This window comes from Pseudomonas guariconensis (assembly GCF_024127895.1).
GTDB lineage: Bacteria > Pseudomonadota > Gammaproteobacteria > Pseudomonadales > Pseudomonadaceae > Aquipseudomonas > Aquipseudomonas guariconensis_B.
In genome coordinates this window covers 111,954-168,575 of record NZ_JAMYBK010000009.1, presented here as the reverse complement: position 1 = coordinate 168,575, position 56,622 = coordinate 111,954, and the positions used below count along the sequence as shown (strand labels likewise).

49 protein-coding genes and 1 tRNA gene (2 of these 50 running past the window's edge) are annotated in these 56,622 nt (G+C 65.9%); 28 read left to right on the top strand and 22 right to left on the bottom strand.

The features are described 5' to 3' along the window. Positions 1 to 1,354, top strand: partial view of a tripartite tricarboxylate transporter permease gene (locus NJF35_RS12700; protein ID WP_225788071.1) — the 3' portion only. Its footprint begins 161 nt before the window's first position; the window shows 1,354 of its 1,515 coding nt (coding positions 162–1,515); its start codon lies off the left edge, out of view; it ends in the stop codon at positions 1,352 to 1,354. Then, the gene (locus NJF35_RS12695; RefSeq protein ID WP_225788070.1) at positions 1,347 to 2,372 is read left to right on the top strand and encodes an AbrB family transcriptional regulator; all 1,026 of its coding nucleotides are present in this window, start codon (positions 1,347 to 1,349) and stop codon (positions 2,370 to 2,372) included. The genes NJF35_RS12700 and NJF35_RS12695 overlap by 8 nt, the downstream gene beginning before the upstream one ends. Before the next feature lie 78 nt (positions 2,373 to 2,450). Here NJF35_RS12695 and ung read toward each other — a convergent pair whose 3' ends face one another. Next, on the bottom strand, positions 2,451 to 3,143 hold the full coding sequence (gene ung / locus NJF35_RS12690) for a uracil-DNA glycosylase (protein ID WP_253091137.1): 693 nt from the start codon (positions 3,141 to 3,143) through the stop codon (positions 2,451 to 2,453). A 126-nt stretch (positions 3,144 to 3,269) separates the two neighbouring features. On the opposite strand from ung, the gene NJF35_RS12685 reads away from it, so the two are divergent. Beyond that, positions 3,270 to 4,376 carry an enoyl-CoA hydratase/isomerase family protein gene (locus tag NJF35_RS12685; RefSeq protein ID WP_225788068.1) on the top strand — a complete coding sequence of 369 codons (1,107 nt, stop codon included), beginning with the start codon at positions 3,270 to 3,272 and terminating at the stop codon, positions 4,374 to 4,376. 100 nt (positions 4,377 to 4,476) lie between these two features. On the opposite strand, the gene NJF35_RS12680 is transcribed toward NJF35_RS12685, so the two are convergent. After that, positions 4,477 to 4,914 (bottom strand): hypothetical protein, encoded by a 438-nt coding sequence (locus tag NJF35_RS12680; protein ID WP_253091136.1) that lies wholly within the window; start codon positions 4,912 to 4,914, stop codon positions 4,477 to 4,479. A gap of 217 nt (positions 4,915 to 5,131) precedes the next feature. Here NJF35_RS12680 and NJF35_RS12675 point away from each other — a divergent pair, with 217 nt between their 5' ends. The 5 genes from NJF35_RS12675 (at position 5,132) to NJF35_RS12655 (ending at position 9,428) form a co-directional block, all read left to right on the top strand. Next, the gene (locus tag NJF35_RS12675) at positions 5,132 to 5,341 is read left to right on the top strand and encodes a cysteine-rich CWC family protein (protein WP_225788066.1); all 210 of its coding nucleotides are present in this window, start codon (positions 5,132 to 5,134) and stop codon (positions 5,339 to 5,341) included. 29 nt (positions 5,342 to 5,370) lie between these two features. Beyond that, positions 5,371 to 6,063: a pseudouridine synthase gene (locus NJF35_RS12670; RefSeq protein ID WP_225788065.1), complete on the top strand. Its 693-nt coding sequence runs from the start codon at positions 5,371 to 5,373 to the stop codon at positions 6,061 to 6,063. Between the two features lie 386 nt (positions 6,064 to 6,449). Then, positions 6,450 to 7,334 carry an alpha/beta fold hydrolase gene (locus NJF35_RS12665; protein WP_225788064.1) on the top strand — a complete coding sequence of 295 codons (885 nt, stop codon included), beginning with the start codon at positions 6,450 to 6,452 and terminating at the stop codon, positions 7,332 to 7,334. 114 nt (positions 7,335 to 7,448) lie between these two features. Beyond that, positions 7,449 to 7,522 (top strand) — tRNA-Gly (locus NJF35_RS12660). A gap of 205 nt (positions 7,523 to 7,727) precedes the next feature. After that, positions 7,728 to 9,428, top strand: a complete 1,701-nt coding sequence (locus NJF35_RS12655) for a SulP family inorganic anion transporter (protein ID WP_253091135.1) — start codon at positions 7,728 to 7,730, stop codon at positions 9,426 to 9,428. 26 nt (positions 9,429 to 9,454) lie between these two features. On the opposite strand, the gene NJF35_RS12650 is transcribed toward NJF35_RS12655, so the two are convergent. The 4 genes from NJF35_RS12650 to NJF35_RS12635 form a co-directional block, all read right to left on the bottom strand. After that, entirely contained in the window at positions 9,455 to 11,032 is a 1,578-nt protein-coding gene (locus tag NJF35_RS12650; RefSeq protein WP_253091134.1) for an alpha/beta hydrolase-fold protein, read from the bottom strand. Between the two features lie 43 nt (positions 11,033 to 11,075). After that, the gene (locus tag NJF35_RS12645; RefSeq protein ID WP_253091133.1) at positions 11,076 to 13,457 is read right to left on the bottom strand and encodes a TonB-dependent receptor; all 2,382 of its coding nucleotides are present in this window, start codon (positions 13,455 to 13,457) and stop codon (positions 11,076 to 11,078) included. Between the two features lie 81 nt (positions 13,458 to 13,538). Continuing rightward, on the bottom strand, positions 13,539 to 14,501 hold the full coding sequence (locus NJF35_RS12640; protein WP_253091132.1) for a FecR family protein: 963 nt from the start codon (positions 14,499 to 14,501) through the stop codon (positions 13,539 to 13,541). After that, complete coding sequence (locus NJF35_RS12635) at positions 14,494 to 15,033, bottom strand: RNA polymerase sigma factor (protein ID WP_225788059.1); 540 nt, start codon at positions 15,031 to 15,033, stop codon at positions 14,494 to 14,496. Before NJF35_RS12635 ends, NJF35_RS12640 begins: the two co-directional genes overlap by 8 nt. A gap of 168 nt (positions 15,034 to 15,201) precedes the next feature. On the opposite strand from NJF35_RS12635, the gene NJF35_RS12630 reads away from it, so the two are divergent. Further along, a complete protein-coding gene (locus tag NJF35_RS12630; protein WP_225788058.1) occupies positions 15,202 to 16,218 on the top strand; it encodes a DUF4917 family protein in 1,017 nt (338 codons plus the stop codon). A 188-nt stretch (positions 16,219 to 16,406) separates the two neighbouring features. Here NJF35_RS12630 and NJF35_RS12625 read toward each other — a convergent pair whose 3' ends face one another. Together NJF35_RS12625 and NJF35_RS12620 are read right to left on the bottom strand one after the other, a co-directional pair. After that, positions 16,407 to 17,627: a class I SAM-dependent methyltransferase gene (locus NJF35_RS12625; protein WP_225788057.1), complete on the bottom strand. Its 1,221-nt coding sequence runs from the start codon at positions 17,625 to 17,627 to the stop codon at positions 16,407 to 16,409. A 124-nt stretch (positions 17,628 to 17,751) separates the two neighbouring features. Beyond that, positions 17,752 to 18,369 (bottom strand): TPM domain-containing protein, encoded by a 618-nt coding sequence (locus NJF35_RS12620; protein WP_225788056.1) that lies wholly within the window; start codon positions 18,367 to 18,369, stop codon positions 17,752 to 17,754. Between the two features lie 222 nt (positions 18,370 to 18,591). Here NJF35_RS12620 and bglX point away from each other — a divergent pair, with 222 nt between their 5' ends. From bglX to NJF35_RS12585, 7 genes are all read left to right on the top strand, one after another. Next, positions 18,592 to 20,883: a beta-glucosidase BglX gene (bglX, locus tag NJF35_RS12615; protein ID WP_225788055.1), complete on the top strand. Its 2,292-nt coding sequence runs from the start codon at positions 18,592 to 18,594 to the stop codon at positions 20,881 to 20,883. Between the two features lie 92 nt (positions 20,884 to 20,975). Further along, a complete protein-coding gene (locus tag NJF35_RS12610) occupies positions 20,976 to 22,733 on the top strand; it encodes an ATP-binding protein (protein WP_225788054.1) in 1,758 nt (585 codons plus the stop codon). Then, positions 22,727 to 24,061, top strand: a complete 1,335-nt coding sequence (locus tag NJF35_RS12605) for a sigma-54-dependent transcriptional regulator (RefSeq protein ID WP_253091131.1) — start codon at positions 22,727 to 22,729, stop codon at positions 24,059 to 24,061. The genes NJF35_RS12610 and NJF35_RS12605 overlap by 7 nt, the downstream gene beginning before the upstream one ends. 289 nt (positions 24,062 to 24,350) lie before the next feature. Then, the gene (locus NJF35_RS12600; protein WP_225788052.1) at positions 24,351 to 25,670 is read left to right on the top strand and encodes an MFS transporter; all 1,320 of its coding nucleotides are present in this window, start codon (positions 24,351 to 24,353) and stop codon (positions 25,668 to 25,670) included. A 148-nt stretch (positions 25,671 to 25,818) separates the two neighbouring features. After that, positions 25,819 to 26,964, top strand: a complete 1,146-nt coding sequence (locus NJF35_RS12595; RefSeq protein WP_225788051.1) for a Fic family protein — start codon at positions 25,819 to 25,821, stop codon at positions 26,962 to 26,964. 251 nt (positions 26,965 to 27,215) lie between these two features. Next, positions 27,216 to 27,542: a hypothetical protein gene (locus tag NJF35_RS12590; protein WP_225788050.1), complete on the top strand. Its 327-nt coding sequence runs from the start codon at positions 27,216 to 27,218 to the stop codon at positions 27,540 to 27,542. 119 nt (positions 27,543 to 27,661) lie between these two features. Beyond that, on the top strand, positions 27,662 to 28,267 hold the full coding sequence (locus NJF35_RS12585; RefSeq protein WP_225788049.1) for a flavin reductase family protein: 606 nt from the start codon (positions 27,662 to 27,664) through the stop codon (positions 28,265 to 28,267). On the opposite strand, the gene NJF35_RS12580 is transcribed toward NJF35_RS12585, so the two are convergent. Both NJF35_RS12580 and NJF35_RS12575 read right to left on the bottom strand, forming a co-directional pair. Next, positions 28,268 to 28,501, bottom strand: coding sequence for a hypothetical protein (locus tag NJF35_RS12580; RefSeq protein ID WP_225788048.1), 234 nt, complete (start codon positions 28,499 to 28,501; stop codon positions 28,268 to 28,270). Positions 28,502 to 28,590: 89 nt separating this feature from the next. After that, a complete protein-coding gene (locus NJF35_RS12575) occupies positions 28,591 to 28,884 on the bottom strand; it encodes a putative quinol monooxygenase (protein ID WP_225788047.1) in 294 nt (97 codons plus the stop codon). Positions 28,885 to 29,085: 201 nt separating this feature from the next. Here NJF35_RS12575 and NJF35_RS12570 point away from each other — a divergent pair, with 201 nt between their 5' ends. Then, positions 29,086 to 30,006 carry an AraC family transcriptional regulator gene (locus NJF35_RS12570; RefSeq protein ID WP_253080372.1) on the top strand — a complete coding sequence of 307 codons (921 nt, stop codon included), beginning with the start codon at positions 29,086 to 29,088 and terminating at the stop codon, positions 30,004 to 30,006. 65 nt (positions 30,007 to 30,071) lie between these two features. On the opposite strand, the gene NJF35_RS12565 is transcribed toward NJF35_RS12570, so the two are convergent. Then, complete coding sequence (locus NJF35_RS12565; protein WP_225788045.1) at positions 30,072 to 31,709, bottom strand: 5-guanidino-2-oxopentanoate decarboxylase; 1,638 nt, start codon at positions 31,707 to 31,709, stop codon at positions 30,072 to 30,074. Positions 31,710 to 31,822: 113 nt separating this feature from the next. On the opposite strand from NJF35_RS12565, the gene NJF35_RS12560 reads away from it, so the two are divergent. Then, the gene (locus NJF35_RS12560; RefSeq protein ID WP_225788044.1) at positions 31,823 to 32,698 is read left to right on the top strand and encodes a LysR substrate-binding domain-containing protein; all 876 of its coding nucleotides are present in this window, start codon (positions 31,823 to 31,825) and stop codon (positions 32,696 to 32,698) included. A gap of 58 nt (positions 32,699 to 32,756) precedes the next feature. Further along, the gene (locus NJF35_RS12555) at positions 32,757 to 32,930 is read left to right on the top strand and encodes a hypothetical protein (protein ID WP_225788043.1); all 174 of its coding nucleotides are present in this window, start codon (positions 32,757 to 32,759) and stop codon (positions 32,928 to 32,930) included. Positions 32,931 to 32,949: 19 nt separating this feature from the next. Here NJF35_RS12555 and NJF35_RS12550 read toward each other — a convergent pair whose 3' ends face one another. Continuing rightward, positions 32,950 to 33,819, bottom strand: coding sequence for an oxaloacetate decarboxylase (locus NJF35_RS12550; RefSeq protein WP_253080371.1), 870 nt, complete (start codon positions 33,817 to 33,819; stop codon positions 32,950 to 32,952). Between the two features lie 397 nt (positions 33,820 to 34,216). On the opposite strand from NJF35_RS12550, the gene NJF35_RS12545 reads away from it, so the two are divergent. Continuing rightward, positions 34,217 to 35,668 (top strand): MDR family MFS transporter, encoded by a 1,452-nt coding sequence (locus tag NJF35_RS12545; protein ID WP_225788041.1) that lies wholly within the window; start codon positions 34,217 to 34,219, stop codon positions 35,666 to 35,668. Between the two features lie 82 nt (positions 35,669 to 35,750). Here NJF35_RS12545 and NJF35_RS12540 read toward each other — a convergent pair whose 3' ends face one another. Next, on the bottom strand, positions 35,751 to 36,383 hold the full coding sequence (locus NJF35_RS12540; RefSeq protein ID WP_225788040.1) for a TetR family transcriptional regulator: 633 nt from the start codon (positions 36,381 to 36,383) through the stop codon (positions 35,751 to 35,753). A 256-nt stretch (positions 36,384 to 36,639) separates the two neighbouring features. Between NJF35_RS12540 and NJF35_RS12535 the strand changes: the two genes are divergently transcribed. The 6 genes from NJF35_RS12535 to NJF35_RS12510 all read left to right on the top strand — a co-directional run bounded on the left by NJF35_RS12535 (position 36,640) and on the right by NJF35_RS12510 (position 45,751). Next, positions 36,640 to 37,794: an efflux RND transporter periplasmic adaptor subunit gene (locus NJF35_RS12535; RefSeq protein WP_225788039.1), complete on the top strand. Its 1,155-nt coding sequence runs from the start codon at positions 36,640 to 36,642 to the stop codon at positions 37,792 to 37,794. A 3-nt stretch (positions 37,795 to 37,797) separates the two neighbouring features. Next, positions 37,798 to 40,950 (top strand): multidrug efflux RND transporter permease subunit TtgB, encoded by a 3,153-nt coding sequence (gene ttgB / locus NJF35_RS12530; protein WP_225788038.1) that lies wholly within the window; start codon positions 37,798 to 37,800, stop codon positions 40,948 to 40,950. Continuing rightward, positions 40,947 to 42,401 (top strand): AdeC/AdeK/OprM family multidrug efflux complex outer membrane factor, encoded by a 1,455-nt coding sequence (locus tag NJF35_RS12525; protein ID WP_253091130.1) that lies wholly within the window; start codon positions 40,947 to 40,949, stop codon positions 42,399 to 42,401. Before ttgB ends, NJF35_RS12525 begins: the two co-directional genes overlap by 4 nt. Before the next feature lie 291 nt (positions 42,402 to 42,692). Next, on the top strand, positions 42,693 to 43,946 hold the full coding sequence (locus tag NJF35_RS12520; RefSeq protein ID WP_225788036.1) for an OprD family porin: 1,254 nt from the start codon (positions 42,693 to 42,695) through the stop codon (positions 43,944 to 43,946). 207 nt (positions 43,947 to 44,153) lie between these two features. After that, complete coding sequence (locus NJF35_RS12515) at positions 44,154 to 45,122, top strand: LysR family transcriptional regulator (protein WP_225788035.1); 969 nt, start codon at positions 44,154 to 44,156, stop codon at positions 45,120 to 45,122. A 104-nt stretch (positions 45,123 to 45,226) separates the two neighbouring features. Beyond that, positions 45,227 to 45,751, top strand: coding sequence for a DUF962 domain-containing protein (locus NJF35_RS12510; protein ID WP_225788034.1), 525 nt, complete (start codon positions 45,227 to 45,229; stop codon positions 45,749 to 45,751). Positions 45,752 to 45,784: 33 nt separating this feature from the next. On the opposite strand, the gene pcaC is transcribed toward NJF35_RS12510, so the two are convergent. From pcaC to pcaR, 9 genes are all read right to left on the bottom strand, one after another. After that, positions 45,785 to 46,177 (bottom strand): 4-carboxymuconolactone decarboxylase, encoded by a 393-nt coding sequence (gene pcaC / locus NJF35_RS12505; RefSeq protein ID WP_225788033.1) that lies wholly within the window; start codon positions 46,175 to 46,177, stop codon positions 45,785 to 45,787. Positions 46,178 to 46,187: 10 nt separating this feature from the next. Beyond that, entirely contained in the window at positions 46,188 to 46,979 is a 792-nt protein-coding gene (pcaD, locus tag NJF35_RS12500) for a 3-oxoadipate enol-lactonase (protein WP_225788032.1), read from the bottom strand. Positions 46,980 to 46,990: 11 nt separating this feature from the next. After that, positions 46,991 to 48,343, bottom strand: a complete 1,353-nt coding sequence (locus NJF35_RS12495; RefSeq protein ID WP_225788031.1) for a 3-carboxy-cis,cis-muconate cycloisomerase — start codon at positions 48,341 to 48,343, stop codon at positions 46,991 to 46,993. A 9-nt stretch (positions 48,344 to 48,352) separates the two neighbouring features. Continuing rightward, positions 48,353 to 49,642, bottom strand: coding sequence for an MFS family transporter (locus tag NJF35_RS12490; RefSeq protein WP_225788030.1), 1,290 nt, complete (start codon positions 49,640 to 49,642; stop codon positions 48,353 to 48,355). Between the two features lie 163 nt (positions 49,643 to 49,805). Beyond that, positions 49,806 to 51,011: a 3-oxoadipyl-CoA thiolase gene (pcaF, locus tag NJF35_RS12485; protein WP_225788186.1), complete on the bottom strand. Its 1,206-nt coding sequence runs from the start codon at positions 51,009 to 51,011 to the stop codon at positions 49,806 to 49,808. Continuing rightward, complete coding sequence (locus NJF35_RS12480) at positions 51,008 to 51,787, bottom strand: CoA-transferase subunit beta (protein ID WP_253091129.1); 780 nt, start codon at positions 51,785 to 51,787, stop codon at positions 51,008 to 51,010. The genes pcaF and NJF35_RS12480 overlap by 4 nt, the downstream gene beginning before the upstream one ends. Continuing rightward, a complete protein-coding gene (locus NJF35_RS12475; RefSeq protein ID WP_225788028.1) occupies positions 51,784 to 52,644 on the bottom strand; it encodes a CoA transferase subunit A in 861 nt (286 codons plus the stop codon). The genes NJF35_RS12480 and NJF35_RS12475 overlap by 4 nt, the downstream gene beginning before the upstream one ends. Positions 52,645 to 52,825: 181 nt before the next feature. Continuing rightward, positions 52,826 to 54,172 carry an MFS transporter gene (locus tag NJF35_RS12470; RefSeq protein ID WP_225788027.1) on the bottom strand — a complete coding sequence of 449 codons (1,347 nt, stop codon included), beginning with the start codon at positions 54,170 to 54,172 and terminating at the stop codon, positions 52,826 to 52,828. Positions 54,173 to 54,515: 343 nt separating this feature from the next. After that, positions 54,516 to 55,391, bottom strand: a complete 876-nt coding sequence (gene pcaR / locus NJF35_RS12465) for a pca regulon transcriptional regulator PcaR (protein WP_253091128.1) — start codon at positions 55,389 to 55,391, stop codon at positions 54,516 to 54,518. A 563-nt stretch (positions 55,392 to 55,954) separates the two neighbouring features. On the opposite strand from pcaR, the gene NJF35_RS12460 reads away from it, so the two are divergent. Both NJF35_RS12460 and NJF35_RS12455 read left to right on the top strand, forming a co-directional pair. Then, the gene (locus NJF35_RS12460; protein WP_225788025.1) at positions 55,955 to 56,155 is read left to right on the top strand and encodes a hypothetical protein; all 201 of its coding nucleotides are present in this window, start codon (positions 55,955 to 55,957) and stop codon (positions 56,153 to 56,155) included. 344 nt (positions 56,156 to 56,499) lie between these two features. After that, on the top strand, positions 56,500 to 56,622 hold the 5' end (the start) of the coding sequence (locus NJF35_RS12455) for an inorganic phosphate transporter (RefSeq protein WP_253080365.1). It continues 1,350 nt past the right edge of the window; only the first 123 of its 1,473 coding nucleotides appear in the window; it begins with the start codon at positions 56,500 to 56,502; its stop codon lies off the right edge, out of view.

Sequence of the window (56,622 nt, the reverse complement as noted above, 5' to 3'; positions counted from 1 at the left end):
CCTGGGCCTGCCCCCAGAGTCGGCACTGATCCTGCTGGCCGCGGTGTACCTGGGCTGCGAGTATGGCGGGCGGATCAGCTCGATCCTGCTGAACATCCCCGGTGAAGCCTCCACCGTGATGACCACCCTCGACGGCTACCCCATGGCCCGCCAGGGCCTGGCTGGCGTGGCCCTGTCGCTGTCGGCCTGGAGTTCGTTCATCGGCGCCTTCATCGCCACCTGCGGCATGGTGCTGTTCGCCCCGCTGCTGGCCAAATGGGCGATCGCCTTCGGCCCGGCGGAATACTTCGTGCTGATGGTGTTCGCCATCGTCTGTCTTGGCGGCATGGCCGGCGACAAGCCACTCAAGACCTTCATCGCCGCGCTGATCGGCCTGTTCCTCTCCAGCGTCGGCATCGATGCCAACAGCGGCGTGTACCGCTTCACCGGCGACAGCGTGCACCTGGCCGACGGTATCCAGTTCGTCGTGCTGGTACTGGGCCTGTTCTCGATCAGCGAGATCCTCCTGCTGCTGGAAAAGACCCACCATGGCCACGCGGCGGTCAAGGCCACCGGGCGCATGCTGTTCAACCTCAAGGAAGCGGCCTCGGTGTTCGTCGTCAACATCCGCTGCGGCCTGCTGGGCTTCATCATGGGCGTGCTGCCTGGCGCCGGTGCGACCCTGGCCAGTGCCGTGGCCTACATGACCGAGAAGCGCATCGCCGGTGCCAAGGGCAAGTTCGGCAAGGGCGATGCGCGCGGCCTGGCCGCCCCGGAAACCGCCATCGGAGCCTCCTGCTGCGGCGCCCTGGTGCCGATGCTGACCCTCGGCGTACCGGGCTCGGGCACCACCGCGGTGATGATCGGCGCGCTGACCCTGTACAACATCACCCCGGGCCCGCTGCTGTTCGAACAGCAGCCGGACATCGTCTGGGGCCTGATCGCCTCGCTGTTCATCGCCAACATCATGCTGGTGATCCTGAACATCCCGATGATCCGCATCTTCACCCGCATCCTCGCGGTACCGAACTGGGCGCTGGTGCCAGTGATCGCGATCATCACCGCGATCGGCGTATATGCCGTGCATGCCACCACCTTCGACCTGTTCCTGATGGTCGGCATCGGCATCATGGGCTACATCTTGCGCAAGCTGGACTTCCCGCTGTCGCCGATCCTGCTCGGCTTCATCCTCGGCGGCCTGATGGAGCAGAACCTGCGCCGTGCCCTGTCGATCTCCAACGGCGAGCTGGGCATCCTCTGGTCGAGCCCGATCAGCCTGGTGGTATGGGTACTGACCGTCTTCATGCTGACCCTGCCGCTGCTGCGCATCTGGCGCAAGCGCAGCCTGCAACGCCGGGCCATGGCCGATGCCTGACCGGTCGTTGCCGCTGTTCTGGGCCACCGGGCTGGTCGGCCTTGCTGGCGGGTTTCTCGCCAGCAAGGTCGGCTGGCCCTTGCCGTGGATGGTCGGCTCGCTGCTGGCGATCATCCTGGTGCGCTGCCTGACGCCCTGGCAGTTGACGGAAATCCCCAATGGCCGCAAATGCGGCCAGTGGATCATCGGCATCGGCATTGGCCTGCACTTCACCCCAGCGGTGATCGAGCAGGTGGCCGGGCACTTCGCCCTGATCTTCTTCGGTGCGCTGTTCACCACCCTGTCGGCGGTGATCGGCGTATGGCTGCTACGACGCACCGGCGAAGACCGTGCCACGGCGTTCTTCGCCAGCATGCCGGGCGGCTCGGGAGAGATGGTCAACCTTGGCGCGCGCAACGGCGCGGTGCTCAGCCAGGTGGCCGCGGCCCAGAGCCTGCGGGTGCTGGCGGTAGTGTTGTGCGTGCCGGCGCTGTTCAAGTTCTTGCTCGGCGATGGCATGCCGCTGAACCATTCCGCCAGCGTCAGTTGGGGGTGGCTGGCACTGATCGCGCCGCTCGGGGTACTGGCCGCACTGGGCTGGCAACGCCTGCGCCAGCCCAACCCCTGGCTGTTCGGTCCACTGCTGGTGGCCGCCTGCGCGAGCCTGGCGGGCAACCTGCAGATCGCCCTGCCGCCGGGCGCCAGCCAGGTCGGCCAATGGCTGATCGGCAGCGGCCTGGCCTGCCACTTCAACCGTGCCTTCTTCCGCCGCGCACCGTCCTTCCTCGGCCGCACCCTGCTGGCCACGGCGCTGAGCATGCTCATCGCCGCTGCGGCGGCCTGGGCCTTGAGCCTGCTGACCCACCTGGACCTGCGCTCGCTGACCCTGGGCATGATGCCCGGCGGCATTGCCGAGATGAGCCTGACGGCGGAGACCTTGCAGTTGTCGGTGCCACTGGTGACGGCGCTGCAGGTGATGCGCTTGTTGTTCGTGCTGTTTCTCGCCGAGCCGTTGTTCCGGCGCTGGAACGACGGCTGATTCGCCAGGCCGGCGGGCTTGCCCAATGCCATTTGGGGCGCTTCGTGCCCCAACTGACAAAGCCCCCTGGATCCAGGATCAGAGCGGCGGCAACGCCCAGTCGATCGGCGCCAGCCCGCGCTGTTCGAGGAAGCCGTTGGCCCGGCTGAAATGCCCGCAACCGAAGAACCCGCGATAGGCCGACAGCGGCGACGGGTGCACCGACTTGAGCACCAGGTGCTTGGTGCCATCGATCAGCTTCTGCTTGCTCTGGGCATGGGCCCCCCACAGCAGGAACACCACGTTCTCGCACTGCTCGCTGACCACCTGGATGATGCGGTCGGTGAACGGCTGCCAGCCGGCGTTGGCGTGCGAGGCAGCATTGCCGCGCTGCACGGTCATGGTGGTGTTGAGCAACAACACGCCCTGGTCGGCCCAGCTCTGCAGATAGCCATGGTTGGGGATGGGCAGGTTGAGGTCGCGCTGCAGTTCCTTGTAGATGTTCACCAGCGACGGCGGCGTGGGCACGCCCGGCTGCACCGAGAAGCACAGGCCATGGGCCTGGCCTGGGCCGTGGTAGGGGTCCTGGCCGAGGATGACCACCTTCACCTTGTCCAGTGGCGTGGAATTCAGGGCATTGAAGATCAGCGGCCCCGGCGGGTAGATCTCCTTGCCGGCAGCGTATTCCTGGCGCAGGAACTCACGCAGCTGCTTCATGTAAGGCTGGTCGAACTCGGCGCGCAGCGCGGCTTTCCAGCTGGGTTCGAGTTTGATGCGATCGTCGTCAGTCATGGGGCCATCCGTAAACAATGGCGCGACACTAGGTAAGCCGTCCGGCCTTGTCAATCGATCCGACCGACGACGGGCACGATCCCACTGGCGAACCATACTTGTGCGATGACTTGCGTGAGGTAGCCCATGTCCATTCATTGCGAAGTACTCACCGGTGCCGAAGGCGCGCGCATCGGCATCGCCACACTGGACGCGCCCAAGACGCTCAATGCCCTGAGCCTGCCAATGATCGAGGTTCTCGACGAGCACCTGCGGGCCTGGGCCAGTGACCCTGGCATCGTCTGCGTACTGGTGCGCGGCAATGGCCCCAGGGCGTTCTGCGCCGGCGGCGATGTGCGAGCGCTGGTCAATGCCTGCCGTGACCATCCTGGCAGCGTGCCTGCGCTGGCCGCGACCTTCTTCGCCGCCGAATACCGGCTCGACTACCGCCTGCACACCTACCCCAAGCCCCTGCTGTGCTGGGGGCATGGCCACGTGCTGGGCGGCGGCATGGGCCTGTTGCAGGGAGCCGGCGTGCGTATCGTCACCCCCAGCAGCCGGCTGGCCATGCCGGAGATCAGCATCGGCCTGTACCCGGATGTCGGCGCCAGTTGGTTCCTCGCCCGCCTGCCGGGCAAGCTCGGCCTGTTCCTCGGCCTGACCGGCGCGCCGATCAATGCCCGTGATGCCCTCGACCTGGGCCTGGCCGACCGCTTGCTCGGCGAATACCAGCAGGAGGCGTTGATCGAGGAACTGCTGCAACTGAACTGGCAGGAGCAGACCGTCCTGCAACTGAACAGCCTGCTCAAGGCCGAGCAGCATCGGGCCTGCGCCGAATTGCCCGAGGCCCAGTGGCTCCCGCGCCGGGAGCAGATCGATGCCTTGCTCGATGTGGCCGACCCGGTGGCGGCCTGGCGCGCCCTGTGCGGCTTGAGCCAGCATGCCGACCCGCTGCTGGCCGAGGCCGGGCAGCGGCTGCACGAGGGCTGCCCGCTGACGGCGCACCTGGTATGGGAGCAGATCCGCCGGGCGCGCTACCTGTCCCTGGCCCAGGTGTTCCAGATGGAATACACCATGAGCCTGAACTGCTGCCGTCATCCAGAGTTCAGCGAAGGCGTGCGCGCGCGCCTGCTGGACAAGGACAACCAGCCGCGCTGGCACTGGCCGGACATCGCCCAGGTCCCGGCCGCGGTGGTCGAGGCGCATTTCGCCAAGGTGTGGGAGGGGCGGCATCCGTTGGCCGACCTAGGGTGAGCAAGTTTCCTCCAGGCCATGGCGGCACGCCATGGCCTGTGGGGGATTCCGTGGTTTTTGACATCCAGGTAGGCCGCTACCTGACTGCCGGGCATTGGCCTCAACGCCGCCAGTTACGGTCCCCCTGCCGGCCATCAGGTCGGCGCTTGTCTTCGCCCCGGCCATTGGAGTGCCAGCGCTCGTTCTGGTAGCGCCGGTTGTCGTTGCGGTAATCATGCCGGTCCCGATCCCGGCCGTAATCGTAGCGATGGCGGTTGCCGTAGTCATGATGCGGGTTACCGTGCCATTGCTTCACGACAGGCGGTGGATAGGGCTTGTAGTGCGGTGCGGGCGCCGGCCGGTAGTAACGTGGCGCGGGCTGGTAGTAGTAGCGCGGTTGCGGCGCGACGTAATAGCGGTCGTAGCGGTAATGGCCCGGATAAGCATAGCGATCGCTGGTGTAGTAGTCCGTGCGGTAATACCCCCCGCCCCCATGGTAGGGTGCGCAGGCGGTGGTCAACAGGCCCAGCAGGGCGATCAGCAGCATTCGACGGTACATGGCGGCCTCCTGGACCGCTGGAGTGCCCGACCCAGCGGCGCTGGCGAGCGTCGACGGATAAGCGTTCATCGACATCGAATAAGACCGTCGCGCCCAGGTACAGTGCCATTTTTGCAATAACTTGAAACAGCTTGTCCGTCCCGCCCAAGCGACGCCGCCTCCTCCCTCCCCTTCGGATATACTCCGGCGCAAGATGTACCAGCCCGATGATCGCAACATGAATGACCAACAGCACTGCCCCGCCTGTGGCGCACTCAACCAGTGCAGCCTGGCCGACCCTCGTAGCGCCACGCAGAACTGCTGGTGCTTCGCGGTGACCATCGACCCAGCCGCGCTCCAGGCCGTGCCCGCCGAACTGCGCGACAAGGCCTGCCTGTGCCCTCGCTGCGCGTCGCTCAGCGAGCACGCCGAAGCAACGCGGCGCTAGACTGCGCTCTTTTCTCCCGACCTGCCGCCATGCGCCTAGACCGTTTCCTCGCCAACCACCCCTGCTACAACCGCCAGCAGGTCCGCCTGCTGCTGGTCCAGCGGCGTGTCCGCGTGGGCGATGCGGTGGTGAGCGACCCCCGTCATGAGGTCCGTGCGTTCGACCGCATCGAGGTGGACGGCCAAGTGCTCCAGGCCGGCCACCCGGCGCGCTACCTGATGCTGCACAAGCCCGCCGGTTACGTCAGCGCGACCCAGGACCCACGGCACCGCACGGTGCTCGACCTGCTGCCCGCTGGGCTGCGCGGCGACCTGCACATCGCCGGGCGCCTGGACTACAACACCACCGGGCTGATGATCCTGACCAACGACGGACAATGGTCGCGCCGCCTGACCCAGCCTGGTACCAAGCTGCCCAAGGTCTACCACGTCCAGACCGAGGACGAGATCGGCAAGCACTATGTCGCCAAGTTCCACGAAGGCTTCTACTTCGCCTTCGAAAACCTCACCACCCAGCCCGCCCGGCTGGACATCCTCGGGCCGCGCCAGGCACGCCTGGCGATCGTCGAGGGGCGTTATCACCAGGTCAAGCGCATGTTCGGCCACTTCCAGAACAAGGTGGTCGGGCTGCACCGCGAATGCATGGGGCCTATCCAGCTCGACCCTGCCCTGGCGCCGGGTGAGTTCCGCGAACTCACCGAGCAGGAGATCGCTTCGGTCTGAACGGATGGGGATGGGGCTGCTGCAGCCCTCGGACTACAAGGCCCCTGGATTGACCGGCATTCCCCAAACGACCGCCCAGCGGTTTTCCCCGCAGGATTCCCCGAACGGCACTTGCAGGATCCCGCCCCTGCTGCTTGAATCCTAACTCGTCGGTCTGCATGTGACTTATCGGTCACAACCGCAGTCCAAGACACCTTTTTGCCGGCCACCCGGGGCCTCGATGCCCTGGGGCACGGCAGATTGCCCACCTAAAACAATACCGTCGACACGCGTGCCAAGGATCGACACAAGGGCTCCGGTTTCTCTTCGAGGCGTATGCCTACCTGTCATGAAGAACGTGCACCCTAGGTGACGCGAATACCCTTTTTGCGCCAGGAGTCGATGACATGAGGCCAGAAATCGCTGTGCTTGATATCCAAGGTCAGTACCGGGTTTACACGGAGTTCCATCGCGCCGAAGCCGCCGAGAAGACGATCATCCTGATCAACGGCTCCCTGGCCACCACGGCCTCCTTTGCCCAGACGGTGCGCAGCCTGCACCCGCAGTTCAATGTCGTGCTGTACGACCAGCCCTACGCTGGCAAGTCCAAGCCGCACAACCGCCAGGAACGGCTGATCACCAAGGAGACCGAGGCGCATATCCTCCTCGAGCTGATCGAGCACTTCCAGGCCGACCACGTGATGTCCTTTTCCTGGGGCGGCGCCTGCGCACTGCTGGCCCTTGCGTACCAGCCGCGACGGGTACGCAAGGCCATCGTCAGTTCGTTTTCGCCGGTGATCAACGAACCCATGCGCGACTACCTGGAGCGCGGTTGCCAGTACCTGGCCGCCTGCGACCGCTACCAGGTGGGCAACCTGGTCAACGACACCATCGGCAAGTACCTGCCGTCGCTGTTCAAGCGCTTCAACTACCGCCACGTCAGCAGCCTCGACAGCCACGAGTACGCGCAGATGCACTTCCACATCAACCAGGTGCTGCAGCATGACCTGCAGCGGGCACTGAAGGCCGCGCACAACATCGACATCCCGGTGCTGTTCATCAATGGCGAGCGTGACGAGTACACCACCGTCGAGGATGCCCGGCAGTTCGGCCAGCATGTGCAGCAAAGCCACTTCAGCGTGATCCGCGACGCCGGCCACTTCCTCGACATGGAGCACAAGAGCGCCTGTGAAGATACCCGCACCGCCATGCTCGGCTTCCTCAAGCCAACCGTGCGTGCGCCCCGTCAACGCCACCCGTACGTACAGGGGCAGCATGCATTGGCCATCTGACCGTCTCGGCGTCCCGTAGCCTCCAGCACCCGCAGGCTACGGGGCGTCGACAGGTCTTTTTACAACTCGGGCTTCTCATGGCGCGAGGGTTCTGGTAAAAAGTCGGGCTCCGAAGCGGGTGTAGTTCAATGGCAGAACTGCAGCTTCCCAAGCTGCTAGCGTGGGTTCGATTCCCATCACCCGCTCCATATCGCTTTCCCGCATGACGTTCCAGCAGCGTCATCGCCTGTCAAAAGGAGCTTCTGCTCCTTTTTTCGTGCCCTCCTTTCGTTATATGGCCTCTGGCCATCTCTTCGCCGATCGGCTTGAATGCCCTCTGGATTCCACTTGCAAGCGAAACGGCTTCGGGCGCATATGCTCGAAGCACTGCGAAACATTTCGAAAGGACTGCGCATGTTTCTCTCCCGCTGGCTACCCGGCCTGGCCAACCTCCTCCACTACCGCCGCGAGTGGTTCCATGCCGACCTGCAGGCAGGCCTGTCCGTGGCCGCGATCCAGATTCCCATCGCCATCGCCTATGCCCAGATCGTCGGTCTGCCGCCACAATACGGGCTGTATGCCTGCGTGCTGCCGATGATGGTCTACGCCCTGATCGGCAGTTCGCGGAAATTGATGGTCGGCCCGGACGCGGCGACCTGCGCCATGATCGCCGGCGCCGTGGCGCCGCTGGCCATGGGCGATACGCAGCGCACCGCCGAGCTGGCGGTGATCGTCACCGTGCTGGTGGGGCTGATGCTGATCGCCGCCGGGGTGGCCCGGGCCGGGTTCATCGCCAGTTTCTTCTCGCGGCCGATCCTGATCGGCTACCTCAACGGCATCGGCCTGAGCCTGATCGCCGGGCAATTGAGCAAGGTGGTGGGGTTCAGGATCGAAGGCGACGGTTTCATCCTCAGCTTGCTCGACTTCCTCCAGCGTCTGGGTGAGATCCACTGGCTGACCCTGGCCATCGGCCTGGCCGGCCTAGGCCTGCTGATCTGGCTGCCGCGCCGTTATCCGCGCCTGCCCGCGGCGCTACTGACGGTGGCGCTGTTCACCCTGCTGGCGGGGCTGTTCGGCCTGGACCGTTTCGGCGTGGCCATCCTCGGCCCGGTGCCGGCGGGTATCCCGGAGCTGGCCTGGCCGCAGAGCAACCTGGCGGAAACCAAGAGCCTGCTGCGCGATGCCCTGGGTATCGCCACGGTGAGCTTCTGCAGCGCCATGCTCACCGCCCGCAGCTTCGCCGCCCGCCACGGCTACGCGCTCAACGCCAACCATGAGTTCGTCGCCCTTGGCGTCAGCAACCTGGCCGCCGGGATCTCCCAGGGCTTCGCCATCAGCGGCGCCGATTCGCGGACCGCGGTCAACGACATGGTCGGCGGCAAGAGCCAATTGGTGGGCATCATCGCCGCGCTGGTGATCGCCTTGATCCTGCTGTTCTTCACCGCGCCCATGGCCTGGATTCCCCAGGCCGCCCTGGGCGCCGTGCTGCTGATGGCCGGCTGGGGGCTGATCGATGTGAAGTCCCTGGGCAAGATCTACAGGCTCAGCCGCTTCGAGTTCTGCCTGTGCCTGCTGACCACCGTGGGCGTGCTCGGCCTGGGCGTGTTGCCGGGCATCATCTTCGCCGTGACCCTGGCGATCCTGCGCCTGCTGTACAGCATCTACCAGCCCACCGACGCCGTGCTCGGCTGGGCGCCCGGTATCGAAGGCCAGGTCGACATCCGCCACCACCCCGACGCCCGCACCGTCCCAGGCCTGGTGGTGTACCGCTTCGACGACGCGATCCTGTTCTTCAACGCCGACTACTTCAAGATGCGCCTGCTCGACGCCGTGCAGCAGGAGAGCAAGCCCCAGGCCGTACTGTTCGACGCCGAGGCGGTGACCCGCATCGACGTCAGCGGCATCGCCGCCCTGCGCGAAGTACGCGATACCCTCGCCGCCCAGGGCATCCACTTCAGCATCGCCCGCGCCCGTGGCCCCTTCCTGCGCATGCTGGTGCGCTCGGGGATGGCGCGGGAGATGGAGGACAAACTACTGTTCGGCTCGGTGCGGGCGGGGATCCGGGCGTACCGGGTGTGGCGCAACAGGCAGCGGCAAGCCGTACGGGAGGAGTGACGCCGCTTACCGCTGGCATGCCTGTTTCAAGGATCGATGCCTTGAGGATACCTGCACGCCTCGGCTACGGTTTGCGTCCCTTTGCCGAGCAGGCTGACCAACCCGCACGGCAGGCTCCCCCGCCATTGCAGGTAGTCGTGCCCCGCCGGATATTCGACTTGCTCGACCTCATACCCCTTGGCCAGCAGCACATCACGCAGGTGGCGATTGCTGTCGAGGATCCTGGGCCCTTCGAACAGCCCGGCCTGCAGGTAGAAACGCAGCGGCAGGCGGGGCACCTTGACGTACTCGCGGGTCAGCCAGCCAGGCTCCTCGCCCTCCCTGGCCCACCAGTAGGAACCCGACAGGCTCAGCACGTTACCGAACAGCTCCGGATGCCTGAGCCCCATGTAAGCTGCGGCCAGGCCGCCGTAGCTGGAGCCGGCGACCACGGTGTGCGAGGCCTGCGCCGAGATCCCTTGCCGATGCGCCCAGGGCATCAGTTCCTCGGCCATGAAGCGCGCGAAGGCTGGGTTGGGCGGCAGTTCCTGTTGACGGCTGAGGTCACTGGGATTGGCGATGATGATCGCCGCCGTGGGCGGTATCCGACCTTCGGCGATCAGGTTGTCGAGGATCGTCGGGGTCGGTACCTGGCGGGTGTAGGCGTGGGCGTCGAACAGCACCAGCAGGCCTTGGTCGGCCTGGCCCAGGCGCCAGCCAGCCGGGCGGTACAGGTAGATGTCACGCTCGTTGCCCAGCGACCGGCTGGCCAGGCGCTTGCGCTCGACGCTGCCACGGGCCACGCCCGGCCGCTCGGCACTCCACGGCTGCGGCGCAGCGTCGGGCAGCTCCAGGCGGGAACGTGACAACCAGGGGTCACCGCTGGCGTCGGCGAAGGTGTTGGGGTTGAGCGGGTCGCGGCGCGTGCTGGCGAGGATCACCCGGCGGTCGTCCGAGGGGGGTACATCCGGGGCCATCTGGTAGCTCAGCCGCGTAGCGGCGGGTACCTCGAAACTGCGGTACCAGACATCGCTTTCGCCCAGGCGCTGCAACGCCTCGTGGCTGCCACTCGGGGCGCCGAACATACGCACGTTGTCCCTGGCACCGCGCCAGAGGAAGGTGACCAGGCGCTGCCCGGGCTTGCCGGGAACCGCCTCGACCAAGGGCGTGCCCTGTTCGGCACGCGCCTGCCAGAACGCTGCCGTGTCGCCACCGTTAGCGAGTTGCCCGGCCAGCTCGCGCAGGGTCGGGCTGGCCAGCGGCACCGGAGCACGGCGCTGCTCGCTGGCCGCCAGCACCTGCTCCAGGCGCAAGCTGAAGTGGGCCCCCGGGCGGATCGGCAGGGGCTCGGCGCGCAGGCCGAAACGGCCGTCGCGCCCGGCGACGAACAGGAACTCGCGGGGCTGGTCGAGGCCATCGAGCAGCAGGCGCAGCGATTGCCCGCGCTCATCGAGCAAGCGCAGGCTGACATCGCCATCGACCCGGCCACGAACCAGGTCCCCGGCCTTGAGCGACAGTGGCCAGACGGACTGGGAGGCCTCGAGGGCCCGGCCGCTGACGACCTGGCCTACCCGCAGCCCTTGGTCCGGCGCGGCCTGGGCCCCACCCGCACAAGCGGCGGCCATGAGCACCGCACACCCACAGCACGCGAATCGATGCATGTTCACCTCAGAAGTCGACACTGGCGGAGAGTTTCAGGGTTCGCGGCTCGCTCACCGTGGCGTAGCCAGGGTTGAACACCCCGGCCCAATAGGCGCGGTTCTCGACGTTTTCCAGGCTGGCACGCAGGGTCACGTCCTTGCTCAACACCTTGGTGGCATAGCGTGCGCCCAGGTCATAGCGAGTCCACTGGGGGATCTTCAGCGTGTTCTCGTCGTCCAGGTACTGGGAACTGCTGTGGATGCCCAGGGCGGTCAGGGTCAGGCCCTCTACCCACGGCAGGTCCCACTCGGCGCCAAGGTTGGCCGACCACTGCGGCACGCCACGGGCGGTATTGCCGTCGAGCTGGCCGTTGGCGGTCTTGGTCAGCCTGGCACGGGTATAGGTCACGCCACCGAGCAGACGTACGCCGGGCACGACCTCGCCGAACATGTTCCATTCCACGCCGCGGTTGCGCTGCTCGCCATCGTCGGTGTAGCGGTACTCGTCGGCCCCGCCGTCCTTGATCATGCTCGGCTTCTCGATCTGGAACACCGCCAGGGTATGACTGAAATCGCCCAGGTCCCACTTCACGCCGGTTTCCATCTGCCTGGCCACGTACGGTGCGAACTGCTCGCCATAGTTGGCCGCCTTGAGGTCAGTGACCATGCCGCCCTGGGTCAGCCCTTCGATGTAGTTGGCATACAGCGATAACGGCGCATCCCAGGGCTTGACCACGATCCCCAGGGCCGGGGTCAGCTTGCGCTCGTCGTAGGCGGGGTTGCTCATTTTCTGGCGTACCCGCTGGGCCCGTACCCCCAGGGTCAGCAGCACGCGGTCATCGACGAAACCCAGGGTGTCGGCCAGGGCGAAGCTGGACAAGGTGTTGTCGCCGGTCTTGTCGCTGCTGCCATGGTCGCCGGCGATCACCGCCTTGCCCGGGTGGTAGATGCTGGTGGTGTACTTCGGCCCGGTGACGGTCGGCGCACGGCCGATGTCCTGGTGCAGCAGGGTGGCACTGAGCACCAGTTGGTGGCTCACGTCACCGGTCATGAAGTTGCCGCGCAGGCCAGCCTCGGTGGACAGGCTGTGGGTGTAGCCGGCCTGGTTGTAGGTTTCGCCAGTGGCCGTGCCGTCGGCCTTGGTGACGATGACCCGGGTACCGTTGAGAAAGCCGTCGTAGCGGGTCCGCGCGCCACCGACGCTGGCGAAGGCGGTCCAGTGCTCGTCCAGCTCATATTCACCGTGCAGCACCACGGCTTTACTGATCTGCTTGGCATGGATGCCTTCGAGGATGTTGGTGTCGGGCTTGGGGGCCTTGGTCACCTGGCCCAGCTTGCTGAAGCCGGCCATCATCGGGCTGCCGTTGTCGAGTTTCTCATGGGTCTCGTAGGCATCGAGCTCGAGCTTGAAGTCGTCGCCCCGATAATCGAGCGCCAGGGACGCGAGGGTGCGATCCTTGGATTGCTGGTCCACACCGGTGTCGCCGCTACCGTAGACGCCGTTGAAGCGGATGCCGAAGCGACCGTCGGCGAAGCGCCGGCTCAGGTCGATGTGCTCGGCGACGAAACCATCGGACACGTAGCTGGTGGTCAGGCGCGTCAGCGGCGCATCGCCAGCGCGCTTGGGCACCAGGTTGATCACGCCGCCCACACCGCCATTGGGCGCCATGCCGGAAAGCAGTGCCCCCGGCCCCTTGAGCACCTCGACCCGCTCGAGGAACTCGGTCGGCACATGGCCATCCGGCGCCAGGCCGTACAGGCCGTTCACCGCAAGCTCAGTGGAGTCCAGGGAGTAACCGCGGATCATGAAGTTCTCGTAGGCATGGCCTTCGCCAGTGCTGAAGCGGATCGACGGATCGTTGCGCAACACCGCGCCGACCGTGCCGCTCTGCTGGTTCTCGATGGCCTGCGCGGTATACGCGGTGATGTTGAACGGCGTGTCCATGATGTCGCGGTTGCCCAACAGGCCAACCCGCGCACCGCGGGCGACCTGGCCGCCGCTGTAGGCGTCGGGCAGGTCACTGGCGAAGCCGCTGGCGTTGACCGTGGTCGCCCCGAGGGTCAGGGCGCCCGCCTCGCTGCTGCTGCGCAGGATCACCACACCGTTTTCCTCGACCGCCACCAGGTCACTGCCCTGCAGCAACTGCTGCAAGGCTTGCAACACCGTGTAGCGCCCCCGCAGGGCCGGTGCGCTGCGGCCGGCGAGCACACGGCTGTCGGCCGCGATGGCCACACCTGACTCATGGGCCAGGGCATGCACGGTGGCCTCCAGGGACTGGCTTGGCAGGTCCAGCGCCAGCGGCTGGCTGTCGGCCAGCGCGACGGCGGGCGCCAGGCCCGCGCCACCCAAGGCGCAGGCCAGGGCCAAACGGCGCAGGGTGCCGGGGAAGCGGGTGGGGTAAAGCGACATGATCGGTCCTTGCAGAAGGTGGATTCACCTGTGATGACGCAGCACCTTCGCGTTACCCCTCAAAAAATCTGCCGGCCTGTTTCAACGTCGCTGCACCAGGCGTCGACCGCCCTCCTCCACCAGGCGTACCGGGAGGATCCGTGGCAGTGCTTCGAGCAGCACCTCGGGTCGGTCGCTGGGGAAGCTACCGGTCAGGCGCAACCCTGCCGCGCCAGGATCGACCCGGAGCGGCTGCGCCAGGTAGGCATTGAGTTCGCCGATGACATCCGCCAGCGCCTGGTCGGTGAACGACCACCAGCCGCGCTGCCAGTGGCCCAGCTCGGGGCCGAAGCGACCGCCGGAGCGCAGCGGACCCAGCCGGCCCCGCTCGTCCAGGCAGATACGCTCACCGGCCACCAGAATCTGCTCGCCGCCTTGCAGGTCGCGCACCTGGACCCGCCCCCGGGCAACTGCCACCTGCACCCGACCGCCACGGTCGCTGACGCTGAAGGCGGTGCCGAGCACCTCTACCCAGCCCAGGCGGGTGCTGACCAGAAACGGCCGCCACATCTCGTGGGCGACGTCGAAGAACACATTGCCGTGCAACAACAGCACCTGGCGCTGGCCATGGTCGAAGCGCACCCGCAGGTTGGTCTCGGCAGCCGCCAGCAACTGGCTGCCGTCAGGCAGCGCGACGGCGCGCGGCGCTTCGGCGTGGGCGGTCTGCAGGTCGTGCTGGAAGGGTGAGGTACGCTTGAACATCCACCCCAGCCAGCCACCGGCCGCCAGCACCACGGCCAGGGCACTCCCCTGGCGCAGCAAGCGCCGACGGGCCGGGTCGTAGGGCTGCGGCTGCACCGCCCCCCGCAGCTGTGGTGCCAGGCGATGAACCATCTGCCAGCGCTGTTCGGCCTCCTGCCAGGCGCGTTCGTGCTCGTCGCTCCTGCCGCGCCAGCGCTGCACCTGGCCACCGACCTGGCGCACCCGCTCCGGGTCATCGCCGTGCAAGGCCGCCAGATACATCAGCGCCTGCTGCACCTTGCGCGGTGACACCGACTCAACCATGACGCACGGCCAGGCGCAGTTCGGACAGGTCGAACACCGCGCGGGCAATATGCAGCTCCACCGACTTGGCCGACAGGCCCAGCGCCTGGCACACCTCGCGGTGGCTCTGCCCATGCAGACGCACACGGACGAAGACTTCGCGGCGCAGGCGCGGCATGCGCTCGATGCGGGCGATCAGCTGCTGCAACTGCTCGCGGGCGATCATGATCTCCTCGACACTGGGGCTGAGCGCATCGGCGCGGGCCAACCAGTCCTCCAGCGCTGCCAGTTCGGTGCTGCGCCGGCGGTACTGGTCGATGCACAGGTTGCGCGCGGCCTGGAACAACAGCGCGCGGGCATTGATCACCGGCGCATTGAGGGCATGGGCGTAGGCCTGGGCGAAGCTGGACTGGGCGATGTCGGCGGCATCGTCAGGGTTGCGCAGGCGGGCGCACAGGTAGCGGCGCAGGTCGCTGTAGTGGGCGAGCAGGTCGTCGACGACCGCCTGGAAGGCCGGCGCGGCGCCGGCCCAGGGCGTGGTGAAGGATGTCATTGCGCGTAGGAGTGGGCAGGGTCGTTAATAGGAATTCCTATCATTCTCACACATGTCTTCCAGCCGTCGCCAGCCTATCGGTCTTGTGCGCCACTTCAGTGGCCAGCCACGCGAGATCCACGACATGCTAAAGTCGCCACGTTCTTCGCCCTACCCAACGGACCTGCGATGCCTGCTCTCGACGCCCACCTGCCCGCCTGGGCGGACCTGAACGACCGCCACCCCTGCGATGCCCTGCTGCTGGGCAACGGCGCCAGCCGCGCACTGTGGAAGCCGTTCGGCTACTTCTCGCTGTTCGAGGAGGCGCAGCGGGTCCGGCACAAGGCGCTGGGGGTCAGCGACCAGGCCTTGTTCAAGGCCCTCGGCACGGAGCTGTTCGAGCCGGTGCTCAGCACCCTGAACACCACGGTGCGGGCCAACGCCGCGCTGGCCATCAACTCCACCGCCCCGCTCAACCGCTACTACTCGATCAAGGAAGCGCTGATCCACGCCATGCGCGTCGTGCACCTGCCCTGGGCGCAGGTGTCAGGCGCCATCCTGGCGACGATCAACCAGGCCCTGCGCGGCTATCGCAACGTCTATACCAGCAACTACGACCTGCTGCTGCCCTGGGCCGTAGGGCAGGCGCCGGAGGGCTTCGCCACGCTCTTCGACGAGCAGGGTTTCTTCGACGTGCGCCGTACCGCCACCGAAGGCACCCGCGTCGTTCACCTGCACGGCGGCCTGCACCTGCTCAAGCTGCCCGATGGCAGCACCCGCCAGCGCAGCGCCGAAGGCGGCGAACTGCTCGATGGCTTTGCCGTGAACATTCCTGGCGAGGTGCCGCTGTTCGTCAACGAGAGCCGCAGCGAGGAAAAACTGCGCGCCATCCGCGCGTCGGACTATCTGTCCTGGGGGTTGGGCCAACTGGCCGGCGAAAACCAGGGCCTGTGCCTGTTCGGCCAGCACCTGGACGCCAGCGACCAGCACCTGCTCGACGCCATCCGCCAGGCCCGGCCGAAACACCTGTCGATTGCCATCCGGCCGTTGAGCGAGGCGTCGGTGATCAACCAGAAACAGCATTTCGCTCAACGCTTCGCTGATACGCCGCAGATCGCACTGCATTTCTTCGATGCCAGCAGCCATCCGCTGGGTAACCCCGCGTTGGCGATCGCGGTGCCTGCCGAGCATGCCCGGCGGCGATGAGCAGACCGGGGGCAAAACTGCCCTGTCAGAGCACGGGACGGCTGGTGCTGCGTTGACAAACCAAGCTGGCGACACGTGTCAGATCCACAGCAGCTCCTGACGTCACATACCCGGGGGGGAATGGCCCTACATGACCTCAGGACCATTCCCTAGAGCAGGGCTTTACGAAGCGTGGCAGCGCAGAAGCCTCAAGCCGGAATCAACCCATCAGCCCGCAGCAATGTCTCCAGGCAATGCTCCTTGACGCCATAGAACGCCTTGAGCTGGCCGATCTTCTCGAGCAGCGCGGTGTTGTCCGCCGCCTGCCGGCGCTTCACCGCGAGGATCATCTTGTTCTTGTTGGTGTGCTCCAACGAGATGAACTCGAACACCTTGGTCTCGTAGCCACAGGCCTCCAGGTACAGCGCGCGCAGGCTGTCGGTGAGCATCTCGGCCTGCTGCCCCAGGTGCAGGCCGTACTGCAGCATCGGCTGGAGCAGGCCGGGGCTGTGCAACTGCGGGCGGATCTGCTTGTGGCAGCAGGGCGAGCACATGATGATCGCGGCCTTGCAGCGGATACCGGTATGGATGGCGTAGTCGGTGGCGATGTCGCAGGCATGCAGGGCGATCATCACCTCGATGGCCTCGGGCACCACGCTGCGCACGTCGCCGCACTGGAACTCCAGCCCTGGATGCTGCAGGCGCGCGGCGGCGGCGTTGCACAGGTCGACCATGTCCTGGCGCAGCTCGACACCGGTGACCTGGGCGTCACGCGCCAGGCTGTTACGCAGGTAGTCATGCATGGCGAAGGTCAGGTAGCCCTTGCCCGAACCGAAGTCGGCCACCCGCAGCGGCTGGCCTGCCGCCAGTGGCGCGCTGGCCAGGGCATGGTCGAAGACCTCGATGAACTTGTTGATCTGCTTCCACTTGCGCGACATGGACGGGATCAACGCGCCCTGGGCATCGGTCACGCCCAGGTCACGCAGGAACGGCCGCGACAACGCCAGGTAGCGCTTCTTCTCCCGGTCGTGCCCGGCCGCCGGCTGCGCTTCGCGCGGGGGTTGCGTGCCATGGTGCAGGAGCTGCGGCTTGCCCTTCTTGCTGAAGCCCAGTTGCACCTCACCCTCGCGGGTGAACAGGTGGGCATTGCGAAAGCTCTGCGGCAGCAGTTCGGCGACCAGCGCCTTGGCCTGCTCCAGCGGCAGGTTGCGGGTGATGTCGCGGGTCTGGTGGCGATAGACCAGCGACAGGCAGGGCTGGCCCTTGACCACCACAGGCTTGGCGATGATCCGCTGCAGGGTCGGGTCGTCACCGACATGGCGGGCCAGCACCAGCCTGGCCAGGGTGCCGTCGTCCAGGGCGTCGGCCAGCAGGCTCAGGAACTGGGCACGCGCATCCGGCGCGGTGGGAGCGGAAGGGTTGGCGGACATGGGAAATGGGTGCCTCGGTATGCGGGGAGCGCAACGCGCAATGGCGGGCATTCTACGTCGATGCCCGGCCAGCGCGAAGGTTTTCTCGATGGAAGCCCTCCTGCTCCCACAGGGGAGAAGCGGTTCAGTCGAGGATCACCAGGCGGTTGGGCAGTTCGTTGCACGCATGGGTCGGCGGCACATGCTCGCTGAGCAGCTCGCCACAGGCCTCGATGCACTCGACGAAGCCCTGCAGGGTCTGGCCCTGACGCACCTGCTCGGTGAAGCGCGCCACGATGTCGGCCCGGGCCTGCTCCGGCAGGTGCCGGGCGATGCCTTCGTCGACGAGGATCTCCACGTGGTGCTCGGCCTCGCTGACGAAGATCAGCACCCCGGTGGCACCGGCGGTGCGTTGCAGGTTCAGTTCGAGGAACTGCTGGCGCGCCAGCCCCGAGGCGCGCCGATGGCGCAGCACGCGCGGCACCAGGAGGCTGGCCAGGCGCGGGTTGCGCAGCAGCAGGCACAGGGCGATGAACAGCAGCACCTGGGCCACCAGCAGGCCGCGGATACCGGGCCAGCCCAGGGCCACATGCAGCAGGCCGGGCAATGCCAGGGCCAGCAGCGCGGCCCAGAGCAACGGCAAGTAGGCGTAGTCGTCGGCGCGACGCGCCAGCACCGTCACCAGTTCCGCGTCGGTGCGCCGTTCGGCCCGGGCGATGGCCTCGGCGATCAGCCGCTGCTCGTATTCGTTGAGGTCAGTCATGCCTTCGGTCTCTCGATCGTTCTTATAGTTGTCCCGGCATCCAGCCGGCGGGAGTGTATCTCATGACGCGCGCCATATAAGGCATAATCCGCCGCCGCACTGGATCATGCAGGGCCGATCGGCTAAAACAAGCCCGGCGAACTGTACAACTTCGATAGCCGCCTGAAAAACTCCGACCGCACGCATCCCCCGGATACGGCACAGGCCACGACAACGGAACCCATGATGAAACTGTCTTTGCTGGGCCTGGCCATGGGCCTTGCCAGTCAGGCGGCCCTGGCCGCCACCGCCGCACCGCCCCTGCAAAACAAGCAGGCCTTCATCGACCACTTGATCCAGCAAATGACCGTCGAGGAGAAGATCGGCCAGTTGCGCCTGATCAGCATCGGCCCGGAAATGCCCCGCGAAAAGATCCGCGAGGAAATCGCCGCCGGTCGCATCGGTGGCACCTTCAACTCGCTCACCGCCCCGGAGAACCGGCCGATGCAGGATGCCGCCATGCGCAGCCGCCTGAAGATTCCGATGTTCTTCGCCTACGACACGATCCACGGTGAACGTACCCTCTTCCCGATTGGCCTGGGCCTGGCCGCGACCTGGGACATGCATGCCATCGCCAAGGTCGGCCGCACCGCAGCCATCGAAGCCGCCGCCGACGCCTTGGACATGACCTTCGCGCCCATGGTCGATATCGCCCGCGACCCGCGCTGGGGCCGCACCAGCGAAGGCTTCGGCGAGGACACCTACCTCACCTCGCGGATCGCCAAGGTGATGGTCGAGTCGTTCCAGGGCAAGAGCCCGGCCAATCCCGACAGCGTCATGACCATCGTCAAGCATTTCGCCCTGTATGGCGCGGTGGAGGGTGGGCGCGACTACAACACGGTCGATATGAGCCTGCCGAAGATGTACAACGACTACCTGCCGCCCTACCGCGCCGCGCTCGACGCGGGTGCCGGTGGCGTGATGGTCGCGCTCAACTCGATCAACGGCGTGCCCGCCACCGCCAATACCTGGCTGATGAACGACCTGCTGCGCAAGGAATGGGGCTTCAAGGGCGTGACCATCAGCGACCATGGCGCGATCCAGGAGCTGATCCGCCATGGTGTCGCCCAGGATGGCCGCGAGGCGGCGAAGCTGGCGATCAAGGCCGGCATCGACATGAGCATGAACGATACCCTCTATGGCGAAGAACTGCCGGGCCTGCTCGAGTCAGGTGAAGTGACCCAGGCCGAGCTGGACCAGGCCGTGCGTGAAGTCCTCGGCGCCAAGTACGACATGGGCCTGTTCAAGGACCCGTACCTGCGCATTGGCAAGGCCGAGAACGACCTCAAGGACTACTACAGCGACGACCGCCTGCACCGCGACACCGCGCGCGACGTGGCACGACGCAGCCTGGTGCTGCTGGAGAACCGCAACCAGACCCTGCCACTGAAGAAGACCGGCACCATCGCCCTGGTCGGCCCGCTGGCCGACGCGCCGATCGACATGATGGGCAGTTGGGCCGCCGCTGGCCGCCCGGAACACTCGGTCACCGTGCGCGAAGGCCTGCGTCGCGCCCTGGGCGACAAGGCGACCCTGCTCTACGCCAAAGGCTCCAACGTCACCGGCGACAAGGCAATCGTCGATTACCTGAACTTCCTCAACTTCGATGCTCCGGAGATCATCGACGACCCGCGCCCGGCCGCGGTACTGATCGACGAAGCGGTCAAGGCGGCACGGCAGTCCGACGTGGTGGTGGCCGTGGTTGGCGAGTCACGCGGCATGTCCCACGAGTCGTCGAGCCGCACCAGCCTGCAGATCCCTGCCGTACAGCGTGAGCTGATCAAGGCCCTCAAGACCACCGGCAAGCCACTGGTGCTGGTGCTGATGAATGGCCGGCCGCTGTCGATCGCGTGGGAGCGCGAACAGGCCGATGCCATCCTCGAGACCTGGTTCAGCGGCACCGAGGGCGGCAATGCCATCGCCGACGTTCTGTTCGGCGACTACAACCCGTCCGGCAAGCTGGCGATCACCTTCCCGCGCTCGGTCGGGCAGATCCCGATGTACTACAACCACCTGCGTATCGGCCGCCCCTACACGCCGGGCAAGCCGGGCAACTACACCTCGCAGTACTTCGAGGAGCCCAATGGGCCGCTGTACCCGTTCGGCTATGGCCTGAGCTACAGCACCTTCGAGTTGTCGAACCTGACGCTCTCGCACAAGACACTCGAGCGCGGCGCCAGCCTGCAAGCCAAGGTCACGGTGAAGAACACTGGCAAGCGCGACGGCGAGACCGTGGTGCAGCTGTACCTGCAGGATGTCACTGCGTCCATGAGCCGCCCGGTCAAGGAGCTGAAGAACTTCCAGAAGCTGATGCTCAAGGCAGGCGAGTCGCGGACCTTGACCTTCCGCATCGGCGAGCAGGACCTTAGGTTCTACAATAGCCAACTGCAACGGGTCGCCGAGCCCGGGCAGTTCAATGTCCAGGTCGGCCTGGACTCCCAGGCGGTGCAGCAACAGAGCTTCGAGCTGCTGTAGGTCGGTCTGCTCGGCCTCTTCGCAGGCAAGCCCGCGAAGGGGTCGACACTGGCCCCCAGAACACACACCCGCACAGGCCAAGGATCCGCCTCATGCTTTTTTCTTTTCGAGCCCTGCGCCTGACCCTGATCGTCCTGCTGATCCTCCTCGGTACCGCGCTCAGCGCCGGCTGGGCCATGCACCAGGCCAAGCGCCAGGCGATGGAGACCGACGCCCGTCGGGCCAGCCAGCAGTTGACCCTGTACGCCAACTCCCTGCATACGCTGATCGAGCGCTACCGCGCCCTGCCCGCCGTGCTGGCCCTGGACCCGGAATTGATCGACGCCCTGCGCGGCCCACTCACCGAACAGCGCCAGGACGCCCTGAACCGCAAGCTCGAACGCATCAACGGCGCCGCCAACTCCTCCACCCTGGAACTGCTCGACCGCACCGGCCTGGCCGTGGCCGCCAGCAACTGGCGCCTGCCGACCAGCTACGTCGGCTCCAACTACGGCTTTCGCCCCTACTTCAAGCAGACCCGCAGCCAGGGCAGCGGCAGTTTCTACGCCGTCGGCGTGACCAGTGGCGTGCCGGGGTACTTCCTGTCCAGCGCGGTGCACGACGAACAGGGGCGCTTCCTCGGCGCCATGGTGGTCAAGCTGGAGTTTCCCGAGCTGGAGCGCGAATGGCGCCAGGGCAGCGACATCCTGCTGGTCAGCGACGCCCGCGGCATCATCTTCATCGCCAACCAGGACGGCTGGCGCTACCGCGAACTGCTGCCGATCTCCAGCGCCGATCGTGCCGAGCTGGCCGCGACCCGCCAGTACGACAAGCAGCCACTGGTGCCGCTGCAGCACCAGGTGCTGACCCGCTTCGGCGACAACAGCCACCTCACCCGCGTGCAAGGCCCCGAGGGCACCGGAGAATACCTGTGGGAGAGCCTGCCGCTGGAAACCGAGGGCTGGACCTTGCACCTGCTGCGCAAGCCGCAGGTCAGCAAGGATGGCCGCAACGCCGCCCTGGCCGCCGCCGCGGTATGGCTGAGCCTGGTGTTCGCCGCCCTGTTCGCCAGCCAGCGCCTGCGCCTGGCTCGCCTGCGCCAGCGCAGCCGCGACGAGCTCAAGCGTCTGGTCGAGGAACGAACCCGCGAACTGCGCACCGCCCAGGAAGGGTTGGTGCAGTCGGCCAAGCTGGCGGCCCTGGGGCAGATGTCGGCGGCACTGGCCCATGAGATCAACCAGCCGCTGACCACCCAACGCATGCAACTGGAAACCCTGCGCCTGCTGCTCGACCACGGCCGCCACGAAGAGGCACGCCAGGCCCTGGAGCCGCTGGAGCAGATGCTCACGCGCATGGCCGCGCTGACCGGCCACCTCAAGACCTTCGCCCGCAACAGTCCCGGCGGCCTGCGCGAGCGTCTGGACCTGGCCACCGTGGTCGACCAGGCCCTGCACCTGCTGGAGGCGCGTATCCGCGGCGAAGGCGTCGAAGTGGCCCTGTACCTGGCACGCCCGGCCTGGGTACGCGGCGATGCCATCCGCCTCGAGCAGGTGCTGATCAACCTGTTGCGCAACGCCCTCGATGCCATGGCCGACAAGCGCTACAAACGCCTGGAGATCCGTATCGAGGCCGATGACGGCCACTGGCGCCTGAGCGTGCTCGACTCCGGTGGCGGCATCCCCGAGGCCGACCTGGCCAAGGTCTTCGACCCCTTCTTCACCACCAAGCCGGTGGGCGAAGGGCTCGGCCTGGGCCTGGCGATCTCCTACGGCATCGTCCACGAGGCCGGCGGCCAACTGCAGGCCGAGAACCTGCCCGGCGGCGCCCGCCTGAGCCTTACCCTGCCACGTGACCTGGAGCCTGTATGTTGAATTCGGTGATCGTCGTCGACGATGAAGCCAGTATCCGCACCGCGGTGGAACAGTGGCTGAGCCTGTCGGGCTTCAGCGTGCAACTGTTCGCCCGTGCCGAGGATTGCCTGGCGCAATTGCCGCCCCACTACCCCGGGGTGATCATCAGCGACGTGCGCATGCCGGGCATGGATGGCCTGCAACTGCTCGAGCGGCTGCAGGGCCAGGACCCCGACCTGCCGGTGATCCTGCTCACCGGCCACGGCGACGTGCCCATGGCGGTGGAGGCCATGCGCAGCGGCGCCTATGACTTCCTGGAAAAACCCTTCACGCCGCAGACCCTGCTCGGCAGCCTGCGCCGGGCCCTGGAAAAACGCCAACTGGTGCTGGAGAACCGCCGCCTGCACCAGCAGGCCGACCTCAAGGCACGCCTGGAAGGCACCCTGCTGGGCATGTCCCAGGGCCTGCAGCAATTGCGCCGGCAGGTCCTGGACCTGGCGAACCTGCCGGTCAACGTGCTGATCCGTGGCGAGACCGGCAGCGGCAAGGAGCGTGTCGCCCGCTGCCTGCACGACTTCGGGCCACGCGCCGACAAACCCTTCGTCGCCCTCAACTGTGCGGCGATCCCCGAGTCGCTGTTCGAGGCCGAGCTGTTCGGTCATGAGAGCGGCGCCTTCACCGGCGCTCAGGGCAAGCGCATCGGTAAGCTGGAATACGCCAATGGCGGCACGGTGTTCCTCGACGAGATCGAGAGCATGCCCCTGGCCCAACAGGCCAAGCTGCTGCGCGTGATCCAAGAGCAGAAACTCGAGCGCCTGGGGGCCAACCAGAGCATCAGCGTAGACCTGCGGATCATCGCCGCGACCAAGCCCGACCTGCTCGAAGAAGCCCGTGCCGGACGCTTCCGCGAAGACCTGGCCTACCGCCTGAATGTCGCCGAACTGCGCCTGGCACCCTTGCGCGAGCGGCGCGAGGACATCCCGTTGCTGTTCGAGCACTTCGCCCGCGCGGCCGCCGAGCGCCTGGGCCGCGCTGCACCACCGCTGGCCGGTGCACAACTGGCGCAGCTGCTGGCCCACGACTGGCCGGGCAACGTGCGCGAACTGGCCAATGCCGCCGAACGCCACGCCCTGGGCCTGGACTCGCCGGGCCTGGAAGCAACCAGCGCGAGCCATTCCCTCGCCGAACAGATGGAAGCGTTCGAGGCCCAGTGCCTGCGTGCTGCACTGCGCCAGCACAAGGGCGAGATCAAGGCGGTCATGGAAACCCTGCAACTGCCACGGCGCACGCTGAACGAGAAGATGCAGCGGCACGGGTTGGTACGCGAGGATTTCCTCGAGCGCGAATGAGCGGATTCTTGCTCGCTCGCGCTTTTCGATAAGCGGAAATCCGCTCATTCAGCCGCTTTCGTAGGGGCGGCGTTGCAGCCCATCGCGGGCAACCCCGCCCCCCGTGAGGGGGTGCCGTATACCTCAAGAAGTGCGGTTTACAGGGCTTGCGTGGGGGCTGACCGGCCCACGACAGGGCACGCGGCGCCCTCATTTGGATCACCCTGCATCCATTTGGCACACCTTCTGCACTTGTCCCGGCAAGCCGCGCCACGGCGCGCTCCACAAAAACAACGAGAAGGTATCCCTGATGGATAACGCCACCACCCTGCCCGCCGGGGCGGCCCTCGCGCCCGCCGCGGAAAAAACCACCTCCAGCCGTCTCAAGTCGATCTTCAGCGGATCCATCGGCAACATGGTCGAATGGTACGACTGGTACGTCTACGCCGCATTCTCGCTGTACTTCGCCAAGGCCTTCTTCCCGGCTGGCGACACCACCGCCCAACTGCTCAATACCGCCGCGATCTTCGCCGTGGGCTTCCTCATGCGCCCGATCGGTGGCTGGCTGATGGGCCTGTACGCCGACCGCAAGGGCCGCAAGGCCGCGCTGATGGCCTCGGTACTGCTGATGTGCGCAGGCTCCTTGATCATCGCCCTGACCCCGGGCTACGAAAGCATCGGCGTCGCCGCGCCGGTCCTGCTGGTGCTGGCGCGCCTGATGCAGGGCCTATCGGTGGGCGGTGAATACGGCACCTCGGCGACCTACCTCAGCGAGATGGCCACCAAGGACCGCCGTGGCTTCTTCTCCAGCTTCCAGTACGTGACCCTGATCTCCGGCCAGCTCATCGCCCTGGCGGTGCTGATCATCCTGCAACAGACGCTCACCACCGAGCAGTTGTACGCCTGGGGCTGGCGCGTGCCCTTCGTGATCGGCGCGCTGTGCGCGGTGGTCGCCCTGTACCTGCGCCGTGGCATGGAAGAAACCGCCTCCTTCACCAAGAAGGAGAAGGCCAAGGAAAGCCTGATGCGCACCCTGCTGCGCCATCCCAAGGAGCTGATGACCGTGGTCGGCCTGACCATGGGCGGCACCCTGGCGTTCTACACCTACACCACCTACATGCAGAAGTACCTGGTCAACACCGTGGGCATGAGCATCAGCGACTCGACCACCATCTCGGCGGCCACGCTGTTCCTGTTCATGTGCCTGCAACCGGTGATCGGCAGCCTCTCCGACAAGATCGGCCGCCGCCCGATCCTGATCGCCTTCGGCGTGCTCGGTACCCTGTTCACCGTGCCGATCCTCAGCACCCTGCACACCGTGCAGACCTGGTGGGGCGCCTTCTTCCTGATCATGGCGGCGCTGATCATCGTCAGCGGCTACACCTCGATCAACGCGGTGGTCAAGGCCGAGCTGTTCCCCACCGAGATCCGCGCCCTGGGCGTGGGCCTGCCCTACGCCCTGACCGTGTCGATCTTCGGCGGCACCGCCGAGTACGTGGCCCTGTGGTTCAAGAGCGCAGGCATGGAAACCGGCTTCTACTGGTACGTCACCGGCTGCATCGCTTGCTCGCTGCTGGTGTATGCCACCATGAAGGACACCCGCAAGCACTCGCGGATCACCACTGACTGATCCTGCTTGCAAGCCTGCAAAAGGGGCGCTCCGTCTGACGGGGCGCCCCTTTTTCATGGCTATCGTGAGCCGAATAACCCCCCTATTCGGCTCACCAAATGAGCCGAATAGGGCTACTATTGGGCTCATGGCACAACAAGGGGAAACCATGAGCGATCCAATGTGGATCTGGCAGCGGCCAGCCTGGCCTCATTTGCGCTGGGATACAGAGCAGCTTGCCACGCTGCTGCGAAGCTGTGTCGAAACGCAGGGACGTTTGCTGGGCAGGATCGGTGCCGTGGACGAACTCAGCGAAAGCCACAATATCCTGGATACCTTGCTGCAGAACATCATTACGTCCTCCGCCATCGAGGGCGAGCAGCTCAATGTCGGCTCCGTGCGTTCCTCCCTGGCCCGTCGCCTGGGTCTCGAGGGGCATGGTTCGACTACAGCCCGCAGCGAGGGGCTTGCCGAACTGATGCTGGACGCGACGCAGGGATATGACCAGCCCTTGACCCTGCAACGCCTGTTCACCTGGCATCGATGGTTGTTCCCGGCAAGCGACGAGGCCCTGGGTAAACCCATCCTCGTCGGCCAACTGCGGGACGAGGCGCCCATGCAGGTGGTTTCCGGCCGCCTCGACAAACCCAGTGTACATTTCGAAGCGCCCCCGCGAGCCGGGCTGCAAGAGCAGCTCCAGGCGTTTCTCGAATGGTTCGAGGACAGTCGCCACTTCACGCAGTTGGACCCGTTCCTACGCGCCGGCATCGCCCACTTCTGGTTCGTGACCCTGCATCCGTTCGATGATGGCAATGGTCGCCTGACCCGCGCCCTCACTGACCTGGCCCTGGCCCAGGGCGAACGACAGGCCATCCGTTTCCATGCGATGTCCGCCAGCATCCTCGAGGATCGGTCAGGCTATTACGCGGTGCTGGAAAGCAGCCAGAAAGGCGACCTGGACATTACACGCTGGCTAGCCTGGTTCTTGACGACCTTGCTGCGCAGCCTGGAGCAGGCGCTGGTGCGGATCGACCGGGTGTTGGCCAAGGCGCGCTTCTGGCATGCGCACCGCAGTGATGGGCTGCTGCCCGAGCAGGTGAAGGTGCTCAACCGATTGCTCGATGGCGGCCAACGCGGCTTCGAGGCGGGTATCAACGCCAGTCAGTATCAAGCGGTGGCCAAGGTGTCCAAGGCCACCGCCACTCGCCATCTCACCGACCTGCTCGACAAGGGCTGCCTGGTTCGCCTGCCGGGCGGTGGTCGCAGTACCCGCTACCGGGTCAATACGCCCGTTGATGATCAGGTTGAACGATAGAACTTCAACCTGACCCTTCGCACTTAACCCCGAATTAATTCAGCAGAGGCATCCTTCGAAGGGTGGCGAAGTGTCTTTCGCCGCTCCCGGAAAGGGACACCTGACGTGATGCTTCGCAGGTATCTGCACATCAAACAAATCGAAAAAGTAGATTTATTAGCGCTACTTTTTGCGCTTTTTAATCTAATTAACCGGCGTAACATGAAACCCATAGAGCAGAGCAACCCATCGATTCCACTGGAGCAACGACCATGAAAAACAAACTGATCCTGACCCTGGCCCTGTCGGTACTGGCGACCGGCGCCTTCGCCGAAGACGGCTTCGACCGTACCAACGCCCACAACTTCACCGCCGTCCAGACCCAATCGGCGACTTATGCAGAAGATGGTTTCGACCGTACCGGCGCACAACGCTTCGCTGAAGATGGCTTCGACCGCACTGGCGCACAACGCTTCGCCGAAGATGGCTTCGACCGCACTGGCGCACAACGCTTCGCCGAAGATGGCTTCGACCGCACTGGCGCACAACGCTTCGCCGAAGACGGCTTCGACCGCACCCACGCCCACCGCATCGGCTGATCCCGCGATGCGAGCGCCCAGCCCGGCTTCGGCCGGGCTTGATCGTTTCCAGCCGGGCCCAGCCTTGGCACACTAGGCGCCTCGTCCCGCCAAGAGGAAGGGCCACAGGCCCTGCGCAGATGTACTACTACGAACCCGCCAAAGGCCACGGCCTGCCTCATGACCCGTTCAACGCCATCGTCGGCCCCCGGCCCATCGGCTGGATCTCCACCCAGGACCGCGAAGGTCGCCTGAACCTGGCGCCCTACAGTTTTTTCAACGCCTTCAACTACGTGCCGCCGATCATCGGTTTCTGCAGCATCGGCCGCAAAGACAGCCTGAACAACATCGAACAGACCGGTGAATTCGTCTGGAACCTGGCCACCCGCCCGCTGGCCGAGCAGATGAACCAGAGCTGCGTGGCGGTGGCGGCCGAGGTGGATGAATTCCAGTTGAGCGAACTGACGCCCACGGCATCGCGCATCGTCGGGGTACCGCGCGTGGGGGAAAGCCCGGTGGCCTTCGAGTGCAAGGTGAGCCAGATCGTCCAGCTCCAGCGCGCCGACCAGGCGCTGGTGCCCAGTTGGCTGATCCTTGGCGAAGTGGTGGCCGTGCATATCGCCGAGCACCTGCTCAAGGACGGCATCTACGACACTGCCGCCGCCGAGCCCATCCTGCGCGGCGGCGGGCCTGCGGATTACTTCGAGCTGGGCAACTGCTTCAAGATGCCCCGGCCACGGGCCTGATCACCAGACCAGCTCGCCGTCTTCGCTGACGCCTTGCAGGCGCCCGAGCTCGGCGCAGGCGGCTTCGTCGGCGGCCATCGCCGTCTTGAACAGTTGCCCGTCCAGCACCTTGTGGAAACGCGGCGCGCCGCCCATGCCCAGGGCCTTCACGGCGATCGCGGCGTGGTAGCCGCCGCCCTCTGCCGGAACCATTGCCGAAACCGCTTCGAAGCGGGGGAATTCTCTACGTGCCATCGTGCCTGTATCCACGTGTTGATCGAAGGGCGGCATTCTAACCTGGCGAGTGCCGGGCACAATCGGTGCTGCCTATTCGGGCCCAGGCATCATGCAAAGGTATGCAGGTCGAGGCTCGCGACCACCTGCGCCTGCACCAGCTCGCCGAACAGGTCCAGGGTCGGCGAGGCGAAGTAGCCGCTCATGGCCTGCTGGTCGCGCCAGCTGCCACTGAGCAGCCAGAGGTCCGTATCGGCCTGGGAGCGCTGCACGGTGAAACTCAGGCAGCCGGGCGTCTGCAACGAGGGTTCGAGCAGGTCACGCAGGCGCGCGCCCAACTCCGCCGAACGACCGCTGCTGGCCCGGATGAAAGCCAGGTGAGTGACCGGTTGAGGCTGGGTCATGAACGTTCTCCTTGAAGCAGACGGACGGAAAGGCCAGGCTGGCAAGGTTAGGCCCTCGCCCGCGCGCGCCGTTAGGCCATTACTGCCGGTCGCTTGCCTGATCCTGCAACCGTGCAGGATCAGGCAAGCGAGGAGCAGCTTTCGACTAGCGCCCACCCTTGCCCGAACCTATCCTGCGTCGGTCAGTAGAGGAAACCCGCCATGACCACGCCCACGCCCCCCGCCCCGTCCCTGGAGCTACAACGCCAGGAGCTGGCCGACCTGATCCTGCGCCATGCCGGCGAGCCCTACGGCACGGCCTCGGCGGTCGACGACCTGTACCTGGTGGCCTACCGGGAAAACGTGCGTTCGGTGCCGAGCCTGGCGCAACCTGCCCTGTGTGTCCTGGCCCAGGGCAGCAAGAGCCTGTTCCTGGGCGACGAGCAATACACCTACGACCCATTGCACTACATGGTGGTGTCGGTAACCCTGCCGATCAGCCGGGTGCGCCTGGACGCCAGCCCCGAGACGCCCAGCCTGGGCCTGCGCCTGGACATCGACCCGGCACAGATCAGCCAACTGATCGCCGAAAGCGGGCCGATGCTGGTGCCCAACCTTCCTTCTGGCCGTGGCTTGTATGTGGAAAAGACCGATCCGCAGTTGCTCGATGCCTTGCTACGTCTGGTGCGCCTGCTCGACGCCCCCCGGGACATCCCCATGCTGGCGCCACTGATCCGCCGGGAAATCCTCTATCGCCTGCTACGCGGGCCACAGGGCTACCGCCTGTACGAGATCGCCCTGGCCAACAGCCAGACCCACCGGGTCAGCCAGGCCATCGCCTGGCTCAACCAGCACTTCCAGCGACCGCTGCGCATCGAAGATCTGGCGCGCGAGGTCAACCTCAGTACCTCGACCTTGCACCATCGGTTCAAGGCAGTGACCTCGATGAGCCCCCTGCAGTACCAGAAGCAGTTGCGCCTGCAGGAAGCGCGGCGGTTGATGCTCAATGAGGGGCTCGAAGCCGCGGTGGCGGGGTACCGGGTGGGCTACGAAAGCCCGTCTCAGTTCAGCCGGGAGTACAGCAGGCTGTATGGTGCACCGCCGATCCGTGACGTGGCGCGGCTGCGTACCGCTGCCGATTGAAGGCCGGGTTGCGCTGCCATGATGGGGCGCGCAGCGGCCCCGATGCAGCCGCTTCGCCGTACCTGTCAGCCCCCCACCGCCGCCTGCCACTGGGCTTGGTCGATCTGGATCAAGGTCGGCCCCTGGCGCTCCACGGCCTGGCGCAGCGCGGCCTGCAACTGGCCCACGTCCTCCACCTGCTGCGCCGCGGCGCCCAGGGCCCGGGCGACACCGATGAAGTCCGGCGTATGGATGTCCACGCCCACCGGTTCGATGGCCCGGTTGACCATGTATTTCTTGATTTCCTCGTAACCCTGGTTGTTCCACAGCAGCACGATCAACGGCACCTGGGCCTCCACCGCGCTGGCCAGTTCAGGCAGGGTGAACTGCAAGCCGCCATCGCCGATCAGGCAGATGGCTGGTGAACGCTCGTCCACCTGCCCGCCGCTGCCGAGCCAGGCGCCCATGGCCGCCGGTAGGGCGTAGCCAAGGGTGCCGTAGCCGGTCGAGGCGTTGAACCAGCGCCGTGGCTGGTCCATGTCCAAGGTCAGGTTGCCGGTGTACACCGGCTGGGTCGAGTCGCCCACCAGGATGGCGTCGGGCAGGGTTTCCAGCACGCTGGTGAGCAGGCGTGTCTGGCTCAGGGTCGGCGGGTCCCAAGTGGTCGACAAGTCCTGGCGCAGGCGAGCGGCACGCACGGCGCCCCAGGCGGGGTCACGCACCGGTTGCATCTGAGTCTGCAAGGCATCGAGCAAGGCCTCGGCCGCCTGCTCGGCATCTGCCACCAGCGCCAGCTCCGGCAGGTAGTTGCGCACGGTCTGGTCCGGGTCGATGTCTATGCGCAGCAGGCTGCCGGGAATCTCGAAGCCGCCTTTGAAGGTCACGTCGTAGTCGGTCTCGGCAAGCTCGGTGCCGATGGCCAGCACCACGTCGGCCTCGGCGACCAGCGCGCGAGTGGCCGGCAGCGACTGGGTCGAACCGATCTGCAACGGATGCCCGGACGGCAGCAAGCCCTTGGCATTGATGGTCAGGGCCACCGGTGCCTGCAAGTGCTCCGCCAGGCGGGCCAGGGCCGTGCCCGCCGCCAGGGCGCCGCCACCGGCGAGGATCAACGGCCGCCGCGCCGAGGCCAGGCGTTCGGCCATGAGCGCCACACCCCGTGGCGCCGCGCCCGCCCGACCGGTGCGCACGGGGCGACCCGGCAGCAGGTGGCCGGCCGGCTCGACCAGCACATCCAGGGGGATCTCGATATGCACCGGCCTTGGCCGGGCACCGTCGAACACGGCAAAGGCACGGGCCAGCACCTGGGGCAGGTCGTCGGCACTCATCAAGGTATGGGAGAACGCCGCCACACCGGCGACCAACCCTGCCTGGCTGGGCAGCTCGTGCAACTTGCCGCGACCGCCGCCGAGTTGGTCGCGGGCCTGCACGCTGGAAATCACCAGCATCGGGATCGAGTCGGCATAGGCTTGGCCCATGGCCGTGGTGATGTTGGTCATGCCAGGGCCGGTGATGATGAAACACACCCCCGGCTTGCCACGGGTGCGCGCATAGCCGTCGGCCATGAACCCGGCCCCCTGCTCGTGGCGTGGGGTGATGTGCCGGATCGACGATCCCGCCAGGCCGCGATACAGCTCCACGGTATGCACGCCAGGAATGCCGAAGACATGCTCCACGCCATAGCCTTCGAGGAGTTCGACCAGTACTTCGCCACAGGTTGCCATCTGTCTTTTACCTGATTCTTGTTGAGATCAGTGACCATGGAACCAAGGCATGGCTATCGCCACAATGCAAAAAAACACATACTAGTCATGTCTTGTGATCATGGCTCAGCGCAATGAAACGTCTGCCTCCTCTACCGGCCCTGCACACCTTTCTGGTCACCGCCCAACATTGCAATTTCACTCGCGCGGCGCAGCAGCTGCACATCACCCAGGGCGCGGTCAGCCGGCAGATCGCCGGGCTCGAGGAACACCTGGGCTATGCCCTGTTCCAGCGCCAGGCCCGTGGCCTGGCACTGACCCGCGAGGGCCAGGACTGGTTGCCCCGGGTGCAGCAGGTGTTCGCCCTCATCGAGCAGGGCGTGCGCGAAGTCGGCGGGCGCAGCGCCGTCCTGCAGCTCAAGGCGCCCACCTGCGTGATGCGCTGGCTGCTGCCACGGCTGATGGAATGGCAGGCCCTGCGCCCGGACGTGCCGGTGGAGCTGACCACCACCGTGCAGCACGGCGTGGACCTGCGCCGCGAAGGCTTCGATGCCGCCGTAGTCTATGGCGGGCCACCGAGCCCGGGCCTGCAGGTGCGCAAGCTATTCGACGAGCAACTGACGCCGGTCTGCGCCCCGTCGTTGCTGCAGGGCGCCGCGTCGTTGGCGTGCCTGGAGGACCTGTCCCGGCACATGCTGCTGCACCCCTCGTCGGACGAGCATGACTGGCGGCTGTGGCTACAGGCGGCGGGAGCGGCGTTCGAGCCGCAGGGGCCCAGGCAGCATTTCCAGACCCTGGACATGGCGATGGCCATGGCTGCCCAGGGTACCGGCGTGGCGATCGGCGACTGGGCGCTGATTGGCGACGACCTGCTCAGCGGCCGGCTGTGCATGCCTTTCGGGCTGAAGGTGGCAACCGGCAAGGGCTACTACCTGGTCTGCCCTGCCAAGCCGCTGCCGCCGGGGCTGGTCGAGCTGATGGATTGGCTCGAGGATCGCGCCAGGCAGTGATCCCAGGTTGACCTATGCTTGTAGGTATCACCTGTTGCAGCAACAGGAGGTACGCACCATGAGCATCAGATCCAGACGCTGGACCCTTGCCCTCATCGTGATCGCCGTCGCGGGGCTCTATGGTTCGGCCTGCTGGCGAGTCGAATTGCTGCGCAACCAACCCAACGCCGCGGCAAGCTGCGCCCAGGAGCATTGCGTGCCGCACACCGCGACCTTGAGCGCCGTGCGCTGAACCGACTGCACCGCGCCGATCACTCCTCGACGCTCATGTACTCCTTGGCCCAGCGAATGTAGTCCTCGGGCTGGGTGTAGGTATGCGACAGCTCGGTGGCGCTGAGGCTCTCGGACTTGTTCTGCTGCCCGCGTTGCAGACGCAGGCAGTCGTAGGTGGCCTTGATCGCGGCGAAGTAGGCGGCATGGCCGTCGACCACCACCCGCACGCCCAGGCGCGCCAGGCGCTCGTCGTCACGCAGGTTCGGGTTGCCGTAGCTGACCAGCATCAGCGGCACCGTCAGGTGCTCGGCGATCTGCTCCAGATGGTCGAAATCCCTCACACCCACCATGCAGATACCATCGGCCCCGGCCTTCTGGTAGCTCTGGGTGCGGACGATGATTTCCTCGGTGCTCAGCACACCGGCGTTGGTCCGGGCGATGATCGACAGCGCCGAGTCGACCCGCGCCTCGAGGGCCGCGCGGATCTTGCCGACCCCTTCCTCCACCGGGATCAGGTCGGTGGACTTGCGGCCGAACTGCGCCGGCAGCAGGGTATCCTCGATGGTCAGCGCGGCCACACCGGCGCGCTCCAGCTCGATCACCGTGCGCATCACGTTGAGGGCGTTGCCGTAGCCGTGGTCGGCATCGGCGATCACCGGCAACTGGGCCACTCGGCCGATGCGAGTGGCCTGCTCGACGAACTCGCTCAGGGTGATCAGGGCGAAATCGGGCGCGGCCAGCACCTGCAGCGAGGCCACCGAACCACCGAGGATGCCGACCTCGAAGCCCAGGTCGGCGGCGATGCGGGCCGACATGGGGTCGAACACCGACGCGGTGTGAAAGCACGAACCTGAAGCCAGCAGTTCGCGGAAGGCAAAACGCAGATCGTGGTGGGAAGCCTTGGACATGATCACTCCGCTTGTAAGGTGAAAATTGAACCTGACCTGTTCCAACCGTCGCCATCTGGGCGGTCATGCTCGACATGCAGGCAGAGGAATAGAAGGTGTGGGAAACAGCGCTGGGAAATCCTGCGGCAATGCGTTGCACCATGCTGGTGCAGACCGCGGATTTCAGCGACTGCGGCCAGGTCACGATATCACGCAGCCATGCAGCACTGGATGAATGCGCCAATGCCGATCTTGCATAGGGGATGCACGTAGTACATAGGAAGCTACCTAACTCAGGTTACAATCCGGCGGTTGGCGCGATAGCGAGGTGAGCTATTCAGGGGGCGCGAAGCGACCCTGATGAGATACCACGACTCGAACCGCCCTGATACACCCCATTCCCCGACAAGGTATGCCCGTGACCGCCGCCCTCCCCCCTGCCGTGCTGCGCAGCGTCCTCACCGCCCTGATGCTGGCGATCTTCCTCGGCGCCCTGGACCAGACCATCGTCGCCGTGTCCATGCCCGCGATCTGCGCGCAGTTCAACGATGTCGGCCTGCTGGCCTGGGTCATCTCCGGCTACATGGTGGCCATGACCGTGGCCGTGCCGATCTATGGCAAGCTCGGCGACCTCTACGGACGCCGACGCATGATCCTCACCGGCACCGCCGTGTTCACCCTGGCCTCGGTAGCCTGCGCCCTGGCCCAGGACATGCAGCAACTGGTGCTGGCACGGGTGGTCCAGGGCATCGGGGCCGGCGGCATGGTGTCGGTGAGCCAGGCGATCATCGGCGACTTCGTCCCGCCTCGGGAACGCGGTCGCTACCAGGGCTACTTCAGCAGCATGTACGCCCTGGCCAGCGTGGCCGGGCCGGTGCTCGGCGGCTGGCTGACCGAATACCTGTCATGGCGCTGGGTGTTCTGGATCAACCTGCCGCTGGGCCTGTTCGCCCTATGGGCGATCCACCGTGCCCTGGGCAACATGCCCGGCCAACGGCGCGACGCGCAGGTGGACTATCTCGGCGCGCTGCTGCTGATCCTCGGGCTGGGCAGCCTGCTGCTGGGCATCACCCTGGTCGGCCAGGGCCATGCCTGGCTGGCGCCACCGGTACTGGCGCTGTTCGCCACGGCCCTGCTGGGGCTGCTGCTGTTCGTCGGGCATGAGCGGCGCTGCGCCGAGCCGCTCCTGCCCCTGCAACTGTTCGGCAACCGCGCGGCGGTCCTGTGCTGGTGCACGGTGTTCTTCGCCAGCTTCCAGTCGATCGCCCTGACCATGCTCATGCCCCTGCGCTACCAGGGCATCACCGGCGCCGGCGCCGACAGCGCCGCCCTACACCTGCTGCCGCTGGCCATGGGCCTGCCCTTGGGCGCCTTCTGTGGTGGGCGCATGACCAGCCTCACCGGCCGCTACCGGCCGCAGATCCTCGCCGGCGCCGTGCTGATGCCCGTGGCCATCGCCGCCATGGCCCTGACGCCGCCGCAAGCGGGCGTGCTCAGCGCCGTATTCATGTCGCTGGCCGGCATCGCCTGCGGCCTGCAGTTCCCCACCTCGCTGGTGGGCGCGCAGAGCGCGGTCGAGATGAAGGACATCGGCGTTTCCACCAGCACCACCAACTTGTTCCGCTCCCTCGGCGGTGCCATGGGGGTGGCGTGCATGTCCAGCCTGCTGCTGGCGCTGCTGCACCAGGGTGGTTTCGAGTTGTTGGGCAATCCGCTGCTGGGCAGCCTGAAGGCGGGTGAAGCGGACCCGGTGACCCAGGCACGGTTGCTGGAGACGTTTCGTCATCTGCTGCTGGCCAGCGCCGGGGTATCGCTGATCGGGCTGGGGGCTGCGCTGGCGATGCCCGACCGCCAACTGCGGGGGCATTGAGGATGCTGGGGCCGCTCGGGCGCCGCATTAACCTCCCCTTAATACAGAGGGGAAACACTTCATCACAATCCTTCACAAAGTGTCATTTGCGCAGAGAGGGACTCAAGCGCAGCATATCCAGCCCCGTGTCGACCCATTTTTCAGCATCGCCCAACAGGTCGAAGCTGTCCGGCAACAGCAACCAACGCCCGATCAAGCCATCGACATAGGCGAACAGGGCGATGGCCGCACGTTGCACGTCCAGGTCGGCGGGCAATTGCTCGCGGCGCACGGCATTGGTCATGGCCAGGGTGATGCCCTCATGGCAATCCAGGACCGCTCCCTGGCGCTGCTGGCGGATTTCACACATGTCGTCGGTGAACTCGCACTTGTGATGCAGGATTTCATTGATACGCCGGGTGCGCGCGTCGAGCGCCAGCTCGTTGAGCACCTGCAGCAACAGCGTGCGCATGCAGCCGAGCGGGTCGACCTCGTCCTCGCTCTCGCTCGCGCGGGCCAGGTGGTCATGGGTCTCGTGCAGGCTGTCGAGCAATGCCTGGATCAGGTCGGCCTTGTTGCTGAAATGCCAGTAGATCGCCCCGCGGGTCACGCCCGCCAGCTCGGCGATGTCGGCCAGGGTGGTTCGCGCAACCCCGCGCTTGTAGAAGGCCTTTTCCGCCGCCTCGATGATCTGGGCGCGGGTTTCCTGGGCTTCCTCTTTGGTTCGACGGACCATGGCAGCTCAACCTCTATCACGGCCCGCACGCTCGCATGGCGTGCGGTCATCAGGCCGGGGTCGCCTCTTTCAGGGCCTCACCCGGTGTATGTGTCCAGTCCGCGGGGGGATTCACACCCCTCTGCGGTATTTACAAACAAGCATGAATGTAAGTATATTCGTTAGTAAGCTATTTATCCACTGGATAAGTATTTTTCCGATAGGACACTTCCACTATTCTTGAGCGTCTCCCAGCTCTAGCGACCCGAGGATCCTCATGCAATTCAAGCCAGCCGTCACCGCCCTGGTTTCCGCCGTCGCCCTGGCAACCTTGCTAAGTGGCTGTAACAAAGAAGAAGCAGCGCCCGCGGCGCAGGCTCCTCTGGTCGGCGTCGTTACCCTCCAGCCACAGGCCTACACCCTGACCAGCGAACTGCCGGGACGCACCAGCGCCTACCGGGTCGCCGAGGTTCGTCCACAGGTCAACGGCATCATTCTCAAGCGCCTGTTCAAGGAAGGCAGCGACGTCAAGGCCGGCCAACAGCTGTACCAGATCGACCCGGCCATCTACGAAGCCAACCTGGCCAATGCCCAGGCCAACCTGCAAGCCACCCGCTCGCTGGCCGAGCGCTACAAGCAGCTGATCGACGAGCAGGCTGTCTCCAAGCAGGAATACGACGACGCCAATGCCAAACGATTGCAGGCTGAAGCCTCGCTCAAGAGCGCCCAGATCGACCTGCGCTACACCAAGGTCCTGGCCCCGATCAGCGGCCGCATCGGTCGCTCGTCGGTCACCGAAGGCGCGCTGGTGAACAACGGCCAGAGCAACGCCATGGCCACCATCCAGCAGCTCGACCCGATCTACGTCGACGTCACCCAGTCCACCGCCGAGCTGCTCAAGCTGCGCCGCGACCTGGAAAGCGGCCAGTTGCAGAAGGCCGGCGAGAATGCCGCCAAGGTCCAGCTGGTGCTGGAAGACGGCAGCCTGTTCGGCCAGGAAGGCCGCCTGGAGTTCTCCGAAGTCGCGGTCGACGAGACCACCGGCTCAGTGACCCTGCGGGCGATCTTCCCCAACCCCGAGCACACCCTGCTGCCCGGCATGTTCGTGCATGCCCGCCTGCAGGCTGGGGTCAACGCCAACGCCATCCTGGCCCCGCAGCAGGGCGTGACCCGGGACCTCAAGGGCAACCCGACCGCGCTGGTGGTCAACCAGGAGAACAAGGTCGAGCTGCGTAACCTCAAGGCCAACCGCACCCTGGGTAACGACTGGCTCATCGAGGAAGGCCTCAACCCGGGCGACCGCCTGATCACCGAAGGCCTGCAGTTCGTCCGCCCGGGCGTCGAGGTCAAGGTCAGCGAGGCCACCAACGTCAAGAAAGCGGTCAATCCAGCCCAGGCCAATGCGGCAAGCGCAGGCGGCAAAGGGGAGTAAGACATGTCGAAGTTCTTTATCGATCGCCCGATCTTCGCCTGGGTGATCGCATTGGTGATCATGCTGGTGGGCGCGTTGTCGATCCTGCGCCTGCCGATCAGCCAGTATCCCAACATCGCGCCGCCGGCCATCGCCATCGCCGTGACCTACCCGGGCGCCTCGGCGCAGACCGTGCAGGACACCGTGGTGCAGGTGATCGAGCAGCAGCTCAACGGTATCGACAACTTGCGTTATGTGTCCTCGGAGAGCAACTCCGACGGCAGCATGACCATCACCGCCACCTTCGAGCAGGGTACCAACCCCGACACCGCGCAGGTCCAGGTACAGAACAAGCTGAACCTGGCCACCCCACTGCTGCCGCAGGAAGTGCAGCAGCAAGGTATCCGCGTGACCAAGGCAGTGAAGAACTTCCTGCTGGTGATCGGCCTGGTGTCCGAAGACGGCAGCATGACCAAGGACGACCTGGCCAACTACATCGTCTCCAACATGCAGGACCCGATCTCGCGGACCGCCGGCGTGGGTGACTTCCAGGTGTTCGGTGCCCAGTACGCCATGCGTATCTGGCTCGACCCGGCCAAGCTGAACAAGTACCAGCTGACCCCGGTGGACGTGCGCACCGCCGTCGCCGCGCAGAACGTGCAGGTGTCCTCCGGCCAGCTCGGCGGCCTGCCGGCCATGCCGGGTACCCAGCTCAACGCCACCATCATCGGCAAGACCCGCCTGCAGACCGCCGAGCAGTTCGAGAAGATCCTGCTCAAGGTCAACCGCGACGGCTCCCAGGTGCGCCTGGGCGATGTCGCCAAGGTCGGCCTGGGTGGCGAGAACTACGCCATCAGCGCCCAGTACAACGGCATGCCGGCGTCGGGCCTGGCGGTCAAGCTGGCCACCGGCGCCAACGCCCTGGAAACCGCCAAGGCGCTGCGCCAGACCATCAGCGACCTCGAGCCCTTCTTCCCGCCAGGGGTGAAGGCCGTGTTCCCGTACGACACCACCCCAGTGGTCACCGAATCGATCAGCGGCGTGATCCACACCCTGGTCGAGGCCGTGGTGCTGGTGTTCCTGGTGATGTACCTGTTCCTGCAGAACTTCCGCGCCACCATCATCACCACCATGACCGTACCGGTGGTATTGCTGGGCACCTTCGGCATCCTTGCCGCGGCCGGCTTCAACATCAACACCCTGACCATGTTCGCCATGATCCTGGCCATCGGCCTGCTGGTGGACGACGCCATCGTCGTGGTGGAGAACGTCGAGCGGGTGATGGCCGAGGAAGGCCTGCCGCCGAAGGAGGCGACCAAGCGCTCCATGGGGCAGATCCAGGGCGCGCTGGTCGGTATCGCCCTGGTGCTCTCGGCGGTACTGCTGCCGATGGCGTTCTTCGGCGGCTCCACCGGCGTGATCTACCGGCAGTTCTCCATCACCATCGTCTCGGCCATGGGCCTGTCGGTGCTGGTGGCGCTGATCTTCACCCCGGCGCTGTGCGCCACCATGCTCAAGGCCATCCCCAAGGGCGAGCACCATGTGGCCAAGCGCGGCTTCTTCGGCTGGTTCAACCGCAACTTCGACCGCAGCGTGCGCGGCTACGAACGCAGCGTGGGCACCATCCTGCGCAACAAGGTGCCGTTCCTGCTGGCCTATGCGCTGATCGTCGTCGGCATGATCTGGTTGTTCATGCGCATCCCCACCGCGTTCCTCCCGGAAGAAGACCAGGGCGTACTGTTCGCCCAGGTACAGACCCCGGCCGGCTCCAGCGCCGAACGTACCCAGGTGGTGGTCGACCAGATGCGTGAATACCTGCTCACGGACGAAGCCGACACCGTGTCGTCGGTGTTCACCGTGACCGGCTTCAACTTCGCCGGCCGTGGCCAGAGCTCGGGCATGGCGTTCATCATGCTCAAGCCCTGGGACGAGCGCTCGGCGGAAAACAGCGTGTTCAACCTGGCCACCCGCGCCCAACAGCACTTCTTCAGCTTCCGCGATGCGATGGTGTTCGCCTTCGCCCCGCCGGCGGTACTCGAACTGGGTAACGCCACCGGCTTCGACGTGTTCCTCCAGGACCGCGCCGGCGTCGGCCACGAGAAGCTCATGGAAGCGCGCAACGAGTTCCTCGCCAAGGCCGCGCAGAGCAAGATCCTCACCGCGGTACGCCCCAACGGCCTGAACGACGAGCCGCAGTACCTGCTGACCGTCGACGACGAGCGCGCCAGTGCCTTGGGCGTGACCATCGCCGACATCAACAACACCCTGTCGATCGCCCTCGGCGGCAGCTACGTCAACGACTTCATCGACCGCGGCCGGGTCAAGAAGGTGTACATCCAGGGCGAGTCGAGCGCCCGGATGAGCCCGGAAGACCTGCAGAAGTGGTACGTGCGCAACGGCAATGGCGAGATGGTGCCGTTCTCCGCCTTCGCCAGCGGCCAATGGACCTACGGCTCGCCGAAGCTGTCGCGCTACAACGGCGTCGAGGCGGTCGAGATCCTCGGTGCCCCGGCCCCAGGCTACAGTACCGGTGAGGCCATGGCCGAGGTCGAGCGCATCGCGGGCGAACTGCCCTCGGGCATCGGCTACTCCTGGACCGGCATGTCCTACGAGGAAAAACTCTCCGGCTCGCAGATGCCGGCGCTGTTCGCCCTCTCGGTCCTGTTCGTGTTCCTCTGCCTGGCAGCGCTGTACGAAAGCTGGTCGATCCCGATCGCCGTGGTCCTGGTGGTGCCCCTGGGTATCATCGGTGCGCTGATCGCCACCAGCATGCGCGGGCTGTCCAACGACGTGTACTTCCTGGTCGGCCTGCTGACCACCATTGGCCTGGCGGCGAAGAACGCGATCCTGATCGTCGAGTTCGCCAAGGAGCTGCACGAGCAGGGCAACAGCCTGTACGACGCGACCATCGAGGCCTGCCGCATGCGTCTGCGCCCGATCATCATGACCTCGCTGGCGTTCATCCTCGGCGTGGTACCGTTGACCATCGCCAGCGGCGCGGGCTCGGGCAGCCAGCACGCCATCGGCACCGGGGTGATCGGCGGCATGACCAGTGCGACCGTGCTGGCCATCTTCTGGGTACCGCTGTTCTTCGTCGCCGTGTCGTCGCTGTTCGGCAGCAAGAAGCCGGAGGCCGACGCCACCCCTGAAACTCCACGTTATGAGGCTGGGCAATGACCAAGTCCTTGCTGTCCCTGGCGGTAACCGCCTTCATCCTCGGCGGTTGCTCGCTGATCCCCGACTACCAGGCCCCGGAATCGCCGGTGGCCGCGCAGTGGCCGCAAGGCCCTGCGTACTCGCCGACCGAGTCGGCCGAGGTGGCCGCCGCCGAACAGGGCTGGCGCCGGTTCTTCCACGACCCGGCGCTGCAGCAGCTGATCCAGACCGCCCTGGTGAACAACCGCGACCTGCGTGTCGCGGCGCTGAACATCGACGCCTACCGGGCGCAGTACCGCATCCAGCGGGCCGACCTGTTCCCGGCGGTCTCGGCCAATGGCAGCGGCAGCCGCCAGCGGGTTCCGGCGAACATGTCGCAGACTGGCGAATCGGGCATCACCAGCCAGTATTCGGCCACCCTCGGCGTCAGCGCCTATGAGCTGGACCTGTTCGGCCGGGTGCGCAGCCTGACCCAGCAGGCCCTGGAAACCTACCTGTCCAGCGAGCAGGCACGCCGCTCCACGCAGATCAGCCTGGTGGCCAGCGTGGCCAACGCCTACTACACCTGGCAGGCCGACCAGGCCCTGCTCAAGCTGACCGAGGAAACCCTCAAGACCTACGAGGAAAGCTACAACCTGACCCGCCGCAGCAACGAGGTCGGCGTGGCCTCCGCGCTCGACCTGAGCCAGGCACGCACCGCCGTGGAAGGCGCGCGGGTCAAGCTGTCGCAGTACCAACGCCTGGTCGCCCAGGACCTCAACAGCCTGACCGTGCTGCTGGGCACCGGCGTGCCGGCCGACCTGCCGGCCCCGCTCAAGCTCGACGCCGACCAACTGGCCAAGATCCCCGCCGGCCTGCCGTCGGACCTGCTGCAGCGCCGCCCGGACATCCAGGAAGCCGAGCATCTGCTCAAGGCGGCCAACGCCAATATCGGCGCGGCCCGCGCGGCGTTCTTCCCGAGCATCAGCCTGACCGCCAATGCCGGCACCCTGAGCCCGGACATGGACGGGCTGTTCAAGGGCGGCTCCGGCACCTGGCTGTTCCAGCCGCAGATCAACCTGCCGATCTTCACCGCCGGCAGCCTGAAGGCGAGCCTGGACTACTCGAAGATCCAGAAGGACATCAACGTCGCCAAGTACGAAAAGACCATCCAGACCGCCTTCCAGGAAGTCTCCGATGGCCTGGCCGCACGCAAGACCTTCGAGGAGCAGCTGCAGGCGCAGCGCGACCTGGTATCGGCCAACCAGGACTACTACCGCCTGGCCGAGCGCCGCTACCGCATCGGCATCGACAGCAACCTGACCTTCCTCGACGCCCAGCGCAACCTGTTCAGCGCCCAGCAGGCGCTGATCAGCGACCGGCTCTCGCAACTGGTCAGCGAGGTCAACCTGTACAAGGCCCTCGGCGGCGGCTGGTACGAGCGCACCGGCCAGGCCAACCAGCAGGCCTCGGTGGATACACCCAAAGGCTGATCGTCCAGCAGCGACATCGAGCCCACCCTTGCGGTGGGCTTTTTTGTGTCAAATGACACCTTGGAGCTGCTTTGCCGACGATAGGGCCAAGGGGAACGGCGAAAATTAACCAGCCCGAACATTTCGTTCGATAATCGCCCCTTTCCGCTTGCAACGAATTGCCTCGCCCCTCCCCGCCCCGCACCATCGCCCAGGCAACGTTGCACAAGTTCATCAAGAACCAGCGCCGAACCTGCGACCCGCACCGCAGTGCACCGGCTCGCCCAGATAAAAACAAGAGATCCACCACCGATGAGCACTTTGCAACCCGCACGCCAGTTGTTGCCCGGCCTATTGGCTATCTCCTGCGCCCTGCCCGCCCTGGCCGCCGAAAGCGGTTTCCTGGAAGACGCCACGGCGACGCTCAACCTGCGCAATTTCTACCTCAACCGCAACTTCGTCGACCCGGCCAATCCCCAGGGCAAGGCCGAGGAATGGACCCAGAGCTTCATCCTCGACGCCCGCTCCGGCTTCACCCAGGGCACCCTCGGCTTCGGTGTCGATGTGCTGGGGCTGTACTCGGTCAAGCTCGATGGCGGCAGGGGCACCGCCGGCACCCATCTGCTGCCGGTGCATGACGACGGCCGCCCGGCCGACGATTTCGGCCGCCTGGGCGTTGCCTTCAAGGCCAAGCTGTCGCAGACCGAACTGAAGATCGGCGAGTGGATGCCGGTGCTGCCGATCCTGCGTGCCGATGACGGCCGCTCACTGCCGCAGACCTTCCGTGGCGGCCAACTCACGTCCCGGGAAATCGACGGCCTGACCCTGTACGCCGGCCAGTTCCGTGGCAACAGCCCGCGCAACGATGCCAGCATGGAAGACATGTCGCTCAACGGTCGCGCCGCCTTCACCTCCGACCGCTTCGACTTCGCCGGCGGCGAGTACACGTTCAACGACAAGCGCACCCTGGTCGGCCTGTGGGACGCCCGGCTCAAGGACATCTACCGCCAGCAATACATCAACCTGGTGCACAGCCAGCCCCTGGGTGACTGGACCCTGGGCGCCAACCTCGGCTACTTCATCGGCAGCGAAGACGGCGCCGAACGCGCCGGTGCGCTGGACAACCGTACCGCCTCGGCCATGCTCTCGGCCCGCCATGGCGGGCACACCCTGTACCTGGGCTTGCAGAAGGTCAGCGGCGATGACGCCTGGCTGCGGGTCAACGGCACCAGCGGCGGCACCCTGGCCAACGACAGCTACAACTCGAGCTTCGACAATGCCAAGGAACGCTCTTGGCAGCTGCGCCACGATTTCAACTTCGTCACCCTCGGTCTCCCCGGCCTGACCTTGATGAATCGCTACATCAAGGGCGACAACGTACACATCGGCGGCATCAGCGACGGCAAGGAATGGGCACGGGAGACGGAACTGGCCTACGTCATACAGGCCGGCCCCTTCAAGGACCTGTCGCTGAAATGGCGCAACTCCACCATGCGACGCGACTTCAGCAGCAACGCCTTCGACGAGAACCGGCTGATCGTCAGCTATCCGCTTGGGCTGTTGTGATATCGGAGCAATCAGGGCTGCTTTGCAGCCCCAATCCGCTTGGCTGACCAGCATCGAGGGTATGCCTGCAAGGCCCTGTGGGGCTTGCCCGCGAACGGGTTTCTATGAAAATAACAAAAACGAATAATAAACAGCCAACCAATATGTTGACGCTATATAAAGCCAAGGCTAAAAACGAACCCTGACCACCCGCCGTAGAGCCTCACCATGGACCTCCGCCAGCTGCGCTACTTCATTGCCCTCACCGAATACCGCAGCTTCGTCCGTGCCGCCGATGCCATGGGCATCACCCAGCCGGCCTTCAGCCGCGCCATCCAGGGCCTGGAGCAGGTGCTGGGTTGCGCACTGGTGGACCGTGGCAGCAAGAACCTGCAGCCCACGCCCGAAGGCCAGGTGGTCCTGCAGCACGCCCGGCGCCTGGTGCAGGGCGCAGCGCAGTTGAGCAACGAGGTGCTGCAGATGACCAAGCTCGACGCCGGCGAGCTGCACTTCGGCAGCGGCCCGGCCCTGGCCGTGCGCCTGGTGCCCGAGGCCCTGCAGCACTTCATCGCGGCGCATCCCGGGATCCGCACCGCGCTGCTGGTGGACAACGCCGAACGCCTGGGCCAGGCCCTGCGCCGCGAGCAGATCGAGTTCTTCGTCGACGACATCCGCCCGTTCGAGGCCGACCCGAACTTCCACACCGAACCGCTCACGCCCCGCCCCGGCCTGTTTTTCTGCCGCCCTGGGCACCCACTGCTGGCCAAGGACAGCCTGTCGACCAACGACCTGTTCGCTTACCCGCTGGCCAGCGCCCTGCTCGTGCCTGGCGTGCGCAAGCGCCTGGCCAACCTCAGCGGGCGTAACGACTTCACCCCGCACCTGCAGACCGAGCACCTGGCGGTGCTGCGCAGCGTGGTGCTGGCCAGCGATGCCATCGGCAGCGCCAGCGAGGAGGCGGTGGCCGAAGACCTGGCCACTGGGCGCCTGGTGCGCCTGCACTGGCGCAACCTGCCACCGGGGCTGGAGGTATTGAGCGTGCGCTGCGGGGTGGTCAGCCGCAGCGGCTATCGCCTGTCGCCGGCGGCACGTGCGATGATCGAGACCCTGCTCCAGCTCGACACCCAGTCTTCCTCGACAGGCAGTTCCGCTCGCCAGGGCAACCGGCAGCCGCGCCACGATCATTCGCCGCGCTGATGCCTGCGCATCAACGCCGCACGGTTCCGGGAGGCCAGGCCTCGCGCTATGCTCATGCATAACGATTCGTCGCGCTCCTGCCAGGGCGCCAAGGAGGAACGACAATGAAAAGCCTCGTCGATCACCTGAGCCAATACGCGGCCTATCACCGCGACCCACGCAACATCGCCACCCATTTCGTCGGCATCCCGCTGATCGTGCTGGCGGTGACGATCCTCCTGTCACGGCCCGGCTGGGCACTGGCCGGTGTCTGGCTCTCCCCGGCATTGCTGGTGGCCGCGGCGTCGGTATGGTTCTACCTGCGCCTGGACCTGCGCTTCGGGCTGGTCATGGGCGCGCTGCTAGGGCTGTGCCTGTGGGCCGGGCAGGCGCTGGCGGTGCAGGCTACCGGGCTGTGGCTGAGCGCCGGGCTGGGCGCGTTCGTGGTGGGCTGGATCATCCAGTTCGTCGGGCACTATTACGAAGGTCGCAAGCCGGCGTTCGTCGACGATGTCAGCGGGCTGATCATCGGGCCGCTGTTCGTGGTGGCGGAGTTGGCGTTCATGCTGGGATTGTGCCCGGCACTCAAGCGGGCCGTGGAGGCCAATGCCGGGCCGGTGGCGGTGCGTCAGAAGAAAGCCGCCGTGTGACTGGGGCTGCAAGGCAGCCCCCTGGATCCTGGATCAGGCCCGCGATTCGACCCCTAGCTCATCCCACACCGACTCGGCCAGGTGGAAGGTCGCGTTGGCCGCCGGTATCCCGCAGTAGATCGCGCTCTGCATGATCACTTCCTTGATCTCGTCCCGGGTCACGCCATTGTTGGCCGCGGCACGCAGGTGCAACTTGAGTTCCTCGTTGCGGTTCATGCCGATCAGCATGGCGATGGTGATCAGGCTGCGGGTATGCCGCGCCAGGCCCGGGCGGGTCCAGATATCGCCCCAGGCGTGGCGGGTGATCATCTCCTGGAACTCGCCGTTGAAGTCGTTGAGCTTCTCCAGGCTGCGGTCCACGTGGGCATCGCCAAGCACGGCACGGCGCACCTGCATGCCGGCTTCGTAGCGTTGTTTCTCGTCCATGCCGCGATCCTCAGCGAGCCAGCAGGAAGTCGAGCACACGGCGGCTGAACGGCGCGCCGATCTCGACGTTGGACAGGTGCGCGGCCGGGAACTCGGCATACTCGGCGCCGAGGATCCCCGCCTGCATGAAACGGCCATGCTCTGGCGTGGTGACCACGTCCTCGGTACCGGCAACGACCAAGGTCGGTACCTGGATACGGTTCAGTTGCTCGCGATAGTCGGCATCACGCACCGCGGCGCAGTTGGCCGCGTAGCCTTCGGGGGCGGTCTGCGCCAGCATGTGGCAGATGCGCTGGGCCTGCTCCGGCTCGGCCTGGGCGAAACCGGGCGTGAACCAACGGGCGATGGAGGCATCGCGCAGGTCGACCATGGCCTGGCGCCCGCCCTTGAGCACGGTGTCGATACGGGTGTTCCACACCTCGTCGTTGGCGATCCTCGCGGCGGTATTGCACAGGGTCAGGCTCAGCAGGCGGCTGCTGGCGTTGATGCCCAGCCACTGGCCGATCAGCCCGCCCATCGACAGCCCGACGAAATGCGCCTTGTGGATGTCCAGAGCATCGAGCAGGGCCAACACGTCGCGCCCCAGTTGCTCGATGCTGTACGGCCCCTCGGTCACCAGCGAACCGCCATGGCCACGGGTGTCGTAGCGCAACACGCGAAAATGCTCGCTCCAGGCCGGGATCTGGGTATCCCACATGTGCAGGTCGGTCCCCAGCGAGTTGGACAACACCAGCACCGGGGCATGCGCCGGGCCGTCGAGTTGGTAATGCAGTACGCCATCGGCCAGTTGCAAATGCGCCACAGCGGTCTCCTTCAGGCAGTGAAACGTTGGTGTTCAGCCACGGCGCGTGCCACCCAGACGCGGGCCTGGCCGAGGTAATGGGCAGGGTCGAGCAAACGGTCGAGCGCTTCGGCAGACAACTGCGCAGTGACCTGCGCATCGTCGCCGAGCACGGCGCGCAGGTGGCGCTGTTCGGCCACGGCACGCTGGCAGCATTGTTCCAGCAAGTGATGGGCATGGTCGCGCCCCAGGCGTTGGGCCAGGACGATGCTAACCGCCTCGGCCAGCACCAGGCCCTGGGTAAGGTCGAGGTTGCGGCGCATGCGCGCGGCATCCACCTCCATGCCCTCGACGATCGACTGGGCCTGGTGCAGGGCGCCAGAGACCAGGCAGCAGATTTCCGGCAGGGTTTCCCACTCGGCATGCCACAGGCCCAGGCTGCGCTCGTGCTCCTGGGGCATGGCCGTCAGCAAGGTGGCGACGAGGCCCGGCACACGGGTGGCGGCACCGATCAGCACCGCCGCCCCCACCGGGTTGCGCTTGTGCGGCATGGTCGAGGAACCGCCCTTGCCCGGTGCCGCCGGCTCGAACAGCTCCCCCGCCTCGGTCTGCATCAAGAGGCTGACGTCACGGCCGAACTTGCCCAGGCTGCCGGCGACCATCCCCAGCACCGTGGCGAACTCCACCAGGCGGTCACGCTGGGTGTGCCAGGGCTGCTCGGGCAGGGCCAGCGCCAGTTGCCCGGCCAATGCCTCGGCCACCGGCAAGGCCTTGCTGCCCAATGCCGCGAGCGTGCCGGAAGCACCGCCGAACTGCAGGCACAGCAAGCGCGGGCGCAGCGCCTGCAGGCGTTGGCGATGACGGGTCACCGCCCCCAGCATGCCGGCCAGCTTCATGCCCAGGGTCACTGGCGTGGCATGCTGCAACCAGGTGCGCCCCACCAACGGCGTGTCGGCGTGCTGCAGGGCCTGGCGGGCCAGGCTGTCGGCCAGCCTGGCCAGGTCCGCTTCGATCAATGCCAGGGCGTTACGCAGTTGCAGGACCAGCCCCGTGTCCATGGCGTCCTGGCTGGTGGCCCCCAGGTGCACGTAGCGCTCGGCCTCGGGCACGCCACTGGCGACCACCTTGCCCAACGCCTTGACCAGCGGGATCGCCGAGTTGCCGGCGATGGCGATGGCCTCGGCCAGGGCACGAGGGTCGTAGCGCTCCGCCTGGCAGGCGGCCTCGATGGCCGCCACCGCGCTGTGCGGCACCAGCCCGACGGCCGCTTCGGCGCGGGCCAGGGCTGCCTCGAAGTCGAGCATGCCCTGCAGGCGGCCACGGTCGGAGAAGATCTCGCGCATGGCCGGCGCGGTGAAGTAGGCGTCGAACAGCTGGTTGCTCATGAAGCGTCCTCAATGATCGTGGTGCAGGTACGCCGCCTGCTTCGGCAGGCGCAGGCTGAACAGGAAGGCCACGGCCATCATGGCCGTCACGTACCAGTAGAAGGTGTTCTCCATGCCCAGGGTTTTCAAGCCCAGGGCCACATATTCGGCCGAGCCGCCGAACACTGCGTTGGCCACGGCATAAGCCAGCCCCACTCCCAGGGCACGCACCTGCGGCGGGAACATCTCGGCCTTCACCAGGCCGCTGATGGAGGTATAGAAACTGACGATGCACAACGCCAGGGTCACCAGCACGAAGGCCATGATCGGGCTGGTCACGGTCTTCAGCGCCATCAGCAGCGGCACGGTGAACAACGTACCCAGGGCGCCGAACAGCAGCATGGAATTACGCCGGCCGATACGGTCGGAGAGCATGCCGAAGAAGGGCTGCATGCACATGTACAGGAACAGCGCACCGGTCATCACGAAGCTGGCATTCTTGGCATGCATGCCGGCCGTATTGACCAGGTACTTCTGCATGTAGGTGGTGAAGGTGTAGAAGATCAGCGAACCACCGGCCGTGTAGCCGAGCACCGTGACGAAGGCCGCGGCGTGGTTGCGAAACAGCCCGCCGATGGACCCGGCGTCCTTGTCCTGTCGGGTTTCGGCGCTGCTGGTTTCCTTCAGCGAACGGCGCAGCATCAGCGAGATCAGCGCGGCGACGGCGCCGACCACGAAGGGAATGCGCCAACCCCAGGCACGCAGTTCGTCCTCGCTGAGCATTTGCTGCAGGATCACCACCACCAGCACCGCCAGCAACTGGCCACCGATCAGGGTCACGTACTGGAACGAGGCGAAGAAACCGCGCTGCCCGCGCAAGGCCACCTCGCTCATGTAGGTCGCGGTGGTGCCATACTCGCCCCCCACCGACAGCCCCTGCACCAGCCGCGCGAACAGCAGCAGGGCCGGCGCCCAGGTACCGATGCTGGCATAGGTCGGCAGGCAAGCGATGAGCAGCGAACCGGCGCACATCATCAGCACCGAGATCATCAACGAATTCTTGCGCCCGTGGCGGTCGGCCAGGCGGCCGAAGATCCAGCCACCGATGGGCCGCATCAGGAACCCGGCGGCGAACACGCCGGCGGTATTGAGCAGTTGCACGGTGGGGTCGTCGGAGGGGAAGAAGGCCGGGGCGAAGTAGATCGCGCAGAAGGCGTAGACATAGAAGTCGAACCATTCCACCAGGTTGCCCGAAGAGGCACCGACGATGGCGAAGATCCGCTTACTGCGCTCTTCGCCGGTGTAATAGGCTGAGGTCATGGCGTTTCACTCCTGGAGGGTCACTGCCTAGTCTAGACACACTTAGTAACACTCTCGTTCCGCTATCACCTAGGCAGTACCCGTGGGGCCTGGCAGAGCGCTGAATCTGGGGGCTGCCTTGCAGCTCCCAGACAGGTATCGGAGCGGGCCCGACACCACGCGGTCAGACCCGCTCGATGGCCAGCGCCAGCCCTTGGCCAACGCCCACGCACATGGTCGCCAGGCCCTTGCGCCCGCCGCTCTTCTCCAGTTGATGCAGCGCCGTCAGCACCAGCCGGGCGCCGCTCATGCCCAGCGGGTGGCCGAGAGCGATGGCGCCGCCATTGGGGTTGACCTGCGGCGCGTCGTCCGCCACGCCCAGCTCGCGCAGCACCGCCAGGCCCTGGCTGGCGAAGGCTTCGTTGAGTTCGATGACATCGAAGTCCGACACCGCCAGGCCAAGACGCTCGGTCAGCTTGCGCACCGCCGGCACCGGGCCGATGCCCATCACCCGAGGCGCCACGCCACCACTGGCCATGCCCAGCACCCGCGCGCGCGGGGTCAGCCCATGCTGTTTCACCGCCTCGGCGCAGGCCAGGATCAGCGCGGCGGCACCGTCGTTGACACCCGAGGCATTGCCGGCGGTGACGGTCTTGTCCGGGCCGTTGACCGGCTTGAGCCTGGCCAGGGCTTCCAGGGTGGTTTCCGGGCGCAGGTGCTCGTCCTGCTCGACGACGGTCTCGCCCTTGCGGTGGACGATACGCACCGGGACGATCTCTTCGGCGAAGAAGCCCGCCGCCTGGGCCGCGGCGGCCTTCTGCTGGCTGCGCAGGGCGAAGGCGTCCTGGTCGGCACGGGACACCTGGTAGTCATCGGCCACGTTGTCGGCGGTCTCGGGCATGGCATCCACGCCGTACTGGGCCTTCATCAGTGGGTTGACGAAGCGCCAGCCGATGGTGGTGTCCTCGAGCTTCATGTTGCGCGACCAGGCATTCTCGGCCTTGCCCATGACGAACGGCGCCCGCGACATCGACTCGACGCCGCCCGCGATGGCCAGCTCCATCTCGCCGCTGGCGATGGCGCGAAAGGCGGTGCCGACGGCATCCATGCCCGAGGCGCACAAACGATTGAGGGTCACGCCCGGGACGCTCTGCGGCAGCCCGGCCAGCAGCAGGGCCATGCGTGCCACGTTGCGGTTGTCCTCGCCGGCCTGGTTGGCGCAGCCGAGGAATACTTCGTCGAGCTGCGACCAATCGACCTGCGGGTTGCGTTCGACCAGCGCCTTGAGCGGCACTGCGGCCAGGTCGTCGGCGCGCACGCCGGCCAGGGCGCCGCCGAAGCGGCCGATGGGGGTGCGAATGGCATCGCAGATGAAGACGTCGCGCATCAGGCTTCTCCTGCCTTCTGGCCGTGGGCGGCGGCGGTACGGGCTTCCAGGTCACGCAGGGCCGACAGCTCGACCTCGGAAGGTTCGGCGGTGGTCTGCACGTTCTCGGCGAAACGGATCGGCCAGCCGGTGGCGGCGACGATCTGCTCGCGGGTCACACCCGGGTGGATCGAAGTGACCACGAACTCGTGGGTACCGGCTTCCGGCTCCATGATGCACAGGTCGGTGATGATGCCGACCGGGCCGTCACCCGGCAGGCCCAGGCGCTTGCGCGAATCGCCGCCCTCGCCGTGGCCGACCGAGGTGATGAAGTCCAGCTTGTCGACGAAGGCCCGCTGCGACTGCTTGAGGATGATCAGCACCTGCTTGGCGGAACCGGCGATCTCCGGCGCACCGCCGGCGCCCGGCAGGCGGGTCTTCGGTGCGTGGTAGTCACCGACCACCGTGGTGTTGATGTTGCCGAAGCGGTCGACCTGGGCCGCGCCGAGGAAACCGACATCGATACGCCCGCCCTGCAGCCAGTAGCGGAAGATCTCGCCGGTGGCTACCACGGTGTCGGCGGTCTCGGCCAGCTCGCCATCGCCGATGGACAGCGGCAGCACACTGGGCTTGGCACCGATCGGGCCGGATTCGTAGATCAGCACCACATCCGGCGACGAGGTCAGGCGCGCCAGGTTGGCGGCCTTGGACGGCAGGCCGATGCCGACGAAGCAGACAGCGCCGTTGCGCAGGCGACGGGCAGCGGCGACGGTCATCATTTCGGAAGTGGAATAGCTCATTGCGCAGCCTCCGCGGTGCTGGCCAGCTTGGCCTTGAATTCGTTGAAGTCGGCGGTGCCACGGATGTAGGTATCGATCCAGGCGGTGAACGACTCACGGTTGCGGGCGATCGGGTCCCAGGCCTGGTAGAAGCGGTTGTCGCGCTCGTAGTAGCCATGGGCGTAGGACGGATGGGCGCCACCGGGCACCAGGCAGACCGCGCTGATCGCCCAGGTCGGCAGGACGCAGGCGTTCATCGGCGCCTGCAGGTCGTCGACGATCTCCTCGACGGTGACGATGCAGCGCTTGGCTGCAAGAGCAGCTTCCTTCTGCACGCCCAGGATGCCCCACAGCAGCACGTTGCCCTTGCGGTCGGCCTTCTGCGCGTGGATCACGGTGACGTCTGGCCGTACCGACGGCACGGCGGCGAGCACTTCGCCAGTGAACGGGCAGGTGACGCTCTTGATCAGGGGGTTGACCTTCGGCAGGTCGGAGCCGGCGTAGGCGCGCAGCACTGCGAACGGCAGGCCCGAGGCACCGGCGACGTAGGCGTTGGCCAGGTCGGCGTGACTGTGCTCCTCGATCTCGATCGCGTGGGGCCAGTGTTTCTCCACCGCATCGCGCAGGCGGTGCAGCGAGCCGACACCTGGGTTGCCGCCCCAGGAGAAGATCAACTTGCGGGCGCAACCGGCACCGATCAGCTGGTCGTAGATCAGGTCCGGGGTCATGCGCACCAGGGTCAACTCCCGCTTGCCCTGGCGAATGATCTCGTGGCCGGCGGCGGTCGGGATCAGGTGGGTGAAGCCTTCGAGGGCGACGGTATCGCCATCCTGGATGAATTGCTTCACGGCGTCGTGAAGCGGGAGGATTGCAGCCATGTGGAGACTCCTGGTCAGGGTGCTACGTTGAGCTCAGATTAAGGAGGCTGGCGGGTCGCTTACAATCCGATAATCGCACTTTCGTTCGATTATCGAACAATTTGTTGCTCTACTATTTAGTATTCGCGCGATCGACAGAAGCCCGTAGGGCGCGGATAGCTGATGGCTGATGCCCCTGAAATCAGGTCGCGTCAGCGTGACTCACCCTCCCTTTCACGATCACCCCCACCGTCGCCAGCGCCGCCGGTACCAGCAGCGCCGTCAGCACCTGCTCGAAATTCCACCCCAACCCCAGCAGCGTCGCACCGCTCCAAGCCCCCAGGATCGCGCCGAAACGGCCAATGCCGAGCATCCAGGACACCCCGGTGGCTCGCCCTTGGGTCGGGTAGAACCGCGCCGCCAGCGATGGCATGGCCGATTGCGCACCGTTCACGCACATACCGGCGATCAGCACCAGGGTGGCAAGCAAGGTGATGTTGCCCAGGCTCTGCCCCACCGCGTAGGCGAACACCCCGGCCAGCAAGTAGAAGATGCCGATGACCTTGTGCGGGTCGAAGCGGTCCATGGCCCAGCCCACCGCCACCGCGCTGAGTACCCCGCCGAACTGGAACAGCGCCCCGATGAACGCCGCCTGCTCCAGGCTGGCGCCGCTGTCGCGCATCAGGGTCGGCAGCCAGCTGGTCAGCAGGTAGACGATCACCAGGCCCATGAAGTAGGTCAACCACAGCAGCACGGTGCCCAGGCCATAGCTACCGGAGAAGATCACCGCAAAGACATTGCGCGCCGCCACCACCTTCTGCTCCGGCACGCTGAAACTGGCAGCCTGGGCCACCACGCCTGGCGCGATAGGCGCCAGGGTCTTGCGTACCCGGTCATTGCCCCGGTTGCGTACCACCAAAAAGCGCGCCGACTCCGGCAGCCAGGCCATCAGCACCAGGGCCAGCAGCAACGGCAGCACGCCACCGATCACCAGCAGGCTGTGCCACCCATAGGCTGGGATCAGCTTGGCGGAAATGAAGCCCCCACCGGCCATCCCCAGGTTGAAACCGCAGAACATGCTGGTCACCAGCAGCGACTTGAGCCGCTCAGGGGTGTATTCGGACAGCAGCGTGGTGGCATTGGGCATGCCGGCGCCCAGCCCCAGGCCGGTCAGGAAGCGCAGCACCAGCAGTTGGTCGACATTGCTGGCGTAGGCCGAGGCCAGGCTGAAGCCGCCGAAAACCAGTACCGCCCCCACCAGCACGCCCTTGCGCCCGAAGCGGTCGGCCAACGGCCCGGAACCCAGGGCGCCGAATACCATGCCGATCAGCGCGGCGCTCATCACCGGGCCCAGGCTGGCGCGGTCGATCCCCCATTCCTGGGACAGGGCCGGGGCGATGAAGCCCATGGCAGCGGTGTCCAGGCCATCGAGGAAAACGATCAGGAAACACAGGATCACTACCCGCCACTGGTAGCGGGACAGTGGCTGGCCGTTGATGAACGACTGGACGTCGAGGCAATTTCCGACAGCGGTTTGCGGGTTGTTCATTGTTCTTGTCCGGAAAATGGGCGCAGGCAGGCCACTGCACGCGAGAACGGCGCAGGGAACGGCGATGGGACGTGGAACGGCTGGCGATCAGCCGGAAGATGGCCATGCTGCAAGCGGGTGCGGCCGCGGCAGCGAGGGGGCAGTGGTCATGGATGCGCCTCGGGTGTTGTTATTGTCCGGTCGGCAGGGCCGACCGCTGCGAGAGACATTAATCAGCGCCTGGGGCCTGCGCAATTCGCTGGAGGCGAGACTGTGCGTTTATCGAACAGGAAACACGGGGATCTGTTCGAAATGCGTTACCCATGGGGCTGCTCTGCAGCCCCAGATGCTTCAACACTGCCTATCAACCAAAAAGCTGATGGCACAGGTCGCGGCTAGCCGCCAACAGGATCGGCAGGAAGCGCTGCTCCAGTTCACTGCGGCTGACCCGGCCGACGTGGGTGCTGACATTGAGCGCAGCCAGCACCTGCCCCGAGGCGTCGTAGATCGGTACGGCGATCGAACGCAAGCCCTGCTCCAGTTCCTGATCGACCACGCACCAGCCCTGGGCGCGTACCTGCTGGATGCAGGCGAACAGCGAGTCGGGGTCATGCAGGGTGCGGCTGGTACGGGCCTTGAGGTCGGCACGCTCCAGGTATTCCCGCAGGCTGGCGTCGTCCAGCGCGGCCAGCAGGATCCGTCCCATGGACGTGCAGTAGGCCGGCAGGCGCCCCCCCACCGACAAATCGACCGAGATCAACCGCTCCACCGTGGCCGAACGGGCAATGTAGAGAATGTCGTCCCCCTCGAGGGTCGCCATGTTGGCCGCTTCGTGCAATTGATCGCTGATACGGTCCAGGTACGGCTGCGCAGACACCGCCAGGGGCGTGGACGACAGGTAGGCGTGGCCGAGGGTCAGCACCTTGGGCAACAGCGAGTAGGTCCGCCCGTCAGTGGTGGCATAGCCCAGCTTGATCAATGTATGCAGGCACCGACGTACCGCCGCCCGGGGGATCTCGGTGCGATGGCTGATCTGGGCGATGGTCAGGTGGCGCTTGCGCTCCTGGAACGCCTGGATGACCGCCAGGCCCCGGGCCAGGGAGGTCATGAAGTCCGGGTCGCCAGTGAACGCCTGGATACGCTTGGCCGGCGACGCCACGATCGGCGGGGCCAACGCGGGGGTGGTGGGGCGCGCAGGTTCCTGGTTTTCGCGATCCGTGGCCTGGGTGTCTTCGCTCATGGCTAACCTCAAAAAATCCGTCGTTCGTGCGATTATCGAACCAACGGCCGATAATCGCAATTGACCGCTGACACTTTTGCTTATACCTTTCTCCTGCCACATGTGGCTTCTTTGGAGAGACTGGTCAGGTACCCACCGTAGAAGTCCCCAGGCACGGCCTCGCTACCCGCGAGGCCGTTTTTCATTCCCCTTCTATTTCGAACGAACTTTCGGCAGACCTGCGCCTCCAACTTCATGAGGCAGAAACGGAACATGCCGACGGTCACAAGAGCAACTTCCAACTGTTTGCCCGTTATCGATAAAGAACGGTAGCCATTGACTTGCCGATTGCTATAATCGAATCCGCTGGCCCGGTCCGATCATTCGGCGCGGCCCACCCCGTCGCCCCATCGAGTTACCGCCAGCAAGCCAGGTGCAAGGCTCAAGGCCTATTTCCATTTTACGAGTCATGCACCGCATGGATACTGTCGCTGCAACAGCCTGTTCGCTCTGGCGACGCAGCCGCATGCGTAACTTCGCATGACGTGGCCAGGGCAAAAACGTCAACATAGTCGGGTATTACTGTGACGAAAGAAGAACTGCGCGCGGAACTCGAGCGCCAGGCTGAACGTTACCAAGAAGTCTACGGTGGCGAAGTCACCACCTATGCCGCGCAACCGGAACCGGAACGCAAACCGTGGCGCAAGCGCGCCACCGTCCAAGACCAGGTCTTTGCCCAGGAACTGGAGAAAATGGAAAAGGAACTGCGCAGCGAGCAGTCCTGAGCCCTTCCCGTTCCAGTGGCCTGTATTGGCCAGCTCGCACTCGGCCTCGGCACCAGCGGCCTCCTGCCTCTGGTGCAGGCCGATCTTTACCGTAACGCCATGGATGAAATGGAATTACACAAATTTCATACGGACGTTTGATTTTTTCCCCGCTCGCCAAATTTTCACTTTTTCGATGATTTTCAACGACTTTCAAGCACATTAAGCGCCGCTAACCTTTGTTGGTGCCCCGCCTCGCCCACTTCGCCCTCTGCTTCGAAGACGCCATCGGTCAGTCGCAGGTGCATCGATTGCCAAGGTTTTCTGGCATAATCGCGCCCCCCTAAGACCGCCAGAAAACCTTCATGATCGATTTATTCAGCGGATTGGATGCCTGGGTGCTGGTGAGCCTGCTGCTCGCCCTGACCTTCGTGCTCGCATTCGAGTTCATCAATGGCTTTCATGACACCGCCAACGCGGTAGCCACC

Bases quoted from the DNA above. Each gene is read 5' to 3' on its own strand.
- NJF35_RS12560 (WP_225788044.1), top strand. From the start codon at position 31,823: ATGAAACGTCTGCCTCCTCTACCGGCCCTGCACACCTTTCTGGTCACC.
- NJF35_RS12540 (WP_225788040.1), bottom strand. From the start codon at position 36,383: ATGGTCCGTCGAACCAAAGAGGAAGCCCAGGAAACCCGCGCCCAGATC.
- NJF35_RS12510 (WP_225788034.1), top strand. From the start codon at position 45,227: ATGAAAAGCCTCGTCGATCACCTGAGCCAATACGCGGCCTATCACCGC.
- NJF35_RS12665 (WP_225788064.1), top strand. From the start codon at position 6,450: ATGAGGCCAGAAATCGCTGTGCTTGATATCCAAGGTCAGTACCGGGTT.
- NJF35_RS12670 (WP_225788065.1), top strand. From the start codon at position 5,371: ATGCGCCTAGACCGTTTCCTCGCCAACCACCCCTGCTACAACCGCCAG.
- NJF35_RS12570 (WP_253080372.1), top strand. From the start codon at position 29,086: ATGACCACGCCCACGCCCCCCGCCCCGTCCCTGGAGCTACAACGCCAG.
- NJF35_RS12685 (WP_225788068.1), top strand. From the start codon at position 3,270: ATGTCCATTCATTGCGAAGTACTCACCGGTGCCGAAGGCGCGCGCATC.
- ung (WP_253091137.1), bottom strand. From the start codon at position 3,143: ATGACTGACGACGATCGCATCAAACTCGAACCCAGCTGGAAAGCCGCG.
- NJF35_RS12610 (WP_225788054.1), top strand. From the start codon at position 20,976: ATGCTTTTTTCTTTTCGAGCCCTGCGCCTGACCCTGATCGTCCTGCTG.
- NJF35_RS12480 (WP_253091129.1), bottom strand. From the start codon at position 51,787: ATGAGCTATTCCACTTCCGAAATGATGACCGTCGCCGCTGCCCGTCGC.
- NJF35_RS12630 (WP_225788058.1), top strand. From the start codon at position 15,202: ATGCCTGCTCTCGACGCCCACCTGCCCGCCTGGGCGGACCTGAACGAC.
- NJF35_RS12640 (WP_253091132.1), bottom strand. From the start codon at position 14,501: ATGGTTGAGTCGGTGTCACCGCGCAAGGTGCAGCAGGCGCTGATGTAT.
- ttgB (WP_225788038.1), top strand. From the start codon at position 37,798: ATGTCGAAGTTCTTTATCGATCGCCCGATCTTCGCCTGGGTGATCGCA.
- NJF35_RS12655 (WP_253091135.1), top strand. From the start codon at position 7,728: ATGTTTCTCTCCCGCTGGCTACCCGGCCTGGCCAACCTCCTCCACTAC.
- NJF35_RS12650 (WP_253091134.1), bottom strand. From the start codon at position 11,032: ATGGCCGCCGCTTGTGCGGGTGGGGCCCAGGCCGCGCCGGACCAAGGG.
- NJF35_RS12495 (WP_225788031.1), bottom strand. From the start codon at position 48,343: ATGAGCAACCAGCTGTTCGACGCCTACTTCACCGCGCCGGCCATGCGC.
- NJF35_RS12675 (WP_225788066.1), top strand. From the start codon at position 5,132: ATGAATGACCAACAGCACTGCCCCGCCTGTGGCGCACTCAACCAGTGC.
- NJF35_RS12555 (WP_225788043.1), top strand. From the start codon at position 32,757: ATGAGCATCAGATCCAGACGCTGGACCCTTGCCCTCATCGTGATCGCC.
- NJF35_RS12585 (WP_225788049.1), top strand. From the start codon at position 27,662: ATGTACTACTACGAACCCGCCAAAGGCCACGGCCTGCCTCATGACCCG.
- NJF35_RS12645 (WP_253091133.1), bottom strand. From the start codon at position 13,457: ATGTCGCTTTACCCCACCCGCTTCCCCGGCACCCTGCGCCGTTTGGCC.
- NJF35_RS12550 (WP_253080371.1), bottom strand. From the start codon at position 33,819: ATGTCCAAGGCTTCCCACCACGATCTGCGTTTTGCCTTCCGCGAACTG.
- NJF35_RS12625 (WP_225788057.1), bottom strand. From the start codon at position 17,627: ATGTCCGCCAACCCTTCCGCTCCCACCGCGCCGGATGCGCGTGCCCAG.
- NJF35_RS12525 (WP_253091130.1), top strand. From the start codon at position 40,947: ATGACCAAGTCCTTGCTGTCCCTGGCGGTAACCGCCTTCATCCTCGGC.
- NJF35_RS12575 (WP_225788047.1), bottom strand. From the start codon at position 28,884: ATGACCCAGCCTCAACCGGTCACTCACCTGGCTTTCATCCGGGCCAGC.
- NJF35_RS12535 (WP_225788039.1), top strand. From the start codon at position 36,640: ATGCAATTCAAGCCAGCCGTCACCGCCCTGGTTTCCGCCGTCGCCCTG.
- NJF35_RS12565 (WP_225788045.1), bottom strand. From the start codon at position 31,709: ATGGCAACCTGTGGCGAAGTACTGGTCGAACTCCTCGAAGGCTATGGC.
- bglX (WP_225788055.1), top strand. From the start codon at position 18,592: ATGATGAAACTGTCTTTGCTGGGCCTGGCCATGGGCCTTGCCAGTCAG.
- NJF35_RS12475 (WP_225788028.1), bottom strand. From the start codon at position 52,644: ATGGCTGCAATCCTCCCGCTTCACGACGCCGTGAAGCAATTCATCCAG.
- NJF35_RS12600 (WP_225788052.1), top strand. From the start codon at position 24,351: ATGGATAACGCCACCACCCTGCCCGCCGGGGCGGCCCTCGCGCCCGCC.
- pcaR (WP_253091128.1), bottom strand. From the start codon at position 55,391: ATGAGCGAAGACACCCAGGCCACGGATCGCGAAAACCAGGAACCTGCG.
- NJF35_RS12695 (WP_225788070.1), top strand. From the start codon at position 1,347: ATGCCTGACCGGTCGTTGCCGCTGTTCTGGGCCACCGGGCTGGTCGGC.
- NJF35_RS12590 (WP_225788050.1), top strand. From the start codon at position 27,216: ATGAAAAACAAACTGATCCTGACCCTGGCCCTGTCGGTACTGGCGACC.
- NJF35_RS12520 (WP_225788036.1), top strand. From the start codon at position 42,693: ATGAGCACTTTGCAACCCGCACGCCAGTTGTTGCCCGGCCTATTGGCT.
- NJF35_RS12515 (WP_225788035.1), top strand. From the start codon at position 44,154: ATGGACCTCCGCCAGCTGCGCTACTTCATTGCCCTCACCGAATACCGC.
- NJF35_RS12595 (WP_225788051.1), top strand. From the start codon at position 25,819: ATGAGCGATCCAATGTGGATCTGGCAGCGGCCAGCCTGGCCTCATTTG.
- pcaC (WP_225788033.1), bottom strand. From the start codon at position 46,177: ATGGACGAGAAACAACGCTACGAAGCCGGCATGCAGGTGCGCCGTGCC.
- NJF35_RS12620 (WP_225788056.1), bottom strand. From the start codon at position 18,369: ATGACTGACCTCAACGAATACGAGCAGCGGCTGATCGCCGAGGCCATC.
- NJF35_RS12470 (WP_225788027.1), bottom strand. From the start codon at position 54,172: ATGAACAACCCGCAAACCGCTGTCGGAAATTGCCTCGACGTCCAGTCG.
- NJF35_RS12680 (WP_253091136.1), bottom strand. From the start codon at position 4,914: ATGTACCGTCGAATGCTGCTGATCGCCCTGCTGGGCCTGTTGACCACC.
- NJF35_RS12490 (WP_225788030.1), bottom strand. From the start codon at position 49,642: ATGACCTCAGCCTATTACACCGGCGAAGAGCGCAGTAAGCGGATCTTC.
- NJF35_RS12635 (WP_225788059.1), bottom strand. From the start codon at position 15,033: ATGACATCCTTCACCACGCCCTGGGCCGGCGCCGCGCCGGCCTTCCAG.
- NJF35_RS12580 (WP_225788048.1), bottom strand. From the start codon at position 28,501: ATGGCACGTAGAGAATTCCCCCGCTTCGAAGCGGTTTCGGCAATGGTT.
- NJF35_RS12605 (WP_253091131.1), top strand. From the start codon at position 22,727: ATGTTGAATTCGGTGATCGTCGTCGACGATGAAGCCAGTATCCGCACC.